Source organism: Rosettibacter primus (genome assembly GCF_036860675.1).
Taxonomy (GTDB): domain Bacteria; phylum Bacteroidota; class Ignavibacteria; order Ignavibacteriales; family Melioribacteraceae; genus Rosettibacter; species Rosettibacter primus.
In genome coordinates, this window is the sequence record NZ_JAYKGK010000011.1 from 1 (window position 1) to 57671 (window position 57671).

The 57671-nt window shown below is 32.2% G+C and carries 46 protein-coding genes (1 of these 46 running past the window's edge); 13 read left to right on the plus strand and 33 right to left on the minus strand.

The features are described from left to right. From VJY32_RS12180 to VJY32_RS12235, 12 genes are all read right to left on the minus strand, one after another. Window positions 1–878, minus strand: an 878-nt coding sequence (locus VJY32_RS12180) for a cohesin domain-containing protein (RefSeq protein ID WP_353678197.1), incomplete at its 3' end; no start/stop codon positions are given. 101 nt (window positions 879–979) lie between these two features. Then, window positions 980–8032, minus strand: coding sequence for a FlgD immunoglobulin-like domain containing protein (locus tag VJY32_RS12185; RefSeq protein ID WP_353678198.1), 7053 nt, complete (start codon window positions 8030–8032; stop codon window positions 980–982). A 224-nt stretch (window positions 8033–8256) separates the two neighbouring features. After that, a complete protein-coding gene (locus tag VJY32_RS12190) occupies window positions 8257–8709 on the minus strand; it encodes a hypothetical protein (RefSeq protein ID WP_353678199.1) in 453 nt (150 codons plus the stop codon). 3 nt (window positions 8710–8712) lie between these two features. Continuing rightward, window positions 8713–9123 carry a four helix bundle protein gene (locus tag VJY32_RS12195; RefSeq protein WP_353678200.1) on the minus strand — a complete coding sequence of 137 codons (411 nt, stop codon included), beginning with the start codon at window positions 9121–9123 and terminating at the stop codon, window positions 8713–8715. A 9-nt stretch (window positions 9124–9132) separates the two neighbouring features. Next, window positions 9133–9312 (minus strand): hypothetical protein, encoded by a 180-nt coding sequence (locus VJY32_RS12200; protein ID WP_353678201.1) that lies wholly within the window; start codon window positions 9310–9312, stop codon window positions 9133–9135. A gap of 760 nt (window positions 9313–10072) precedes the next feature. Beyond that, complete coding sequence (gene rpiA / locus VJY32_RS12205; protein ID WP_353678202.1) at window positions 10073–10834, minus strand: ribose-5-phosphate isomerase RpiA; 762 nt, start codon at window positions 10832–10834, stop codon at window positions 10073–10075. Window positions 10835–12661: 1827 nt separating this feature from the next. Beyond that, window positions 12662–13927 (minus strand): ABC transporter permease, encoded by a 1266-nt coding sequence (locus tag VJY32_RS12210; RefSeq protein WP_353678203.1) that lies wholly within the window; start codon window positions 13925–13927, stop codon window positions 12662–12664. Between the two features lie 9 nt (window positions 13928–13936). Next, on the minus strand, window positions 13937–14869 hold the full coding sequence (locus VJY32_RS12215; protein ID WP_353678204.1) for an ABC transporter ATP-binding protein: 933 nt from the start codon (window positions 14867–14869) through the stop codon (window positions 13937–13939). Between the two features lie 298 nt (window positions 14870–15167). Further along, the gene (locus tag VJY32_RS12220; protein WP_353678205.1) at window positions 15168–17210 is read right to left on the minus strand and encodes a M13 family metallopeptidase; all 2043 of its coding nucleotides are present in this window, start codon (window positions 17208–17210) and stop codon (window positions 15168–15170) included. 907 nt (window positions 17211–18117) lie between these two features. Next, on the minus strand, window positions 18118–19173 hold the full coding sequence (locus tag VJY32_RS12225) for a glycosyltransferase family 9 protein (RefSeq protein WP_353678206.1): 1056 nt from the start codon (window positions 19171–19173) through the stop codon (window positions 18118–18120). A gap of 75 nt (window positions 19174–19248) precedes the next feature. After that, the gene (locus VJY32_RS12230; protein WP_353678207.1) at window positions 19249–22122 is read right to left on the minus strand and encodes a protein O-mannosyl-transferase family; all 2874 of its coding nucleotides are present in this window, start codon (window positions 22120–22122) and stop codon (window positions 19249–19251) included. A 20-nt stretch (window positions 22123–22142) separates the two neighbouring features. After that, the gene (locus tag VJY32_RS12235) at window positions 22143–22388 is read right to left on the minus strand and encodes a hypothetical protein (RefSeq protein ID WP_353678208.1); all 246 of its coding nucleotides are present in this window, start codon (window positions 22386–22388) and stop codon (window positions 22143–22145) included. A 95-nt stretch (window positions 22389–22483) separates the two neighbouring features. On the opposite strand from VJY32_RS12235, the gene VJY32_RS12240 reads away from it, so the two are divergent. Further along, window positions 22484–23125, plus strand: coding sequence for a glycosyltransferase family 2 protein (locus VJY32_RS12240; protein ID WP_353678209.1), 642 nt, complete (start codon window positions 22484–22486; stop codon window positions 23123–23125). A 14-nt stretch (window positions 23126–23139) separates the two neighbouring features. Here VJY32_RS12240 and VJY32_RS12245 read toward each other — a convergent pair whose 3' ends face one another. Then, entirely contained in the window at window positions 23140–23655 is a 516-nt protein-coding gene (locus tag VJY32_RS12245; RefSeq protein WP_353678210.1) for a hypothetical protein, read from the minus strand. Window positions 23656–23746: 91 nt separating this feature from the next. Here VJY32_RS12245 and VJY32_RS12250 point away from each other — a divergent pair, with 91 nt between their 5' ends. From VJY32_RS12250 to VJY32_RS12260, 3 genes are read left to right on the plus strand one after another with little or no spacing between them, the layout of a single operon-like run. Beyond that, complete coding sequence (locus tag VJY32_RS12250) at window positions 23747–24670, plus strand: DUF362 domain-containing protein (protein ID WP_353678211.1); 924 nt, start codon at window positions 23747–23749, stop codon at window positions 24668–24670. Window position 24671: 1 nt separating this feature from the next. Continuing rightward, window positions 24672–26246, plus strand: coding sequence for a 4Fe-4S dicluster domain-containing protein (locus VJY32_RS12255; protein ID WP_353678212.1), 1575 nt, complete (start codon window positions 24672–24674; stop codon window positions 26244–26246). A 45-nt stretch (window positions 26247–26291) separates the two neighbouring features. Beyond that, entirely contained in the window at window positions 26292–27440 is a 1149-nt protein-coding gene (locus tag VJY32_RS12260; protein WP_353678213.1) for an iron-containing alcohol dehydrogenase, read from the plus strand. A 92-nt stretch (window positions 27441–27532) separates the two neighbouring features. Here VJY32_RS12260 and hemL read toward each other — a convergent pair whose 3' ends face one another. Then, window positions 27533–28837 carry a glutamate-1-semialdehyde 2,1-aminomutase gene (gene hemL / locus VJY32_RS12265; protein ID WP_353678214.1) on the minus strand — a complete coding sequence of 435 codons (1305 nt, stop codon included), beginning with the start codon at window positions 28835–28837 and terminating at the stop codon, window positions 27533–27535. Between the two features lie 157 nt (window positions 28838–28994). Between hemL and miaB the strand changes: the two genes are divergently transcribed. Further along, complete coding sequence (gene miaB / locus VJY32_RS12270; RefSeq protein WP_353678215.1) at window positions 28995–30302, plus strand: tRNA (N6-isopentenyl adenosine(37)-C2)-methylthiotransferase MiaB; 1308 nt, start codon at window positions 28995–28997, stop codon at window positions 30300–30302. A gap of 520 nt (window positions 30303–30822) precedes the next feature. On the opposite strand, the gene VJY32_RS12275 is transcribed toward miaB, so the two are convergent. Continuing rightward, a complete protein-coding gene (locus VJY32_RS12275) occupies window positions 30823–31809 on the minus strand; it encodes a radical SAM protein (RefSeq protein ID WP_353678216.1) in 987 nt (328 codons plus the stop codon). Window positions 31810–32004: 195 nt separating this feature from the next. Further along, window positions 32005–32703: a BamJ family beta-barrel-assembly machinery protein gene (gene bamJ, locus VJY32_RS12280; RefSeq protein WP_353678217.1), complete on the minus strand. Its 699-nt coding sequence runs from the start codon at window positions 32701–32703 to the stop codon at window positions 32005–32007. 155 nt (window positions 32704–32858) lie between these two features. On the opposite strand from bamJ, the gene VJY32_RS12285 reads away from it, so the two are divergent. Beyond that, window positions 32859–33842 (plus strand): DUF1028 domain-containing protein, encoded by a 984-nt coding sequence (locus VJY32_RS12285; protein WP_353678218.1) that lies wholly within the window; start codon window positions 32859–32861, stop codon window positions 33840–33842. Window positions 33843–33887: 45 nt separating this feature from the next. Continuing rightward, window positions 33888–34394, plus strand: a complete 507-nt coding sequence (locus tag VJY32_RS12290; RefSeq protein WP_353678219.1) for a PaaI family thioesterase — start codon at window positions 33888–33890, stop codon at window positions 34392–34394. 397 nt (window positions 34395–34791) lie between these two features. On the opposite strand, the gene VJY32_RS12295 is transcribed toward VJY32_RS12290, so the two are convergent. Both VJY32_RS12295 and hemB read right to left on the minus strand, forming a co-directional pair. Beyond that, on the minus strand, window positions 34792–36054 hold the full coding sequence (locus VJY32_RS12295; RefSeq protein ID WP_353678220.1) for an MFS transporter: 1263 nt from the start codon (window positions 36052–36054) through the stop codon (window positions 34792–34794). A 127-nt stretch (window positions 36055–36181) separates the two neighbouring features. Continuing rightward, entirely contained in the window at window positions 36182–37165 is a 984-nt protein-coding gene (gene hemB / locus VJY32_RS12300; RefSeq protein ID WP_353678221.1) for a porphobilinogen synthase, read from the minus strand. Window positions 37166–37436: 271 nt separating this feature from the next. Between hemB and VJY32_RS12305 the strand changes: the two genes are divergently transcribed. After that, on the plus strand, window positions 37437–38021 hold the full coding sequence (locus VJY32_RS12305; protein ID WP_353678222.1) for a Crp/Fnr family transcriptional regulator: 585 nt from the start codon (window positions 37437–37439) through the stop codon (window positions 38019–38021). Window positions 38022–38316: 295 nt separating this feature from the next. Beyond that, window positions 38317–38874 (plus strand): peroxidase-related enzyme, encoded by a 558-nt coding sequence (locus VJY32_RS12310; RefSeq protein ID WP_353678223.1) that lies wholly within the window; start codon window positions 38317–38319, stop codon window positions 38872–38874. 21 nt (window positions 38875–38895) lie between these two features. Here VJY32_RS12310 and VJY32_RS12315 read toward each other — a convergent pair whose 3' ends face one another. Genes VJY32_RS12315 through VJY32_RS12330 form a run of 4 tightly spaced genes read right to left on the minus strand, consistent with a single transcriptional unit; the run spans window position 38896 to window position 41386 of the window. Then, the gene (locus VJY32_RS12315) at window positions 38896–39537 is read right to left on the minus strand and encodes a peroxiredoxin-like family protein (RefSeq protein WP_353678224.1); all 642 of its coding nucleotides are present in this window, start codon (window positions 39535–39537) and stop codon (window positions 38896–38898) included. Window positions 39538–39555: 18 nt separating this feature from the next. After that, window positions 39556–40221, minus strand: a complete 666-nt coding sequence (locus VJY32_RS12320; RefSeq protein ID WP_353678225.1) for a DUF6969 family protein — start codon at window positions 40219–40221, stop codon at window positions 39556–39558. Beyond that, window positions 40218–40562 carry a hypothetical protein gene (locus VJY32_RS12325; RefSeq protein ID WP_353678226.1) on the minus strand — a complete coding sequence of 115 codons (345 nt, stop codon included), beginning with the start codon at window positions 40560–40562 and terminating at the stop codon, window positions 40218–40220. Before VJY32_RS12325 ends, VJY32_RS12320 begins: the two co-directional genes overlap by 4 nt. A 32-nt stretch (window positions 40563–40594) precedes the next feature. Further along, on the minus strand, window positions 40595–41386 hold the full coding sequence (locus VJY32_RS12330; protein ID WP_353678227.1) for a YceI family protein: 792 nt from the start codon (window positions 41384–41386) through the stop codon (window positions 40595–40597). Window positions 41387–41579: 193 nt separating this feature from the next. Here VJY32_RS12330 and VJY32_RS12335 point away from each other — a divergent pair, with 193 nt between their 5' ends. The 4 genes from VJY32_RS12335 (at window position 41580) to merA (ending at window position 44601) form a co-directional block, all read left to right on the plus strand. Then, window positions 41580–41993, plus strand: coding sequence for a heavy metal-responsive transcriptional regulator (locus VJY32_RS12335; protein WP_353678228.1), 414 nt, complete (start codon window positions 41580–41582; stop codon window positions 41991–41993). Between the two features lie 17 nt (window positions 41994–42010). Next, window positions 42011–42154, plus strand: coding sequence for a hypothetical protein (locus VJY32_RS12340; RefSeq protein ID WP_353678229.1), 144 nt, complete (start codon window positions 42011–42013; stop codon window positions 42152–42154). A 75-nt stretch (window positions 42155–42229) separates the two neighbouring features. Continuing rightward, entirely contained in the window at window positions 42230–42853 is a 624-nt protein-coding gene (merTP, locus tag VJY32_RS12345) for a mercuric transport protein MerTP (RefSeq protein WP_353678230.1), read from the plus strand. Between the two features lie 104 nt (window positions 42854–42957). Further along, window positions 42958–44601 (plus strand): mercury(II) reductase, encoded by a 1644-nt coding sequence (gene merA / locus VJY32_RS12350; protein WP_353678231.1) that lies wholly within the window; start codon window positions 42958–42960, stop codon window positions 44599–44601. Window positions 44602–45292: 691 nt separating this feature from the next. On the opposite strand, the gene pgl is transcribed toward merA, so the two are convergent. The 11 genes from pgl to hemC form a co-directional block, all read right to left on the minus strand. Further along, window positions 45293–46039, minus strand: a complete 747-nt coding sequence (gene pgl, locus VJY32_RS12355) for a 6-phosphogluconolactonase (protein ID WP_353678232.1) — start codon at window positions 46037–46039, stop codon at window positions 45293–45295. After that, a complete protein-coding gene (zwf, locus tag VJY32_RS12360; protein ID WP_353678233.1) occupies window positions 46036–47565 on the minus strand; it encodes a glucose-6-phosphate dehydrogenase in 1530 nt (509 codons plus the stop codon). Before zwf ends, pgl begins: the two co-directional genes overlap by 4 nt. Window positions 47566–47786: 221 nt before the next feature. Beyond that, window positions 47787–49148, minus strand: a complete 1362-nt coding sequence (gene hemG, locus VJY32_RS12365; RefSeq protein ID WP_353678234.1) for a protoporphyrinogen oxidase — start codon at window positions 49146–49148, stop codon at window positions 47787–47789. Window positions 49149–49221: 73 nt separating this feature from the next. After that, window positions 49222–51324 (minus strand): M3 family metallopeptidase, encoded by a 2103-nt coding sequence (locus VJY32_RS12370; RefSeq protein ID WP_353678235.1) that lies wholly within the window; start codon window positions 51322–51324, stop codon window positions 49222–49224. A 380-nt stretch (window positions 51325–51704) separates the two neighbouring features. Next, window positions 51705–52661, minus strand: coding sequence for a ferrochelatase (gene hemH / locus VJY32_RS12375; RefSeq protein ID WP_353678236.1), 957 nt, complete (start codon window positions 52659–52661; stop codon window positions 51705–51707). A 15-nt stretch (window positions 52662–52676) separates the two neighbouring features. Beyond that, window positions 52677–53315: a hypothetical protein gene (locus tag VJY32_RS12380; RefSeq protein ID WP_353678237.1), complete on the minus strand. Its 639-nt coding sequence runs from the start codon at window positions 53313–53315 to the stop codon at window positions 52677–52679. Then, window positions 53306–53500 (minus strand): hypothetical protein, encoded by a 195-nt coding sequence (locus VJY32_RS12385; RefSeq protein ID WP_434968542.1) that lies wholly within the window; start codon window positions 53498–53500, stop codon window positions 53306–53308. Before VJY32_RS12385 ends, VJY32_RS12380 begins: the two co-directional genes overlap by 10 nt. Before the next feature lie 180 nt (window positions 53501–53680). After that, window positions 53681–55057, minus strand: coding sequence for an oxygen-independent coproporphyrinogen III oxidase (gene hemN / locus VJY32_RS12390; RefSeq protein ID WP_353678239.1), 1377 nt, complete (start codon window positions 55055–55057; stop codon window positions 53681–53683). Window positions 55058–55076: 19 nt separating this feature from the next. Next, the gene (hemE, locus tag VJY32_RS12395) at window positions 55077–56132 is read right to left on the minus strand and encodes a uroporphyrinogen decarboxylase (protein ID WP_353678240.1); all 1056 of its coding nucleotides are present in this window, start codon (window positions 56130–56132) and stop codon (window positions 55077–55079) included. A 27-nt stretch (window positions 56133–56159) separates the two neighbouring features. After that, window positions 56160–56945: a uroporphyrinogen-III synthase gene (locus VJY32_RS12400; RefSeq protein ID WP_353678241.1), complete on the minus strand. Its 786-nt coding sequence runs from the start codon at window positions 56943–56945 to the stop codon at window positions 56160–56162. A gap of 20 nt (window positions 56946–56965) precedes the next feature. Further along, on the minus strand, window positions 56966–57671 hold the 3' portion of the coding sequence (hemC, locus tag VJY32_RS12405; protein ID WP_353678242.1) for a hydroxymethylbilane synthase. The gene runs 221 nt beyond the window's last position; the window shows 706 of its 927 coding nt (coding positions 222–927); its start codon lies off the right edge, out of view; its stop codon occupies window positions 56966–56968.

The window sequence follows — 57671 nt, forward strand, 5'->3', positions numbered from 1 at the left end:
GTTGGAGCTACATTTGCTTCTGCAACTACAATTTGTGCAGGGTCAGCTGTTGCACCTGGAGTTCCAGTATTAAATTTGAATGAAGTAAATGTTAATTGAGAACTACCAGCTGCTTTTGCTTTACCTGTTAATTTCAATAATGTTCCACTTCCTGTAATATATGAACCGCTTGCTAATGAAAAGGTTACTGTTCCAGTAGTATTATTTACATTAATTGCGGCTATTCCACCAGAACTTAATGTAGATTCTAAATCATAATTTGTTATTTCAATTACGTCTTTATTAAATGATGCGGTGAATTCATAAGATAATACCTTTTGATCAGCTGTAATAGCTGTTGTCAAAATAGGTATTACAATATTATCACCTGCAACTGCTGTAACAGAACCACCTTGAATAAGAACAGCAGCTGTTTGTGCAGAACCTGCTACTACTGATGCAGCTGGATTACCAGCATTGAATTTGAATGAACTGCTTGCATCTAAAGTAGTAGTACCAGCATTCTTAAATTTTATGTTTAATTTTAGTAAAGTTCCTTGGCCTGATAAAGCCGAACTATGTGCCCATGCTACGGAAAGAGTTCCATTTGTTGTATCTGCATTTACTGTAAGATTTCCTTTTTCTTCTATTAGCGTTCCTGTTGCATCTACTCCGGGTATAACTACAATATTTTTATTATACGACAAAGTAAATTGGAATGATATAACATTCTTACCAGTCAAATCACCTACAGTAATTGCGCCTGTTTTTTGAACTCCTGATGCACCAGAAACAGTAGGAAAAGTAACACTGACCTGTGCAAAAGAACTCGTTCCTAACATAAGCATTGCGGCTAAAAGAGCCAGAAACTTTACAACGCTTATTTTTATATTTCTCATTTATTACCTCTTTTAATTTTCCACATTATTAATTACACACACAAACTTTAATATATGGGGCGGGTTTTAATCCGCCCCATCCGTCTATTCATCAAGCGCAATTACTTCAGTAAGTTCATCTTCATGGTAGAAGTATATTTACCAGCAACTATTCTGTAGATATAGATGCCGGAAGATACTTTGCTACCAAAATTATTTGTTCCATCCCATCTTACAGTATAGTAACCAGCTTCTTGTTCTTGGTCTACTAAGGTCTTAACAACCTGTCCTAACATATCATAAACAACCAAGCTTACTCTTGCATCCTGTGGAATAGCATATTTAATGCTGGTTGTTGGGTTGAATGGGTTTGGATAGTTCTGGCTGATTGAGAATTCAGCAGGTATTTCTTTTACTTTTACGGACATCATACCAAATGACTGGTCATTCAACTTAGCACTTGCATTCAAGTTAACTTGTGCTTCTTTGTCTTTCAAGCTAAGGTTAATCAATGCAACATTACCATCTTTCAATGGAGTTGTACCAGCCATAGCAATCTTGAGAACTCCATTTGCAAAGTTGGAGTAAGCAACCCAGCCTTCTGGCAATGATGTTGAAACACCCTTGAATTCTACAGCATCAGTCAATTGAACTTCGGTGTATACAGAAACTACGCCGCTTGTCTTCTTCAATGTTAATGGCAATGAAATTACACCTTTTTCACTTGAAGCTCTTTCGAATTCAACATTACCCATTGCAGCACTAATCTTTGCAGATGGCCAGCTGCCATTTGCAACATAGTAGAGAATCCATGCTGCATCATAAGCACCAACTTCACCATCACCATTAACATCTGCAGCGTATAATTTTTCTGGATCAGTAATTGGTGTTAAGCCAACTACATATTTCAATATATCAGAAGCATCTGTAGCATCTGGTAAACCAGAGCCGTTCAAGTCACCTTTTGCTAAGCTGTGAGTAACAGTTACAACTGTAGTTGTTGTTGTGCTGTCGCTTGCATCTTTTGCTTTAATTGTAAATGTAAAGTCTTTACCAGCATCTGCTACAGCAGGGGTAAATGTTAATGTACCGAGAGAAGCAGAAATATTATATGTACCTGCTGGAGCTGGAGATACACTTGCAACAGAATAAGTTAATGCATCACCATCTGCATCAACTGCAGTATATGTAAATGTGAATACTTCAGTATTCTTTACAGTAGCAGTCGGTTTTGTAGAAGCACCAGTAGCAGTAAAGCTTGGAGCTCTATTAACATTTACTACTGTTACACTAACTGTCTTATCTGTAGTTTGACCACCACTATCTGTAGCACGAACTGTAATTGTATATGGAGCTGTTCTACCATCTGCGTATCCTGGTTTAACTTTTACAAGTCCACTTGTTGTCATTGTTGCAAATGATGGAGCAGAAACTAGTGTATATGTTACAGTTTCACCAACATCTTGTGGATCTGCAGTGAATTGGATCTGTAATGAATCAGCTTCGTTAACTGTAAATGAAGAAGCCGTTGGAGCAGTAAAGATTGGAGCTCTTGTTGGAACACCAATTGCGAATCTGCTACCTTGATATACAAGACCACCCTGCGAAGATGTTGTTCTTACAATTACAGTTGTATCACTACCCTGTACTACTTGATAATTAGAATAATTGGAAGCTGTTCCTTGCATACTCCAAGCATTGCTTTCTGCATTACCATCCTGTCTTCTAATTATTCTTAATTGTGAATCGCTTGTATATGGATAACCAATATTATTAGCCTGTAATTCAATATCAAAGTTTTGTGTTGATGCTAAGCTTGATGGTGTTGTATTAACTAACCAATAGAATTTTGCATAATTTCCTATTTTAACACCATTACCACCATCTAATGGTAAATTAACTGTTCCTAATGGTGATTCATCAACATGTTTTACTTCAATATTTACTGGATTTGCAACAGGATAACTTGGAGTAAAGTTTATTACTGCAGGTCTATATTGACCGCTCAGTGTTCCTGTTGGAAATTCAAATCTACCATTTGTACCTGCTTGACCATCACTTGTATTAGCTGGACGACTAACCTTACCAACTACATGTCCAAATTTGCCAACAGTAACAGCACTTCTATCAAATGCTAAACCACCATTAGCAGCTACTGTAGGACGTGGTAAATATAAGGTATTGGTACCCATATTTAAGATACCATTTTTGAAAGTCAATAAATTGGTTATGGTAAGATTGCCACCAGAAACATTAACAACAACATCAGAAGCTGTTGTACCAGTACTATTTAATGTAAGATTATATATGGTTGTATTGCCAGGTAATTGAATATTCTGTGCTGTACTTCCACCAAATTCTAAATTTAGACCACCATCTACACCAGCACCATCATCTGCCCCGACAGTACCTAAAGAACCGCCATTAACTGTAAGATTACCTTTTACAATTAATGTTCCTGCATTTGTATTAGATGAAGCGGCATCTTTTGTAGAAATAATACCATTATTAATTATTGCATCACCTGTTACAGTCAATGTTTTAACACCGTTATCTTGTCCTGGTGTAAAATAAACACTTGCTGCACCAGAACCTGTAGGACTCATTTTGAATGAACCAACAGTTCCATCAGCAGATAATCTTACACCATTACCACTCATAGTTATTGAAAGTTCACTAATTTTTCCACTTACAAATTCTTTATCTGTTACAATTTCAGAACCACTTCCTGAATATACTAACTTATATGTAGTTACTGTTGGTTTATCATTAGCACCACTAGCAAATGCACCACCTGATCTATTGATTGTTGCGCCATCTGCTATTGTAAGCACCTTTGTTCCGCAAGAAAGTGTACCACCTTGCAGGAATAAAGTACCGTTTACTGTTGCATTTGCATTTAATGTTACAGGAGATCCTCCAGCAATTGTCAAGTTATTTAATACAGATGCGCTTGTTGGTAATTCCTTATCAGTACTAAATGTACCATTATAAACAACATTTACAGTAGTTCCAAATGTTGGAACTTGATCAAAAACACCTGCAGTTCTTGTAATTGTTGCTCCATCACCTAATACTAAACGAGCACTATTAGAAAATGTAAAGTTGGCACTTAATGTAAAGTTATTATTTACTGTAAGTACTTTAGTATCTGTTTTGGTAACTCCACCATTAGCAGAAATCTTAATATTGGATACTGAATAATTATCTGCTAATGTAAGATTTTGACCACCAGCTATTGTACCACCTAATACAATTTCACCAATATTTGAACCTGTTGAAGTACCAGTAACTGATCCAGCTGTAGATGCAGTAGTATATGTAGCATTAGAACTACCATCATCTGTTACTGCTAAATCATTAATTTCAAGTTCTATATTCCCTTTTGTATGTGTAAATGCTTTAGTAACGGTAAATGTTCTTGGAGTTGGGGTTGTCATATCACTTGATTTGAATGTAACGGTACCATTAGAATTTACTTCAAGATATGGATAAATTGGATTTCCTGCTGCAGTTATATTTAATGCACTGCCTGTTAAAATTACTTTACCGGTTGCAGCAGAAGCAGTATAGGTACCAGCAGTATAAGTATAAGAATTACCGCTTATAGTTAATGGCAATGTTGCAAGATCTAAAACACCTTGTGTATGTCTGAAAGAATTTGATACTGTCAGTCCATTTGTAACAAGAGTTATTTCTCCAGTTCCAGCAGCAGCATTTAATGTAAAGTTAGGAATAGTTACTGCTGTAGTAAGAGTGTAATTATTATCAGTTGCAGCAGGAGGCGCAGCAATAAATTGACCATTATTAGCTGTTATTACTGCTGTATTGTTATGTGTATAAGCACCCACTAAGGTAAGATTATAATCACCCAATGCAATAGTGCTTGTACCTGTATGGCTTAAATTACCTGATATATCAATATGAGAACCTAATGTTAAAGTACCACCTGATATAGAAACATTACCACTTATTGTTCTTGTTGAAGCAGCACCACCATTAAGTGTCAACGTTACACTTCCTGCAGCAATTGAAACAGTTGTTAAACTTACAGCAGTAGAATTCATATTCAAATTAGTTGTCCCTGCTGTATTTGTAAATGTTCCAACCGTTGCAGTTGAAGAATTCATTGTAATATTTGCAGTAAGAGCTGCTTGATTAACAGTCAAAGTACCAAAATTCTTCATTCCTGTTGATGTAAACGTTCCACCACTTGCCGGTGCAATTTCAAGATTATCAACTCTAGAAGCATTGCCAGTACCTGAACCACCTGTTAAAGAAGCACCTGTTCCAGTAATTTTAAGAGTACCATTAGCTACTATTCCATTAACAACATGCGCACCAGTATTGCTACTTGCAGTTAATGTTCTTGCAGCACCGTTAGTTAAATCTAATGTTTCACCATTATCAACAGTTAAATTTCCTTTAATTTCAGCATTTGCTGCAATAAAGGTTATTGTTTTTGATGAACTACCTGCTTGTATTGTCAAATCTTTAACTTTACCATCAACAAAATCAGTGGTAGTCATTGTTCTGTTTGTATTACCTGTATAAGTAAGATTGTATACAGAAGTAATTGCAAGTGCAACAGCACCACCATCAGCACCATCTACTAAATAAGGCGAGCCATGGGTATTATTAGTATTAATAACTACAGTTGGTGTAGTTAAAGCATCATCCAAAGTCAAAGTAGATGATGAGAATAAATCGGCACCATCATCAGCTGCATTCCAAATAATACCTCCAGCATCTAAAGATACTTTACCTGATATTTTTACTGCACCTAGGCAATAAACATTATTTGTAGGGTTTGTTAATCTTACATAAATATTAGAAAATGGTTGAGAACCTGTAATAACAGCACCATCTCCTGCCCCAGCAGAATTAGCACCTGACCCTTCAAATATAATTCCACCTTCTCCAGTATAACTATATCCTCGGCCATTATTTGTGAATCTTGCACTGTTTGCGCCTGCTTGTTGCATTCTTATGTTACTGCTACCTAATGCTACGTGTCCAGAATTTATCGTAAAATCTTTTAATACAAATAATGCACCATTTACTGTAACGACATCATTTGCAATAACATTTTGTAAATATGGACCTGTATTATTAACTGTAACATTATAAACAAACATTTGAACGCCAGGATTAAAAGTTTGGGAAGATGAGCCTGCAAAATTAAGAGTTCCAGTACCTGCAGCAGTTTGATCTATCGTACCTCCAGTACGATTGAAATTTCCTTTCAGTGTAAGTGTATAAGATCCGAAAGAAAATGTGCCTTGTGGCATTTCAAAATTACCTTCTACAGTTAGATTAGCACCAAGCGTTATGCTACCCGATACCATATTAACATCACCTTTAACAACTGTAGCACCATTTATATTAAGTGTTCCGCCGCCTGTAACTTTTAAATAACCATAAATAGTAGCACCATTAGTTATAGCTGGATAAGCAGTAGGACTACTTGCATTACCTCCGGCAAATTCTATGTTTGGAAGATTTCCTGTCCCTGCAATTGTAGAAGCTTTACCCGTTAATTTAATGACTCCATTACCTATAGTAGCAGTTGAAGTTGAAAAAATATCACCATTATTTGTTAATGCATTTACTGCAGGTCCTGCACTTGTACCTTTACTTAGAGTAAGTGTATTAGAATTAAGTTTTATATTGCCACCGTTAGTAAGTGTTCCAGCTATAGTAACATTTGTATTTAATGTTACCAACCCCGCTGTATTGGTAAAATCACCGTTAAATGTTGCAGCAGCATTAATAATTAAATTAGAAGAAGAACTATTTTGAGATACATCAAAACCAGTTGTGAAAGTATCACCACTCTGTCCCAAAGTCATAGTACCACCACCTGTGTTAATAACACCATTTGTTCCCGTAGCACCTCTTAATGCAGCACTTCTTACACTTAAGTTACCAGTACCTGTATTTGATAGAATCACATTAATGAATGCATTATTATTACCGCCTGTAGGATTTGAAAATGTAACAGAGGAAAGTGGAGTAGTAATATTTCCATTAATTGTTAAATTACCAGAACTCGAGTTAGATAAAGTAACTGTATGACTTACGGCATTTTTACCGTCAGAAGAAGCTACGTTTGTATTGTTAAATGTAATATTGCCATTTACAGTTAAGTTACTAGCACTACTAACATTGAATATTACTAATGATAATGAAGCACCATCACCACTCCCTGTACCATCCTCATCATTCTTTACATTATAAGTAACTGATGAATTAACAACTACAGATCCCCCACCATTAACTACAATTTGACCAGGTCCCGGAGTTTGACCTGAACTCATTGTTAATATTTTTGAAGCATCTGTTCCAATAGTTAAAGTTCCAGTTCCAGCATTTGTAATATCACCCCCAATAGAAATTGTTACGTTCCCATTAAGAGCAAGACTAGAATTACTATTCTGAACAATACTACCTGCGGTTAAATTACCAGTTATTGTAACAGCTACTGCATTCGTTCCTGCAATAGTTAAACTACCAACACTCAATGAAGAGTTATCAATTGTTATTGAGCCTGAAGATTTATCAATTGTCAAAGTACCAGAACCCAAATTAGATGGCAAAAAAGCTGCTGTAGAACCAATTGCATTAGTACCATTAAATGTAACATTGGTATTCGTCCCAGTTGTAGGAGGCGCATTTAAAGTACCGTCTGTTATTGTTAAAGTAGCTCCGCTACCTAATACAACATTAGCAGTTGCTATATTCATAGTACCAGCTGTTAATTTTAGAGCATTTGCAGTTGTACCCAAATTAAATTTAGCCGTTCCTGTTAATCCCATATTAACAACTGCACTTGAATTATTTAATACAAAACCTGCTGGGATTGAAACGGTTGTATTTCCTCCAACCGCAGTTCCTACTAAGGTTAATGTTTTAGCAGAACTTAATGTAACAGGTTCGGTTTCTCCTGTTAACGTTGCATTATAAGTACCGGCTTCAATATAGATAGTTGAACCAGTTGGAGCAGTCGTTAATGCTTTAGTAATAGATCTCCAAGGATTACTTTGAGAACCATTACCAAAGGAATCATCTCCACCTGTACTTACATAATACGTTTGTGCAAAAGTATTTGCCGCAAACATTATTAATAATAATGCTAGCAGGCCTACTTTTGATAAAATATTGTTTAACTTCATTTTTTTCTCCCTAATTGGTTGAGAAATATTTTTTACTAAAAAAGATTAACATAAAAAAGTGTATTATTTACACACACAAACAAACTTTGACAAGCTCCGTTTGGATAAGCCCTCGTCCTTAAGCTGGTCCTGGTTTTTTCATTCGGTTTTACCTCCTTATTTTGTTTGTTAATGTTGTTAATTAATGTTTTCATTGTTCTGTTAACTGAGTTAAAAATAAAAACTTAAGAAATAACTAAATGCTGGAATATTGGAATAATGGAATATTGGAATGTTGGGTGAACCCATTTTTCCATTTTTCCATAATTCCATTTTTCCATCCTTTTAAACTCCATTTTGTTACTTGCAATTCGTGTCTCTACGTTGGAATAATGGAATGTTGGAATGTTGGGTGAACCCATTTTTCCATTTTTCCATAATTCCATTTTTCCATCCTTTTTAAACTCCATTTTGTTGCTTGCAATTCGTGTCTCTGCGTTGGAATAATGGAATGTTGGAATGTTGAGTGAACCCATTTTTCCATTTTTCCATAATTCCATTTTTCCATCCTTTTTAAACTCCATATTGTTGCTTGCAATTCGTGTCTCTGCGTTGGAATAATGGAATGTTGGAATGTTGGGTGAACCCATTTTTCCATTTTTCCATAATTCCATTTTTCCATCCTTCCTTCTTCCCATTTTTTATAATTCAACAAAACTATCTTCCCATTCTTTTTTCATTTGTTTTTCTTGCAATGATTTTATCAAGCTTATTAATTCATTTTCAACTTTATAATGCAAAACATCAAATTTTTCAAAGTCCTTTTCATTAATAACATTTATTTCTTTTAATGATATCATTGCTGCATTTAATTCACCGCAAGAACCTAAAGATATATTAAGAAAGTTTAGATATTCTCTTAAATTTTTTCTGCAATATCCTTCACTTATATTTCTAACAATACTATTAGCTGCATCTAAAGTATTATTTCTTATTTTATTTATTTCATAAGGGAGATTTTTTGTAATGTTGTAAATCAATTTAAATAACTCCATTGAATCTTGCCATACTCTTAATTTCGTATATCCTCTGTTAATATTTTTTCTAATCAATTCAGTACCTCAAAATAACAGATCGATGGAAATAAGAATAATGGAATAATGGAATGTTGGAATGTTGGGCTGAGCCCATTTTTCCATAATTCCATTTTTCAATCCTTCCATTATTTTTCCCCATTTTTCCATTATTCCAATTTTCCATTTTTCCAATATTATATTTTCTCTTTTATTCTTGTTTTTCAATAACTTACAAAATTTATGTAGAGTTTTGGTTTAAAATAATAGTTGCTTTTAAACTTGTCAACAATTTTTTTAAATAATTTTTCATTTTCGTGTAATAAGTTAGTCATTTCAAATCACCTTGTCAAACTTTTTTTCATTATGTTTATGTAAACAATACCAAAATCACAAAGCTTGCTATTTTATTTCAACGACACTGCGTTAATCTCTGCGTGATTTTTGTTTCTCGCAGATTTCGCAGATTTGCGCTGATTATTTTCCGCGACTATCTGCGTCCATCTGCGTTAATCTGCGTGAAATTTATTTCTCGCAGATTTACGCTGATATCATTTTGTCATTCTGAGGAATTCGCCAAAGGCGAATGACGAAGAATCTTAAAACCATTACTTCATGTTCTTAGAGATTCTTCATTCCACCTCGCTCCATTCAGAATGACTACATAAGTCATATAATCCGTGTGAAACTTATCTCTCGCAGATTTCGCAGATTTGCGCTGATTATTTTCCGCGACTATCTGCGTCCATCTGCGTTAATCTGCGTGAAATTTATTTCTCGCAGATTTCGCGGATTTACGCTGATATCATTTCGTCATTCTGAGGAATTCGCCAAAGGCGAATGACGAAGAATCTAAAAAACATTTTTCATTTTTTTAGAGATTCTTCATTCCACCTCGCTCCATTCAGAATGACTACATAAGTCATATAATCCGTGTGAAACTTATCTCTCGCAGATTTCGCAGATTTGCGCTGATTATTTTCCGCGACTATCTGCGTCCATCTGCGTGAAACTCATTTCTCGTTGATTCCCCAGAATTACTTCGAGAAAAAATTCTCACACCATCATGAAAAGAACAATATACACTGTCAACTAAATCATTCAAAAAAATTCCATGCTCTACTATACCTGCTCTTTCATTCAATTTATTTGCAAGTTCTGCTGGATTTTCTATCTCACCAAAATTTACATCTAATATATAATTCCCTTCATCTGTAACATAAAATTCATCATTTTCATTTTTTCTTACCTTAACTTCTGCGCCTAATGATTTCAAGTAATTCTTTTCACTTTCAAATGCAAATTGTATAACTTCAATGGGGACAGAAAAATTTTTTCCTAATCTATTTGAAAGTTTTGATTCATCAACAACAACCAAAAATTTTTTTGTATTCTGAGCAATTACTTTTTCACGCAGCAATGCACCGCCGCCGCCTTTAATCAAATTCAAATCTGTATCTACTTCGTCAGCTCCATCAATTGTAATATCAATTGGTTTACTATTTTGATTTTTAAGATAAATTTCATTTAACGACATCACAGGGATGCCAAGATTAATGGCAAGTTCTTCGGTTCTTTTTGATGTTGGAATACCGTAGATATTGTTCAAATGTCCTTCCCTGATTTTTTTTGCTATTTTTTCAATTGCAAATTTAGCTGTAGAACCAGTGCCTAATCCGATAATCATTCCATCTTTAATTTCTTCAACTGCTTTTTCGGCAGCTAATTTCTTCAGTAAATTTTTATCCATTCTGAAATTCCGAGTTTAGTTTTAAAGAAATAATTGTGCCAGAATAAAAATCTTAATTTTTGGTTTATAAATTTAGAATAATTTTTGTTGGCATGCGAATAATTTTCGCAGGGAAGGTAAAAAGTTACATGGGATTAATGAATGGAGACAATAAAGAATGATTGAATGATGGAAGGTTGGAATTATGGAAAGTTGGAAGGTTGGAATGTTGGAATGATGGAATAATGGAAAGTTGGAATGATGGAAGGTTGGAAGGTTGGAATAATGGAAGATTGGAATAATGGAAAATTGGAATGATGGAATATTGGAATAATGGAAAAATGGGGACATGGTATTTTTATGGGATTCTTCGTTCGCCTAATGGTGGTCGACGAAGAATCTAAAAACCATTTTTATTTTTATGAGATTCTTCCTCGCCTTCGGCGAGTCAGAATGACAGTATTATTTTTTTCCTGTCATTCTGAGGAGTCCAGCCGATAGGTGGACGACGAATAATCTTAAAACCATTACTTCACGTTCTTTGAGATTCTTCCTCGCCTTCGGCGAGTCAGAATGACAATTTTATTTTTCCTGTCATTCTGAGGAGTCCTGCCGATAGGCAGACGAAGAAGAATCTAAAAAACCATTCTTTCATTTTTTAGAGATTCTTCATTCCGCTTCGCTCCATTCAGAATGACTGTATTATCCCTCCCTTGTCATTCTGAGGAATTCGCCGAAAGGCGAATGACGAAGAATCTAAAAAACATTTTTCATTTTTTTAGAGATTCTTCATTCCACTTCGTTCCATTCAGAATGACATTTATAATTTCCATGTCATTCTGAGGAATTCGCCAAAGGCAAATGACGAAGAATCTTAAAATCATTCCTTCATGTTCTTTGAGATTCTTCCTCGCCTTCGGCGAGTCAGAATGATAATTCCACTTCTCTACTGTCATTCTGAGGAGTCCTGCCGATAGGCAGACGACGAAGAATCTAAAAAACTATTCTTTTATTTTTTAGAGATTCTTCATTCCGCTTCGCTTCATTCAGAATGACAGTATTATTTTTCTCCTGTCATTCTGAGGAGTCCCACCGTAAGGTGGTCGACGAAGAATCTTAAAACCAATTCTTCATTTTTAAGAGATTCTTCCTCGCCTTCGGCGAGTCAGAATGACAATCACGCTTTTTCCCTGTCATTCTGAGAAGTCTTGCCGATAGGCAGACGACGAAGAATCTAAAACAATTTTTATTTTTTAGAGATTCTTCATTTCGCTTCGCTTCATTCAGAATGACTTTTTATTTTCAATTCAATCATCATAAAAAACTCACCCTAAATCCCTCTCTTAAAAAGAGAGGGACATCTAGCTCAAAGTATTTCTCGGGGGATTAGTTATATTAATTAAAAAACTAAATTGTTATACCGTCTTTTTTGTTGAGATACTTCGTCTGCCTGCAGCGGACTCAGTATGACTTCATTCTCTTGTTTTTAAGAGATTCTTCCTCGCCTTCGGCGAGTCAGAATGACAATTAAAATTTTTCCTGTCATTCTGAGGAGTCCCGCCGATAGGCGGACGACGAAGAATCTAATTCCATTTTTTGTTTTTATGAGATTCTTCTTTCTACTTCGTTCCATTCAGAATGACTGTAGTCAGCTGTGAAATTTATTTCTTGCGGATTTCGCATAGTTACACGTATTATTTATTTTGTATTTCTTGTATATACAATATTTTTTGCACACCGATGACACTGATAAAACAAGATTTTCACAGATTTCTTCTTTGCGTCCTTTGCGTTTTCTTTAATCGCAAAAACGTTAAGAACGCAAAGGAATCGCTAAGCAACATTAAATCAATATTGATATTTCAACCACTTAATTACTTCTGACCATTTTGGCTTTTTACCTGTTCTTAAAATTCCTACATGATAAATTTTGCCAGCAACTGGAAATATTAAAATTATGGTTAAAATGTTTATTATGACGGATGCAATTAATTGCCAGAGTGGAACATCAATCAAACTCATTCTTGCAGGCATTACAATTACAGAAGCAAATGGAAATAACGATGCAATTTCTGCATAAGGCTTATTCGGATTTTCCATAATTGACATTGAAATAAAAAATGGAATAATTATCAACATAATTATTGGAGTAGTTCCTGAAGATGCATCCTGTGGATTATCGAATATAGCTCCAACAGTTGCAAAGAGTGATATGAATAAAATCAATCCAATGAAAAAATTAGTCAACACATAAATAACAACATCAGGTTTTACATTTAGAACAATATCTTCCGGCAAAGTATACCATGCTGAAGAAGCCGCTGCCATAATTGTTAAAAGCCATATACCCATTTGAACTACACCTGTAATTGATGCTCCTAAAATTTTTCCTGTCATTAATTCTCTTGAACTAACAGATGAAAGAATAACTTCTACAATTCGATTACTCTTTTCTTCAATTACAGATTGCATTGTCATCTGTCCAACAAGCAATAAACTAATGTATAACAAAAATGTAAATGCATATGCAAGAACAATATTTCCATAACCTTCTTCTTGAATATTTTCATCTTTAGAAACTTTGAAAGCAGCAAAGTCAATTCCTCTTCGAGCAAAATCGAGTTCTTCTTGAGTCAAAGTTCTATTCATAAAATATGAATCAATAAGAACTTTGTTAATTGGTCCTTCGAGTTCTCGTGAAAGAGAAATATTTTGCGGCGACTTTGAATAGTACTCAATCTTTTTATCTTTCAATGCAGATGCTGGAATAAATATTATTCCAGTTAATTTTTCTTCGGCAATTTCTTGACGTTTCTTTTTCAAATATTCATTAAACATTTCTCTTGGCATCGAGCTGTAAATAAACTTGTAATTTTTATTTGTCACAAAACTTTCATGACTGAATTCATTTTCAAATTTCGAAATCAAATCCGGATTTTCAGTTATCAGTTCGAACTTAAGATTTTTGCTTTCAGTTGAATATAACAATGCTTGTATGCCAAACATTATTACAATTAAGCCCGGGATAAGAAGTGTCATTACAATAAAAGTTTTTGAAAAAAGTCTTTCTTTTAATTCTCTTTTTATAACTGCCAAAACTCTGTAGTTAATCATTTTAATCCCTCAATTTTTTGAAATGAAATTTTTGTTTTCATCATCTTTGCCGACAAGTTCTATAAAAATTTCATGAAGTGAAATATCGTTAGCATCGAACTTTTTTATTATAACATTTTTTTCGATTAACAATTTTAATAATTCCTGAGTTTGATTTGCTTCTTTCAAACGAATGCCGGTTGTATTGCCAAAGTCTTCAACTTTTTCAACAATTGGATGACCTTTTAAGAATGAGATATCCCCTTCGTAAGTTAGACTTACATTTCTTTTAGCATATTTTGATTTTATTTCGTCAAGTGGACCTTTAAGAATAAGTTTTCCGTGATCAATTATGGCAACATAATCGCACATTTTTTCTGCGTAATCTATAAGATGAGTAGAGAAAATTATAACTTTCTTTTTTTGTTTCAGTTCAAGTATAATATCTTTTAGAAGATTTGTATTAATCGGGTCAAGTCCACTAAAAGGTTCATCGAGTATAATAAATTCAGGGTCGTGAAGTATTGTAGTAATAAATTGAATTTTTTGTTGATTACCTTTTGAGAGGTCTTCAATTTTAGAAAATCTTCTGTCGTATAAATCAAATCTTTGAAGATAATCTTCTGCTCGTCTTTGAATTTCTTTTCCTGATTTTCCTTTTAGTTCAGCGAAGTAAAGGAGTGTATCAAGAACTTTCATTTTTTTGTAAAGACCTCTTTCTTCGGGCAGATAGCCTGCATTATTTTTAAATTCCTGACCAACTTTTACACCTCTTAAAACTACTTCACCATTATCGGGGAGATAGATTCCCATCATCATTCTAATTGTTGTAGTTTTGCCTGCGCCGTTTCTGCCGATTAATCCGAAAATTGAGCCATCTGGAACTTCAAATGAGACATTATCGACTGCAGTGATGTTGTCAAATTTTTTAGTAAGATTTCTAACTTCGAGGGAATAGGTCATTTTCTCTCCTGATATTTTTTAATAAATAATTCTTATTAATCTGTGTCGCCTGTTTTTTAGAACACAGATGAGACATGATTTTCACAGATTTTTTCCCGTTGTAACATGTTTACTTTGCGTTCTTTGCACCTTTGCATTTTTTTAATTCTTAGGTCAAATAAAAAGTTAAAAATTTTTTAGAACACTGATGACACAGATTAGACAAAATTTTCACAGATATTATCTTTTGGTCATTTGTCCAATCTGTGTCATGTGCTTTTAGCAGTCAAACTTGTGTTCTACTTTTTAATTCTGCTGCTTACCAGATTTTAACAATTTTCTCATCGGGATTGCGCATTGGGTCACCTAATTTAACATCAAAAGCTTCAAAAAATTCAGGCATATTCATAAGTGGTCCATTTACTCTTTGCACAGCTGGAGAATGAACATCAGTTTTGACCTGAAGTTTTAAAGCTTCGGGTCGAATATTAGTAGCCCAAACTTGTGCCCAACCGAGGAAAAATCTTTGAGCTGGAGTAAAGCCATCAATTAGTTCCCCTTTTTTATACTGGTCTGTTTTCTTAAAAGCAGCAAAAGAAATTGTTAATCCCCCGAGGTCTGCAATATTTTCTCCAAGTGTTAATGCACCATTAACTCTAAAAGTATCAATGACAACAAAATTATTATATTGTTCAACTAATTTTTGTGCACGAGCTTGAAATTTTTCGTTATCTTCTTTTGTCCACCAATCTTTAATATTTCCCTTTTCATCATATTTTCTTCCCTGGTCATCAAAACCGTGAGTAATTTCGTGACCAATTACAGCACCCATTGCGCCATAATTTATTGCATCATCTGCTAAAGGATTAAAAAACGGAGGTTGAAGAATACCAGCAGGAAATGTAATTTCATTTTTTGTTGGTGAATAAGAAGCATTAACCGTTTGAGGTGTCATTCCCCATTCTGATTTGTCAACAGGTTTACCAATTTTTTTCAAATTTTCTTTTCTTGCCCATTCAGCTGCTCTTCTCAAATTTTTGAAATAAGAATCACGAGCAATTTCAAGTTCAGAATAATCTTTCCATTTATCTGGATAACCAATCTTTACACCAAAAGTACTTAGTTTTGTAAGAGCTCTCTGTTTTGTTTCATCACTCATCCAATCAAGATTTTTTATACTTTCTCCCATTGCAACAAGAAGATTATTTACAATTGATTTTGCTTTCTCTTTTGCTTCTGGAGGAAAAACTTTTGCAACATAAATTTGACCAAGCAGTTCTCCCATCGTTCTGTTCAAACTTCCAAGAACCCTTTTCCATCTTGGTTCCATTGCTTGCTGTCCACGCATGAATCTGTTTTCAAATTCAAATTGCTCTTTTACAAATTTTGAACTTAGAGCCCCTGCAGAAGAACGAAGCACATTCCATTTCAAATATATTTTCCAATCATTTAAGGGAATTTGATTTACTAATTCCGAAGCACCTTTAATAAATTTTGGCTGATTAACAACTACAACCTCAATTTTATCAATACCTAATTTTTCAAAATATTTATCCCAGTTAAGATCTCCTGAAATTGATTTCAAATTATCGACGGTCATTTTGTTGTAAGTCTTGTAAGGGTCGCGATTTTCGAGTCGTGTATTTGATACTTTTGCAAGTTTTGTTTCGATATCCATTACAATTTGTGAATACTTATTTGCAGTTTCATCATCAACATCAATCAACTTAAACATATTAGCAATATGTTGAACATATCTTTGACGAATTTCTTTTGAACGATTATCATCTTTAGTATAATATTCAACATCAGGCAATCCTAATCCACCTTGAGAAATGATGCCAATATTTAATTCACTTTTCTTTGCATCAGCATTTACAAAAAAGTTAAACAAAGCAGGCATCCCAGTTAAATGAAGTTCTGCTATGGTTTCAATGATATTTCTTTTGTTATTAATGTTATCAATTTTTTGCAAGTATGGTTTGATAGGATTATAACCTTCCTTTTCAATTCTTAAAGAATCCATTCCAGTTGCAAAGAAGTCTCCAATTTTTTGTTCTGCTGAACCTTTGGGTAAATTTTTATTCTTTGCGAGTTCTTCAACTATAGATTTTAAAATTTTGTTGTTTTCTTCTTCAAGAATTGAGAATGAGCCCCAGCGTGTTTGGTCTTCTGGAATTGGATGATTCTTTGCCCAATTGCCAACAGCAAATTGATAAAAGTTTTGAGATGGTGAAATGCTTTTGTCCAGACTTCTTAAATCAAAACCTTTTGATTTCCAGTTGTTGTTATTCTGTGAGTAAATTGAGAGTGAAAAAAATAGTACAAAAATAAAAAGCGGTGAGAAAATATTTCTGTTCATATAAACCTCAATTATTTTTTAACAACAGCAATTAAGACGATTAAAGAAATTAATTGTTTTGTTTTTAGTAAAATTAATACAAAATTATTTTGTATTGAAGTAGTAAAAAATTTAATTCCTATTTTTTGAAGTTCACTCTGAGTAGCGCAAATGTTCGCAGAAAATAATTCGCGTAAGTCTACGAAATCAGCGATAAATAAATTTCACCGTTTACCACATGAACTATATCGTTATTCTGAGTTCGCCATTTGTGTATTACTTCAGTCATTCTTAATGGAGCAAAGCGGAATGAAGAATCTCAAAAAAACAAAAAATGAGTTAGATTCTTCGTCCGCCAAAAATGGCGGACTCAGAATGACATGCAAGTATATTTGATTATAGAGTCATTCTAAATGCTAAAAGAAAATTATAGAAAATATTCATAACGAAAAGATTGTGGTAGATTAAAAGTCCCTCTCTTTTTAAGAGAGGGATTTAGGGTGAGTTTATTTATAATGATTGAATTGAAAATAAAAAGTCATTCTGAATGGAACGAAGTGGAATGAAGAATCTCTAAAACAAAAAGGATTAGATTCTTCCTCGTCCGCCTATCGGCGGGACTCCTCAGAATGACAGGAAAGAAATAACACCGTCATTCTGAATGGAGCAAAGCGGAATGAAGAATCTCAAAAAAACAAAAACTGAGTTAGATTCTTCGTCCGCCAAAAATGGCGGACTTAGAATGACAGGGGAAAAAATAATGGCGAATTCCTTAGAATAACAGGGAAGAATGAATGACACTTAATGATATCCGCAAAAAATTTGTGAAATCTGCAAGAAAATAATTTTATTCACTCAACAGCAAATCATATTAATTTTACTATTTTCTGCACTTCCTAATTTTTCTGCTCACTAAAGATTTAATATTTCACAGAAAACTTTTTACATGATTGTATACCAATGCTGTATTCAATTCTTTGATACACTTGAATTGAATATCCTTGCGGGTACATTTCAATGGTTTAGGGGAATAATAAAAACATGGTGAGCAATCAAGATTTAATGATGCAATTCTGTAATTTGTTTTCCAGGGATGAATGTAATTTGGATTTGTTGGACCAATAATTGCAACAACATTTAATTTTAATGCAGATGCAATGTGCATTAAACTGGAATCATTTGTTACAAATATGTTGCATCTTTTCATTACTGCTGCTGTGTGAATTAATGATGATGTATTTACACTAATTGCAGAATGAGAGTTGATTTTTTTAATTACATCTTCTTTTAAGACTTTTTCTTCCGGTCCTCCAAATACTAAAATTTTTGCTTTGTGTTCTTCAATTAATTTTTTACCAAGTTCAGCAAATTTATCGGTCTCCCATCTTCTTTTATCATGATTTTTTAAGGTTGAACATCCGGGATGAAAACCAATTACCAATTCATTTTCAGTAATATTTTTTTCTTTAAGAAAATTTTCACCAAACTCTAAATCATCATTTATAAAATTCAGTATTAGTTCTGAAACATCATTAAATTTTTTGTTCGAAATCAATTCACATAGTTTTATATTTTCTTCAACATTATGAAGATTATCATCTTCCTGAATACGAAAGTTGTTCAAAAATCCAAAATTTTGAAAATCTTTTCTGAGATATTTTACGGCTAATCTTTTTTTAGCTCCAATCAAAAAATTAATGATGTTATATTCTTTTCTATTTGATGGATATACATTTATTGAGATGTCATATTTTTTTCTTAACCTAGAGACAAAGAGAAGTGATTTTATTTTCCCTTCTTTTAAAAATTCCCAGTAATGAATTTTCGAAATTTCTTTAAGCCGTTCATAAATTTCCTTTACACCTTTATACATAACAAGAGCATCAATTTCAGAAGCTGGAAATTCTTCTTTTAACTTTTTTAGTGCGGGTGTAAACATTAATGCATCGCCAATTCCGGATAATGCAATAACAAGGATTTTCATAGTATGAGCGGATTAGTTTTTAACTTACACAGACGACACAGAAAATAATCTGTGTCGTCCATGTTTTAATCAAATTTATTTTATTGTATCACCGGCAAGTCTCTTGTATCTATTCAATAAACTTTTGACTGTTTCATCGTTTGGAATATAAGCAGCAAGTTGATTTAATACATCAATTGCTTCTCTATACATTTTCAAATTCTCATAATGAGTAAGAAGTATGTCATAAGGATTATTCCAGCTTGTAAAATCCTGTGGATTTTGCTTAAGCACTTTTTTAGCAGTCTCAATTAATTCCTTAGCATAAATTGTATAATCCTTCATATCACCTGCAGCATAATATAGACGTGCAATATCATGTTGAATTCTGTAATCAATTGGAATAACACTTCTTGGAATTTTCTTTTCCATCATATTAAGTGTTTCGATTGTTTTGGTGCTGTCTTTAAGTTGATACAGATAATGAATTGCAAGTCTTAAAAATGTATTTCTATAATTCTGAACAAGACGTTCATGATTTTCATCAAAGAAAATAGTTTTATCATTCAAGCCTCTAAATTTAAAACCGGGACGATAAGTTTTACTGAAACCTTCTGGTTCATCAAACAACTGTTTTCTAACAATTGGTTCACTTATATATTCAAAAGTTTGCGAAGCGAACTTCTTAGGCACAACTCTTAATGCAACTCCTTCCAATTGCATATAGTCCTGCAAACCAAGTTTACTATCTTCTGAACAGGTCATTGCAAAATAAACTGGTCTTTTCCATTTACTCTGCATTATAATATCAAGAACTGCTAAGTCCTGAACACGAATTGCTTTTATATTTCCATATTGAACAGGACTATCCATTCGCCATGTAATCTTTCCTTTTTTAATTACAGAAGTATCTGTAATTCCCCATTCTTTTATAATATCTTCTGGAACTGGAATTGACATTTCAACTGGTTCCCATCTTTGAACTGTAAGCTGGTCAATTTCATCATCAGTAAAACTCATTGCAACTTTTTCAGCACCATAAGGAGAAGTATTTTTTAATTGTTTAATGTACCATGGAGTATTAAGCAAACTCAAATTAGCAATTCGAACATCGCGTCTTACACCTTCAACATCCTGCAGATACCATAGCGGGAATGTATCATTATCTCCATTTGTGAAGAGTATTGCATTTGGAGCAACACTTTGCAAAAGGTTGTAAGCATAATCCCAGGGCACATAATTTCTTGAACGGTCATGCTCAAAATAATTTACACGCAGCATATTGGCAGGAACAGTAATAAAGCCAAAAAGGAGAAGAATTATAACTGCAGGTGTAAGATTTTTTATTTTATCAAATTTTTCATAAAGCAATTCAATCAATCCGCGCATTCCAATTGCAATCCATAATGAAAATACAAAGAAAGCCCCGACATAAAAATAATCTCTTTCACGCGGTTGAGGTTCCTGTTGATTCTGATAAAATGCTGTTAGGTAACCAAGGAAAATAAACATTACAAGAAAGACAGATGCCATTTTCCAATCTTTTCTGAAATGGAAATACAAACCAAATAGACCAATGAAAAATGGAATGCCATATAAATCAGTCCAATCAATACCGCTGTCCTGATAAGTCGAAACTCTTCCAATATAATTCCAGAATAAATATCGATTAAACATATGGTCCATTTGATAGCGAAGCAGAAAATCGAGGTCACTCGAATAATTTGTATAAATTGCCTGCTGGTGTGGTTCATTAGAAAATCTTCTTTTGAAAATCGGGAAATCACCATACTGTTCACGATTTAAATAAGATTCAAGTTCAGTAAAAGTTTTTGGACTGTTCATATTGATTGGTGTTTCCTGATTAGCACGAATAATAATCATTGCATAAGTTGTAATGCCAATCATTGCAAAGAATGCACATTTAAATATCAAATTTAATGTTGGTTTTTTATTTTTTGCTGTCCAGTAAATTCCAAAACCCAATATTGCAAACAGAAGTATTGAGACAATAATATCAAGTATATAATCATTTCCAGCGATGATTGTAATCAGCTTTGGAACATATTTAACAATTCCTGGATAAACTGCTACAAGAGCAATACCACCAATAATAATTGGAATATAGAATGAACTTCGTTGAAATATTTTTTTGTAAAGAGCACCCATGAACATAATACTTACAACAGCAAAGACCATCCAAAATCTCATATCAATTTGTTGATATTGCTCATAAGATGGTGGAGTGGATTCATTTTGTGAAGCCCACATCATAAATGCAATTGCTAAAATTATAATTGAATGGATTACAAAAATTATCCCGGTTTTTTTAAGAACTTCTTCATCAGTAACATATTTTCTAAATATTACAACCATTACAATTGGAACAATTGCAAGCACTGACATTAAATGAACACCAGTTGATAGACCAATAAGGTATGCAATAAGAATTAAATATTTTTCATTATCAGGCTGGTCAGCTTTTTCATTCCATAAAATCATCAACCAGATTACAAATGCAATGAAGAAAGTTGAAGTTGCATAAACTTCTGCTTCGACTGCATTAAACCAGAAAGTATCGCTGAAAGAAAGTGACAGAGCACCAATGGCAGCAGAAAGATAAGTTGCAAGAGCATCAATTAAATTCTCAGGTTCTTTTTTTCTATAATTCTGGATTAATTTAACGGCTATCAAATATAAAAACATTACAGAAAAGGCACTTGCCAGAACAGAAATCATATTGACCCGCAAACCAATATTTTCTGCAAAAGGAATCATCGAAAAAACTCTGCCGAGAATCAAAAAGAATGGAGTGCCGGGAGGATGAGGAACTTGCATTGCATACGAAGAAGCAATAAACTCACCGCAATCCCAGAATGAAACTGAAGGTTGAACAGTAGAAATGAAAACAAAAAGACTGATTAAAAAAACAATTCCTGCAATAATTCGATTTAATATTTTGTAATTCATTTTACCACCACAAATTTTTATTAGGAGGATTGATTATTGGAATTATTATCTGACTTTTTAAATAAATAATCATAATTCTTTTTTTCGCGATTGACATGATATTTCATATAAAGTGATTTTAATTTTTCCAAAGAGAGTTTGTCGAGGTCTTCATCATCTTTGTGCCGCTTGAGCAGCATTTTATATTCTTCCAGTTCTTTTGGCTCAAATTTTCTTTCATACTTTTTTAAGATTTCAAAATAATTCTTTTGCTCTCGAGAACTCATTTTATGTCTTCTTTGTTGTTAAATTAATAAGTGAAATTAATTAAAAATTAGTTCAATAAAAAACTATATTTGAATTAAACTAAATTCATTTTTTTATGATGCAAGTTTACAAAAATTATCATCCTGATGTTTCAATAATTCTTCCGACTTATAACAGAAAAAATTATCTCGAACGAGCAATTGAATCTGTAATTAAACAAACTTATAAAAACTGGGAATTAATTATTGTTGATGATGGAAGCATTGATGATTCAATTAAATTGCTTGATAAATATATTCTCAGTTACGAAAACATTAGATACCTGAGACATTCAAACAGAAAAACCCCTCTTACAACAAATGCAGGCATTCAAGCCTCGGTAGGAAATTTTATTACATTCTTAGGAAGTGATGATGAATATAAACCCGAGCATTTAAGCTTAAGAATTGAATTTATGAATAATAATCCGGAAATAGATTTAATTCATGGTGGAGTTGAAATAATTGGGCCTCCTTATGTTAAAGACAAAAATGATTTAACAAAATTAATTCATCTTTCAGAATGTATTATTGGAGGAACATTTTTTGGTAAAAGAAAAGTATTTTTTGAATTAAATGGATTTCAAAACTTAAAATACAGCGATGACTCTGATTTTTTTGAACGAGCAGTAAAGATATTTAAAATCAAAAAAGTAGATTTTCCAACTTACATTTATTACAGAGACACACCTGACAGTATCTGTTCAACTATAGAGTAAAATTTTTAGTAAATTTAGTTTAACTTGCTTTCCTTCCTAAACACAATAAATGTATATAATGAAATTGCCAGTGCAACTATTAGCTGTAAATAAATTGGAGTGGATACAATTTCACCAGTCATCAAACCAAGTGTAATCAATAAAAATTTTATTGCATAATAATAAAACTTGCTCATTACAATACTTAAGAACATTGCAATAAAATTATTATTTAACTTTTGTGACAATAAAAAGAAAAGATAAACATTCAACATCAATTCAGTAGAAATGAGTACTGCTTTGGGTAGTGCCGGATGGCTTGAAATAAAGAATGAAAAGAATGGCAAAACAAATGAAAGTATATATGCATTTTTCTTAGTAGTATAAAGCAAAGATATCAGCAACATAATTCTCATTGGTTCCAATAAATATAAAGGAATACTGAGTAAGTGCGACAAAGCAGGTGTTAAAGTGATTACAGACAGTGCTATCAAATCAAAAGCAATGTTTCTTATTTTGCTTTCACTTAATAAAATTGTACTGGTATTCATTTCTTCATCCATTATTTTTTTGTAAATTTTGGATACAATATAATATATATCAATCTTTTAATGAAAGGAATTTTATTAACGGAGGAAAAAAATGAAGCGCAGAGAATTTATTAGAAAAGGCATTCAAGCAGGAACTATTTTAAGTGCATCATTAACATTCCCTGGATTTATAAATAATTTAGTTTCAAAAGAAACATATTCATCTTTACCATATGACCTAATCGCAATAAAAGGTGGCGAACCCGATAGAATGTTTGATGAGGGAATTAAGTCTTTAGGCGGCATAAAAGCATTTGTTAAAAAAAATCAAACAGTATTAATAAAGCCAAACATTGGCTGGGATGTTGTTCCTGAACGCGCCGGTAATACAAACCCAAAACTTGTAGCAAGAGTAATTGAACATTGCTATAATGCAGGGGCAAAAAAGGTTTATGTATTCGACCATACATGTGACGACTGGAGAAGATGTTATTCAAACAGCGGAATTGAAAAAGCAGTTAAAAATGCAGGTGGAGAAATTGTGCCTGCAAACAGCGAAAGCTATTATCAAAATGTTGAAATTAAAAAAGGCAGGAAACTAAAAAAAGATAAAGTTCACGAACTTTTGCTTGAATGCGATGTTTTTATCAATATGCCTATCTTAAAACATCATGGCTCTACTAGATTAACTATATGCATGAAAAACCTTATGGGAACTGTATGGGACAGAGGGTACTGGCATAGGACAGATTTACATCAATGCATAGCAGATTTCAGCACATTCAGAAAACCAGATTTAAATGTTGTTGATGCATATTATGTATTGAAGAGCAACGGACCTCGAGGAGTGTCTATGGCAGATGTAGTCATAATGAAATCACAAATAATTTCTACAGATATAGTTGCCGCCGATGCAGCAGCTGCAAAATTATTTGGCATCGACCCTAATGAAATTTCATACATTAATTTAGCTTATGATTTAGGAGTAGGTAATAAAAATCTTGATTCTCTTAAAATTAACAGAATAATTCTCTGATATGAATACATCATTGCTCAGAAAATTCCGGATTGTTTTTTCTATTTTATTTTTTATTCCAACTACAATAATTCTTGTTGATTTTACAGAACAAATTCCGGCTTCATTTACAAAATATGTTCTTTACTTTCAATTTGTCCCCTCTCTGTTAAAGTCTCTTGCTGTATTCACTGTCTTTACAAGCGGTTTTATTATGATATTTTTATTAACAATTCTCTTTGGAAGAATATACTGCTCAACAATTTGTCCACTTGGATTTTTGCAGGATATAATTAACTATATTGCAAAGAAAATTAAAAAAAGAAAAAGAAGATTCGAATTCTTGAAAGAACAAAAAATATTAAGATGGTCATTTCTTGGAATTTGTGTTCTTTTATTTTTATCAGGAATTGCTCTTGGAATAAATTTACTTGACCCTTATAGCATTTACGGCAGAATCGCTGGAAATATTTTTAGACCTATATTAATAGGCGTCAATAATACTTTAGCAAATATTTTATCTAATATAAAAATTTATTCTTTATATCCTTACGAAATAAAGTCTTTTAATTTAATTCCATTTATTATAACAATTTGTTTTTTTATCCTCATTGGTTATTTATCATATAAAAAAGGAAGATTATACTGTAATACAGTTTGTCCTGTGGGAACATTACTGGGATTTATTTCAAAATTTTCTTTTTTCAAAATAATTATCAAAGATGAAGAATGTTTAAGTTGTGGATTATGTGAACGCGATTGCAAAGCAAATTGTATAGATAGTGAATTAAAAACTGTGGATATGTCAAGATGTGTTGCTTGTTTTGATTGCATTTCATTATGTCCAACTCAAGGCATCACATTTGGAATAAAGAATGAAAAAAAAGAGAAACAGGAAGTTGAAATAATTAATGAATCAAAAAGAAAATTTTTACTTTCAACTGGAATATATTTAGCATCGCTATCTTCAATATTTGCTCAGGTTAAAAAACAAATTGTTGTAACAAAGCCGAGCACAGTACCAATATTTAGAAAAAATGCTGTATCACCCCCGGGTTCAATCAGCATAAAAAGATTTAATTCAATTTGTACTGCATGCCATTTGTGTGTAAGTTCATGTCCAACTCAAGTACTTCAACCTTCTTTTCTGGAATATGGATTTATTGGAATGCTTCAACCAAGATTAAATAACGAAGCTGGCTTCTGTAATTTTGATTGCAATATTTGCGGGGAGGTATGTCCAACCGGTGCAATTTTACCCATAGAGATAGAAAAGAAAAAATTAACACAAATTGGTAAAGCAAAATTTATTAAAGATAACTGCATTGTTAATACTCAAAAAACTGATTGCGGTGCATGTTCAGAACATTGTCCCACAAAAGCAGTTCATATGATACCATTCGAAAAAAATTTATTCATTCCTGAAGTTCGAGAAGAATATTGCATTGGGTGCGGTGCATGTGAATATGCATGTCCCGTAAAACCATACAAAGCAATTTATGTTGAAGGAAATGTTTATCATCAAATTGCCAAAAAGAATCTTGAAGAACAAAAACCACAGCAAAAAATTGATTATAAGGAAGAGTTTCCTTTCTAATTTTTATTTTTGCAAAATGAATTTAATATAAAAAAGGAGTTAAGTATGAATAACTTTATATATCATAATCCAGTTAAAATAGTTTTTGGGAAAGGGACAATTAAAGGACTGTCTTCCCTTATTCCAAAAGATTCAAATATATTAATGACTTACGGCGGCGGTTCAATAAAAAAGAATGGAGTTTATGAACAGGTAAAAGAAGCTCTCAAAGATTTTAATTTACATGAGTTCGGAGGAATTGAACCAAATCCCAAATATGAAACATTAATGAAAGCTGTTGATATCTGTAAAAATTCTAAAATAGATTTTCTATTAAGTGTAGGGGGAGGTTCTGTTCTTGATGGAACAAAATTTATTGCTGTAGCATCTTTGTATGAAGATGGAGACCCGTGGGATATTTTATCAAAAGGTGTTGAACCAAAAAATGCTATTCCGCTCGGAAGTGTTTTAACATTGCCGGCTACTGGTTCAGAAATGAATATGTTTGCTGTTATATCTCGTGAATCAACACAAGAAAAACTTGCTTTTGGTCATCCACTTGTTTATCCCCGATTTTCAATTTTAGACCCTGAAACAACTTTTACTTTATCTGAATGGCAAACAGCTAATGGAATTGTTGATACTTTTGTTCATGTAACAGAACAATACATGACTTACCCCGTGAATGCGATTGTTCAGGATAAATTTGCAGAAGCATTATTAAAAATATTGATTGAAGAAGGACCAAAGGCATTAAAAAATCCAACTGATTATAATGTGCGAGCAAATTTAATGTGGACTGCTACTCAAGCTCTTAATGGAAATATTGGCTGTGGTGTTCCTCAAGACTGGGCAACTCATTCAATTGGTCATGAATTAACAGCATTTTATGGACTTGACCATGCAAGAACATTAGCAATTGTTTTACCCGGTGTGTGGAAACATCAAAAGAATAATAAAGAAGATAAATTAAAACAATATGCAAAGAATGTATGGAATTATGAAGGGGATGATGCTGCCGACAAGGCAATAGAAATGACCGAAGAATTTTTCCGTTCACTCGGCATGAAAACAAAACTCAAAGAAAATGGAATTGGAACAGAAAAATTTGATGAGATTGCACAGAGATTCGAAGAAAGAAATCAAAAACTTGGTGAACATGAAAATATTGGCAAAAAAGAAGTAATTGAAATTTTACAGCTCTGTTTAGAATAATTTTTACTTTTGGTAAAAAAGGATGGCACAGATTGAAAAGTTGTGCTGTTATTTGTGCCATCCAAAATTTCTATAGTTGTATGGAAATTTTTTTATTCTATAATTTTCTTCATTGCCTCAAAATTAGCTGCAATAGTTTTATCTAAATCGTCTTTTGAATGCGCAGTAGAAACAAACATTGCTTCAAATTGTGCTGGAGGTAAATAAATTCCTCGATTTAACATTTCGTGAAAATATTTGCCGTAAAGTTTTGTGTCTGATTTTATTGCAGATTTATAATCAGTAACCGGCTCCTCAGCAAAAAACAATGTCATCATCGAGCCAATTCTGTTTAATTGAAAATTTCTGCCTGATAATTTTATAGCTTCTTTAATTCCATTTTCAAGATAAGCAGAATTTTGTTCGAGCTGCTCATAAATCTCAGGATGATTTTTTATATAAGTTAAAGCTGCATAGCCGGCACTCATAGCAATTGGATTGCCGCTTAATGTTCCTGCTTGATAAATTGGTCCAGCTGGGGATATCATTTCCATAATTTCTTTTTTACCACCATAAGCACCAACCGGCAGACCACCGCCAATAATTTTCCCAAATGTTGTCATATCTGGTTTCACATCATAAATTTCCTGAGCTCCCCCTTTTGAAAGTCGAAAACCTGTCATAACTTCATCAAAAATCAAAACAATTTTTTCTTCACTGCAAATATCTCGTAACTCCTTCAAAAAATTTTTTTCAGGAAGAACTGTTCCCATATTTCCAGCTACAGGTTCAACAATTACCGCAGCAATTTGATTTCTGCCAGATGTTTTATTTTCCTGAATTAATTTTTTAACTGAATCAATGTTATTATATTCTGCTATTAAGGTATCAGCTGCATTGCCTTTTGTTACTCCTGGAGAAGTAGGTACTCCAAATGTTAAAGCTCCACTTCCTGCTTTGATTAAAAAGAAATCTCCATGCCCGTGGTAACAGCCTTCAAATTTTATAATTTTATCTTTACCAGTAAATCCTCTTGCAGCACGAATTGCACTCATTGTTGCTTCGGTTCCGCTATTTACCATTCTAACCATTTCTACAGAAGGAACAAGGTCGGTAATTAACTTTGCAATTTTAACTTCGAGTTCTGTTGGTGCTCCAAAACTTGTTCCATTTTCGAGAGCATCTAAAATTGATTGTTTTATAAAATCAGGATTATGACCGAAAAGATGAGGTCCCCAGCTTCCAATGTAATCAATAAATTCATTGCCATCTACATCAATCATCTTTGAACCAATTCCTTTTGAAATAAATAAGGGTGTTCCACCCACTGATTTAAATGCTCTTACTGGAGAATTTACACCACCTGGTATATATTTTTTTGCTTCTTCAAATAATCTTTCACTAACACTTCTATTCATTTGAACTCCATTTTTATTTAAATAAAATTAATTATTTGAGAAATAAATTAAGAATTTGTTAGAGAAAATCATATTTAGCCATTTTGTCTTGTTAATCTTTATCATTCTTTTTAGCTTTGTAACCCAAATTTGGAAGTTATTATTTGAAAGGACAAGAATGATTAAAAATCATGTTTATATCGAGACTTATGGCTGCCAGATGAACCTTGCTGATTCTGAGTTAATTATGGGAATTTTAAAAAAGCAGGGTTATGAAATTACAAAGCAAATTGAAAATGCTAATGTGATTCTATTAAATACATGCAGTGTAAGAGAAAATGCAGAAGAAAAAATATTCCATAGATTAGACCATTTAAAAAATGTTAAAAAGAAAAATCCTTCTGCTGTAATTGGTGTGCTGGGCTGCATGGCAGAAAGATTAAGAAAAAGTTTGATTGAAGAAAAGAAAATTGTTGATGTCGTTGTTGGTCCCGATGAATATAGAAGATTACCTGAATATATTGAATTTGCATTTGGCGGTGAAAAAGGAATTGGTGTAAAACTTTCAAGAACAGAAACATATGAAGATATAGAACCATATCGAGAAGATGGAATCAGTGCATGGATTGCAGTAATGAGAGGATGTGATAAATTTTGTTCATTTTGTGTTGTCCCATTTACAAGAGGAAGAGAAAGAAGTCGCTCATTAAACTCTGTTGTTGAAGAAATTAAGAAATTATCTCAAAGAGGTTTTAAAGAAGTTACTTTACTTGGACAGAATGTAAATTCTTACAAAGATGGCAATTATGATTTTGCAGATTTGCTTGCCGCCTGTGCCTCTGTTGATAAAAATATGAGAATAAGATTTACAACATCGCACCCGCAGGATTTATCAGATAAACTTTTGTATACTATTGCAGAACATGAAAACATTTGTAATTACATTCATCTTCCAGTTCAATCTGGGTCCAATCGTATTCTCGAATTAATGAACCGCACTTATACAATCGAACATTATCTAAACTTAATTGACAAAGCAAGAAAAATAATTCCGGGTGTTAGTTTCTCAACTGATATAATTGCTGGATTTCCAACAGAAACCGAAGAAGACCATAAGATGACCCTAAATGTTATGAAACAGGTTAAATATGATGGGGCTTATATGTTCAAATATTCACCTCGAGAAGGAACAAAAGCATACAACATGAAAGATGATGTTCCAGAAGAAATAAAATTGAGAAGATTAAATGAAATTATTGAACTACAGCAACAAATATCTTACGAAATAAATCAACAGCTTATTAATAAAGAAGAAGTAATTCTTGTTGAGGGGTTTAGCAAAAAGTCAGAAGAATTTTTATCGGGCAGAACAGATACTAACAAGGTTGTAGTAATACCCAAAAAAGAAAGTATAAAAATTGGGGATTATGTTCGAGTAAAAATTAATCGAGCTACTTCAGCCACACTTTTTGGTGAAGCTTTTTAAAAATCAATTATTTTATAAAAGCATCTTGTCATTAAAATTCGACAAACAACTAAACATCCCTATTGCTAAGAATATAATCTGAGATGAATTTCACGCAGAGATTAGCGCAGATATTCGCAGATAATAACCAGTGCAAATCTTTGCGTTCTTAGCGTCTCTGCTATTAAAGAAAGCGCAAAGGTGCAAAAGACGCAAAGAAAAAATCTGTGAAAATCTTGTCTTATCAGTGTCATCAGTGTGCTAAAAATATTGTATATACAAGAAATACAAAATAAAAAATCAGCGTAAATCTGCGGAATCCGCGTGAAATAAATTTCACAGCTGACCACATGAATTGTATCGTCATTTTGAACGGAATGAAATGAAGAATCTCTTAAAAACAAAAAATGGAATTAGATTCTTCGTCGTCCACCTAACGGTGGGACTTCTCAGAATGACAGGAAATAAATAACACCGTCATTCTGAATGGAGCGAAGCGGAATGAAGAATCTTATTGAAACGAAAAAAGGATTAGATAAATTTAATTTTTGAAAGGATTATCACGACTTTCCCAGAAATTTGGTCGATAATGCTCGTAACTATCTATTTCTTGAATCCAACCATTATGAAGTCCATACTTATCCATTAATTCAAGTGTTCTTTCATACTCAGTTTCTCTAATGGTTCGACTTAACAAAATTTCTTTGTGAGCTTTATTAGTTGGGTAATACTGAGACATCAAAGATATATGAACATTTGGGCTTAATTCTTCAGCAATAAATTGAAATACTTTTTCTGATTCTGCTAATTCATTTGGCAGAACAAGATGACGAATTATCAATCCTCTTACAACTACATTACCATCATATACCAGTTCATCTCCAACCTGTCTGTACATTTCTTTAATTGCTGCTTTCGCTTTTTCAAAGTAATCATCTACAAAAGAATATTTGCGTGCGTATTGGTCATTTCCATATTTGAAATCAGGCAAATAAATATCAATGACACCATCATAAAGTTTTAGTATTTCTACTGAATCATATCCATTCGTATTGTAAATGATAGGAAGATTCAAACCATTTTGCGCTGCAATTAAAATTGATTTTAAGATTGATGCAGAAAAATGAGTTGGAGATACAAGTCCAATGTTATGACATCCCATCTGTTGAAGCTTTAACATAATGTGCGCTAAATATTCATGAGTAACTTCGTGCTTTCTTTCATTTTTCCAGTTTTGACTGATTTCAAAATTTTGACAGTAAATACATCTTAAATTACAGTTGCCAAAAAAAATATTTCCTGCACCGCGTGTCCCAGATAATACTGGTTCTTCTCCAAAATGAGGCGTATAAGATGAAACAATGGGCAAATAGCCGCTCATGCAAAAACCATATTCATTTTCAAAACGATTTACTTCACAATTTCTCGGACAGCTTTTACACGACTTTAAAATATTCAACGCCTCTTCTGCTCGATGTTCAAGATCTCCACTTTTCAGTAATTTTATATATGATGGAATAAATTTCATTTTAATAATGAATATTTGTTTACACAATAAATTTATTATATCATAAAAATTTTTGCCAGTTTAAACAACGGTTAGAAAATAATCCGAAGTATTCAATTTAATAGAGGAAGATTCTTAATTTTATGCGATAAAGAAGTATATATAAGTTAAGAGCAAGAGTAAGAAAAACTTTGCTCTTGCTCTTTAATTTTAAACTTAGTTTAGTATATCCAATAATTCAACTTCAAAAATTAAAAGCGAATTTGGTTCAATTGTATTACCTGCACCATTTTCACCATATGCTAATTCTGGTGGAATATATAAAATCCATTTATCTCCAACATGCATTAGTTGAAGAGCTTCTGTCCAGCCTTTGATTACCTGATTGAGAGGAAATTCTGCCGGCTCACCTCTCTTATAAGAATTGTCAAATTCTCTGCCATCAAGCAAAGTTCCAATATAATGAACTTTAACAATACTGGTGTCTTTTGGTGAAGGACCATTGCCTTTAACAAGAACTTTATATTGAAGTCCGCTTGGTAATGTTACCACACCTTCTTTCTTTTTATTTTCTGCAAGAAATGCTTCTGCTTCTTTCTTATTTTTTTCTTTAACTGCATTCATCTGTGCATTTCTTTTTGCAATTAATTTTTGATTAAATGCAATCATTACTCTTTGAATATCATCATCAGTCAATAAAGAACTTCCTTTAATTTGATCCTGCATTCCTTGATATAAAATATCGAAGTTGATATGAAGGTCTGCGTCCTTCAAATTTTTTCCAATATTCTGCCCTATGCTGTAACTTATTGAATCGTCCTGTGTTTTTAATTGTGGTTTTGATTCTTTTTTATTTTGTGCAAACAATAATGAAAAAGATATAATGAATATGAATAATAATTTTGAATACCTCATCTTTACTCCAGAATGAATTTTATTTTGTTAATTAAGTCAATCTGTTTTCAACAGGTAAACAAAAATAAATGCAAATGTTTATCAATAGCAAATTTTATGTTTTTACATTGAAGATAAAATTTTATTTTAGCTTTAACATTCTAAAGGATTAAGTCATGAAAAAAGTAAATTTATTACTAGTTCTAATTGTAATACTCACTATAAAAAATTATTCACAAACATTTTTTTCAGAAAATCCATTAACTCATACTTATTCAATTGTTGCATATGATTCTTTAACAGGAGAAATTGGTGTTGCTGTGCAATCGCACTGGTTTTCGGTTGGAACTGTAGTTTGCTGGGGCGAAGCTGGAGTTGGAGTAATTGCTACTCAATCTTTTGTTAATGCATCATTTGGACCAAGAGGATTAGAGCTCTTAAAGAAAGGAAAAACTCCACAAGAAGTTGTAAATGAATTAATTCAAAGTGATGAGGGGAGAGAATATCGTCAACTGGCTGTTCTCGATGCAAAAGGGAATGCTGCAGCATTTACCGGGAAAAATTGCATTCAACCTGCTGGTCATATTGTTGGGAAAGGATTTTCAGTTCAAGCAAATTTAATGTCGAACGAAAAAGTATGGCCTGCGATGGCAGAAGCATTTCAAAAATCAAAAGCTCCTTTAGCAGAAAGATTATTAATTGCTCTTGAAGCTGCTGAACAGGCAGGAGGTGATATCCGCGGTAAACAATCTGCTGCACTTCTTGTTTTCACCGGAAAACCAACAGGAAATATCTGGGAAGATAAACTTGTTGACTTGAGAGTTGATGATAATCCCGAACCATTAGTTGAACTGAGAAGATTATTAAAAGTCCATCGAGCTTACGAACACATGAATAATGGCGACTTGGCAGTTGAAAAGAACGATATGGAAAAAGCTATGCTGGAATATTCAGCTGCAATGGAAATGTTTCCAGATAATCTTGAAATGAAATACTGGACTGCAGTTACTTTAGCCAATAATGGTAGATTTAATGATGCACTCCCTTTATTTAAGGAAATTTTTTCTAAAGACAATAAATGGAAAATTTTAACACCAAGATTACTACCAAATGGCTTACTGAAAATAAGTAAAGAAGAATTTGAAGAAATTATGAAGTAAAAATATTCATATAAATTTTGTAGACATTATAGTTCGGAGTTTTTTATGATTCATAAAATTGTCGGAAAACAACATAACTCAAAACTTTGTTTTGTATGTGGATTAAAAAACAAATTTGGAATTAAAGCTCACTTTTATGTTACAGAACATAAAGAATTGATTGCCTTATTCACCCCACTCGAAGAGCATCAAAGTTATCCTGGTAGAATGCATGGTGGTATTGCTTCTGCTATACTAGATGAGACAATTGGCAGAGCAATATTGAATCATCATGAAGAAGAGATTTGGGGAGTAACAATTGAGTTAAATGTAAAATTCAAGAAACCAATTCCATTAAATGAAGAATTAAAAGTTATTGGAAGAATTACATCAGAGAACAATCGATTCTTCGAAGGTACGGGTGAAATAATTTTACCGAATGGCGATGTTGCTGCAACAGCATCAGGCAAATATCTTAAAGTGCCCTTAGAAAAAATAACAGAATTTGATAAAGAAGAAAATGAATGGAAAATAGTTGAATTAGAAACAGACCCGAAGACAATAGAAATATAAAACATCAAGTTGAATTTGATTTATAAATTTTAATTTTGTGCAGTGAGTTCTTTTTATGAAACTCATCTCAACCATTCTATGTGAAGTTGTGTTACAATTGAAAAGGAAATTTATTTTCTTGGGAATGATATTTAAACTTAATTTTAGTTATCTAACAATTGAGATTTTTTTAAAAAAAATAGAACACTGATATAACGGATTTTAACAGATTTTTCACAGATATTATAAATTACTTTTTAGATACCACAAAAAAGTAATAACAAATAAATTTTCTAAAAAATTGTAGTGCATGTGACTAATATTAATTTTTAAAATCTGTGTAAATCAGTAACTATCTGTGTTATCAGTGTGCTATATCTAATAGAATTTCTTTTTCATATTTCTAAAATCGGAACCACTATTCAACTTTTGTTAATGCTGGATAAGAAATAATAATAGAACCAAAAATCATAAACAATATTAAACCATTAATAAAAATTGCCAAAGGAGAACCAAAATGTTCAGCTAAGGTTCCTATCAATAAAGAACCAACTGGCATCAGTGCAAAAAAACTAAAGCTGTAAACTCCCATTATTCTTCCGCGATATTCTTCTGTTACAAGAGTTTGTGTTAATCCATTCGAAAGATTATTAATTGCTAAGATTGATGCACCAATCATCACCAAAAGAATTAAAGAAATAATTAATGTATGATTGAACGAAAACAAAATCATCAATAATGGCAGTGATAACATACCCAAGCTAAGAACTTTTCCTCTTGTAATATATTTATTTGAAGCAGCAATAAATAAAGAACATAAAACAGCGCCGATTCCCCTAAATGTTTGAAGTAATCCATTTGTTGCAGCATCACCATGTAAAATTTTAACAGCCCATGCTGGAAAGAGTGTCATCAAACTCAAACCAAACATGCTGGTAAATAATACAATTATCATTATAATCAAGATTAATTTTTGACTCTTTAGATATTTAATGCCATCAGTAAATTCTTTTAATGAAGATTTTTTTTCTACTTTTTTGATAACTGAATTAAGTTTCATTCTTAGCAAATTATAAATGACCGCAATAAAAGAAATTCCATTAATTGTAAAACACCAAGCAGGACCAAGAACAGCATATGTAACCCCTGCTATAGCAGGACCAATAGCAGCAGCAGTATGAAACATTGTTGAATTCAGAGCAATTGCATTAATTAAATCTTCTTTATCGACCAATTCATTTACAAATGCTTGTCTTGCAGGCGCATCGAAAGCATTTGCCACTCCTAAAAGAAATGCTAAAAGAATTATGTGCCATGGCTGAACAATATCTGCAAAAGTCAAAAATGCAAGAACAAATGCGAAGAGCATCATTACAATTTGTGTAACAACAATAATATTTCTTCTGGGGAATCTATCGGCAATTACACCGCCATACAACATAAATAACCAGGTTGGAATTCCACTTGCAAAACCAACATATCCAAGAAAAGCAGGTGAGTGAGTTAATTCATAAATAAAGAAAGCCTGAGCTGTCGACTGCATCCATGAGCCGAACAAAGAAATTATCTGTCCAGCAAACCACAATTTATAGTTAGGATATTTAAGTGCAGCAAAAGTATTTTTTATGCTGAATCTTGTTCTTAATTCTAAAAGTATTTTTTCTTCTTTCTGTAAAGGCATTGAATTGTATCTACAAAAAAATTACCATCAATTATATACTAAAGTTATATTGAACCCACCATGATTGTCACATACGATTTCTTGATGTTATCAGCGGTTCAACCAATTTCATAATTTACTTAAAGAACTATATCTGTTTATCCAAAATTTTTGCCACATCTTTTGCAAAGTAAGTTAATATCATATCGGCACCGGCTCTTTTAATTGCAGTCAATGATTCCATCATCACACGTTCTTCATCTATCCAACCTAATTTAGCAGCTGCTTTAATCATAGCATACTCACCGCTCACCTGATAAGCAGCAGTTGGCATTCCAAATTTTTCTTTCACGCGCCAGATAATATCGAGATAAGGACCAGCAGGTTTAACCATGATAATATCTGCGCCTTCTTCAATATCTGATTCTGCCTCTCTTAAAGCCTCGAGTGCATTTGCAACATCCATTTGATGAGAACGACGGTCACCAAATGCTGGAGCAGATTCTGCAGCATCTCTAAATGGTCCATAAAATCCAGAAGCATACTTTACAGCATAACTTAAAATTGGAACTTCAATAAAACCATGTTCATCAAGAATTTTTCTAATAGCTGCAACTCTTCCATCCATCATATCTGAAGGAGCAACAATATCGGCACCAGCCTGAGCGTGAGTCAATGCTTCTTTTGCCAGTAATTCAACAGTTTCGTCATTCAAAATTTTTTCGCCATTCAAAATACCACAATGACCATGTGAAGTATATTCACACATACATACATCTGTAATAACTAAAAGATTTTTTACTTCCTTCTTAATTGCACGGACAGCTTTTTGAATAATTCCATTAGGGTCATAAGCTTCGGAGCCTAATTCATCTTTATGCTCAGGAATCCCAAAAAGTATAACAGCCGGAATTCCCATCTGCTCAACTTCTTTACATTCTTCTACCAAAACATCTATTGACATTTGATAAACATTCGGCATTGAACGAACTTCCTTTTTAATACCGCTGCCCGGGACTACAAATAATGGATAGATTAAATCATCTTTGCTAAGTTGAGTTTCTCGCACCATATCGCGGATGACAGGATTATATCTCAATCTTCTTAAACGTTTTGTTGGATAAGTTGCCATAGCTTCTCCTTTTGACTAAAGAATGTTGAATTCTTTTTATACATTTTTTACGAAAGAACATAGTAAAATATTCAACGACATTATATTAAAAATTTGCCGCACCAAATTTAGCAATAATTTGACCATTTCGTTATATTGAATTATTCATCAAAATAATTATTAAAAAATGGCAGAGAAATCTAAACTCTGGTACTTAGAAAATTTTAATCTCTTTAGTAATCTCAAAAAAGATCAAATGATGGAATTGGGCCGGTTAATCACAGATAAGGAAATGAAAGGCAACGAACCTATATATTTTGCTGATGAACCTTCTAAGACAATCTACTTTCTTAAAACCGGCAGAGTAAAGATTACAAAGTATCTTTCTGATGGAAGCGAAAAAATTATCGCTATTATTAATCCAGGCGAAATATTTGGTGAGATGGCTTATTTGGACGAGGGGAAAAGAACTGATTATGCTGTAACCCTTGAGCCGTCGTTAATTTGTGCAATTAATAAAAACGACCTCGCAAAATTCATTGAGCAAAATCCTGAACTGAATATTAGATTAAACAAAATATTGGGATTAAAACTCAGAAGTTTTTCAGAAAGGATTGAAGATCTTATCTTCAAAGATGCCGATCAAAGGATTGCCTCTTTTTTAGTGCGTTATATTGAAAAAAATGGTAAAAAAATTGGTGACAAAATATTCGTAAAACCTTTCTTAAAACATAAGGATATTGGTGAACTCACTGCCTGCTCTCGCCAAACGGTTAATTACTTCCTGACCAATCTTAGAAAAAAAGGTATAATTGATTTCGACAGAAATAAACTTATTGTCAATAACTTAGACGAATTAAAAAAAATTGTTTCTTGACTAATGTCCGAAATTTGACAAAACTTATTTTCGATTGACATTATTTTTGTATTAAAAAAATCAATGATTCTTACATTAATAATATCAGACAATTGCGATGCCTGTGAACGTGCGAAAAAAGTTATTGAAAAGATTCGCAACACCCATCCCAAAATAACTACTGAAACTATACACATTGATTCATATAAAGGGAAAAAAGTTACAATAACACCAGCGTTGTTTATAGATCAAATGTTATTTTGTTATGGTGATATTGATGAAATAAGTTTATCAAAAAAATTAAATTGAGGTGCTTGTGCCCTTTATTAAAGTTATTGATGAAGGAAATGCCGAGGGAAAATTAAAAGATGTTTATGAAGAAATTATTAAATCCCGCGGTAAACTTTCAAACATAATGAAAATTCACAGCCTGAATTTAGATGCAATGATTAAGCACATGGAATTATATAAAACCATTATGTTCGGTAAATCTAATCTTTCACGGGAAGTAAAAGAAATGATTGCGGTTGTTGTTTCAGTTGCTAATAAATGTGATTACTGCATTAATCATCATGCAGAGGCACTTAATTTTTATTGGAAGAATAAAGAAAAATTAAATCAGTTTATTATTGATTTCAGAAGCGTTGAGTTTGAACCAAAAGTAAAATTATTGCTCGAATATGCGTATGAACTTACCATTACTCCGAAAAATATATCACTAGCCACAATTAGCAGTCTGCGCTCATCAGGCTGGAACGATGAAGATATACTGTTAGCAAACTTAATAATCAGCTATTTCAATTTTGTCAACAGAATTGCTCTAGGACTAGGTGTTGAATTCAGCGAAGATGAAATTAAAGGTTATAAGTATTAAACAGGCAATCCCAAGAATATATTACCATTCATTAAATTCTCTTGCAATTTCCAAAAGAATATTTCCTTTAAGCCTAACTTTATAATCCGGGTTCACATATTCAAATTGAATAACCCCTTTATCATCAATAATAAATACGCTTGGAACCGGGAGGATATGATGTGTTTCACCAGAGCTTGCTTCTAAATCCATACCATAGCTTTTTAGTTTATTTAAGTAATCATCATCTACTTTAAAAGCTATACCGAATTCTTTCACTGCATTTGCTTTGCTGTCTGAATACAATTCGTATTTCATATTGTATTTATCGAGTGTAGCTCTAAGATTTTCCGGACTATCCATACATACAGCAATTATTTTGTACCCGAGTTTTAGCAAGTCATCTTCAACTTTTTGTAATTCGCTGAAGTGCATATTACAATACGGGCACCAACCACCTCTGTAAAATATTACAATTGATTTTTGTCTTTTTATTACTTCTTTAATGTCAACTTCTTTTCCTTCTATTGTTTTAATAATTGCACTCGGAATTTCTGCACCAATTTTAATTGGGCAAATATCTTCTGATGATTTAGCTACTTTGTTTTCTTCTTTTGCCATAATTTCACCTGTATAAAATTGTTGTAAGATTAATAGAATTGTTAATAAAAAAATTGTTTTCATTTTACACTCATTTAATTTTTACAAATCAATTTTTCTGTATGAGAGGATTTCATAATCCCTGTCTTCAAACGGTTCTCTGAAATTTTCGTTGACATAATTTTTTATCCATTCATCTCTTTTATCAAATAGCTCAAAGATCTCATCTCTATAACTTTTGAAAATATAATTCACAAACTCAATAATTCTTTTGTCATGGAATAAGGAAGGAGCTACGTAGAAGTTGTCTGCTAATTTTTTTAGAATATCAGCTTTAACATATTTATCGCCTGTTACCCATCGATTTACGGTAGCAAGTGCTATTGGTTTTCCATCTTCACTCATAGAAATTAAAATAAGATGAACTAATTCACCATTCTCGTCCAAAGCAAATGTATGAAAATGACCATACTCATTTGGTCTATGAATATGAAAAAATAATTGACAGCCGCTTACTTCATCTTTTATTCCTTCATCTGTTGGATAATGTGAATACGGGTCAAATTTATACTTTCTGCCATTCATAATTTTTTTAACAATATTTGAGCCTTCTTTCCGAAGGCTCATAATAATTTCAGCAATTAATTTTATAAACTTATCAGCAGAAGAATTTATCTCGGAGATTATCTCTGCGGCTTTTGCCTTAGATTGTAAAAGCAGAAAAGTCAGCAATGTGCCGGCTTTAATAAATTCTCTTCGTTTCATCATTTTACTTTCGATAAAATCATTGAACAAACTTGATCGTGCATATTTTTTAAATCGGGGTCAACCTTCGAGAAATTCATTTTTTGGTCAAGTTTTGGTTTGACTTCTGCTAACGATTCTTTTGTTGGATTATTAAAATGTTCACCCATTAGTAGCTTCATTTGTGCTGCTGCATGATTTTCAACTTCTTCGGGAGTTAAGTTTTTCCCTAAAATTTGAGCTCCTCTTTTTAATGTTTCGCCATGAATTGCAACGAAACAGCCGAGCAAAGCATCTCGAGCTTCGAGTGGAGAAATTTCAGAAGCACTTTGTGCTTTTTCTAATTGTTCTAATGTTTTAACCATTTGATAACTCCTCGTTTATTTTTCAAAATGATTTACTTTTTCTTTTGAGCACAAGGATTGCAAGGATTATTCTTTTTATCAACCTTTTTTACAGCACAAGGATTACATGGATTATTTTTCATATCTTGTTTTTTTACACCGCAAGGGCTGCATTTATTTTCAGCTTTATTAGGTCCGCAAGTACCACAAGGATTATTAGAACTGATTACATCACTGGCAACAAAATGAACCGTGATTTTAACTTCATCATTTAATTTACCCGTAACCATCGAAGGAATTTTTATATCATAATCTGAAAGCTTAATGCTAAATTCAGCATTAGCTACTAATAAATTACCAGGCATCTTAGCTTTGGTCTTTTCGCTTTCCTTGAAGTAAGTTAATGCAGCTGGAACCTCTATATCTTTAGTAAAGCCATGAACAGTGAATTTACCTATTAGAGTTGCTTTGATTCTTTCCCCATCATTTAATTTTTTTGATGTTGGATTTTTTATACCTTTCAATTGAAATTCTGCATATGGATATTTAGCAGCATTAAGCCACATTTCACTTCTTAAATGCTCATCCCTTAAATCAATTCCAGTTTTAATATTGCTGACTGCAACTCTAACTTTACCCATTGGTTTTTGAGTTACATCGTTTGTGTTAATCATCACAGTGGCTTCTAATCCGCTAACGAGTCCAACTATTTTTTCTAAGGGTGCATCAGAAATAAACTGAGCTTGATTTCTTTCGTCTTTTGAATCGACAGAAAATGTTTGGGCAATTAGATTTATTCCTAAAAATAATATTAAGATTATGAGCTGTTTTATTTTTATTTTCATTATGAACTCCTTTTTTGTTATAAGTGTTGTTTAATTTTTAAAGTAAACTTAAAGCAAGGGGCAATGGAGTTCTGTCAAGAATTTGACAAAATAATGTATTTTTCATAAAAAGTACTGACTGCAAAAAAACTCTTGACTCCGTACCATACTACGCATATTATATTTGTATAGAAGTTAAAAGGGAATTTGAAAAATGGCTGAATATTTTGTTGGACAAATAGCAAAACAAGTTGGTGTAAATGTCGAAACCATCCGTTATTATGAAAGATTAAAATTACTTCCCAAACCGAAAAGAAGAGAATCGCGTTACAGAGTTTATGACGAAACAGATTTGAAACGGCTGCTTTTCATTAAGCGGGCTAAGGAACTTGGTTTTACATTAAAAGAAATAAAAGAATTATTAGAACTAAAAATAGAATCAACGGCAACATGCGGCGATATTAAACATTTAGCTGAAAGTAAATTGCAAGATGTTGAAAAAAGAATTAATGATTTAAAAAATATTAAAAGAGTATTAGTTAAATTGATAAATCAATGCGCCTGTGAACAGTTGTCAAGTGATAAATGCCCTATTTTGGAAGTGATTGACAATATAAAACTAACATAGAAAGGAGGTTATTAGATATGAAACGAAAAATATTGATAATCCTTGCGCCGTTGGGATTTACTTTAGGTGGATATATTTATGCAAATTCAAATTCTGATTATAATGATTGTCCATTTAAAGGTACTCCTGATTGTCCAGAATATCCATTATGCTGCAAGTGATATTCGGTTTATAAGAGAGGGACTGCAATTAACAAAGTCCCTCTACTTTTTAACTATGAACAAGGAGGCATTAAAATGAAATTAAATAAATTTTCCCGGAACAGTGCAATTGTTACCGCATTGTTGGCATCACTTTGCTGCATTACGCCTGTATTAGCAGTATTGGGTGGGTTAAGTAGTATAGTATCTACGTTCTCATTTCTCGAACCTTTCCGTCCTTATTTTATTGCAATTACAATACTAATTCTTGGTTTTGCTTTTTATAATGCGTACAAACCAAAAAAGAAAAATGATATTGACTGTGCGTGCGAGGACGAAACAAGCGATAAAAAAGTAAGCTTCATAAATTCAAAAAAGTTTTTATGGATTATTACTGCCGTAAGCACATTGTTAATAACATTTCCATATTACTCAAAAGCTTTGTTCCCTTCCGGCAAAGGAAATGTTTCAATTGTACAATCAAATAATATTGTAAAAGCTAAGCTTACTATTGAAGGAATGAGCTGCATTTCTTGTGAAAAATCTGTTGACTATGCACTTAAGTCAGAAATTGGTGTTATTAGCGCCACTTCATCTTATAAAACCGGTATTGTTTATGTTGAATATGATAATACAAAAGTTAATTTAGAGCAGCTTAAAAACGCAGTTGAAGAAAAAGTTGGATATAAAGTAAAAAACATAGAACAAACAAAAAAATAAAAACTTAGTGCGACTTTGTGATGAACTTTGTGTGCCTTTGTGGTAAAGCTTAACCACGAAGGAACTCGAAGGGTTTCACAAAGGAACACAAGGGGAAAAATATTATGACCATACAAACACTAAAATTAAAAATCAGCGGAATGACTTGCGAGCATTGCGCAAAAACAATTGAAAAGAGAGTATCCGCAATTAATGGCATAATAAAGAAATCAATAAGTTATCCGGAGAAAACAGGTGAATTCCAATTCGATGCTGAAAAAACTTCTGCAAGTGAAATTATAACTGCTATAAATTCCATCGGTAATTATAAGGTTATTGATGAGATTAAGGATATGAAAGAAAACACATCGAAATATGATTTAATCATTATCGGTGGCGGGTCTGCTGCTTTTTCTGCCGCTATTAAAGCAAGTGAACTTGGTAAAAAAGTTTTGATGATAAATGACGGTCTTCCTATTGGCGGCACTTGTGTTAATGTAGGCTGCGTACCATCGAAAACTCTGATTAGAACTGCTGAACAAGTTCACATTGCTAATCATCCAAATTTTTCCGGTATAAAACCCGGCAATAGTAAAATTAATTTTAAGGAAATAGTCCGACAAAAGTCTGAATTGGTTGAAAGGTTAAGACAGCATAAGTATATCGATGTTCTAAAGGATGATTTGAATGTAACTATATTAAAATCATTTGCTAAGTTACTTGATAAAAACACAGTAGAAACTGATAACAAAAAATTTACAGCAGAAAATATTCTAATAGCTACCGGATCGTCCACCTTTATTCCAAATTTGCCTGGATTAAATGAAACCGGCTATTTAACAAATGAAACACTTTATGAATTACAAGAACTGCCAGAACACCTAATTGTTATTGGCGGAAGATATATTGCCTTAGAGAATGCGCAGTTGTTTGCACGATTAGGTTCTAAAGTTACCATTCTTCAAAGGTCTAATAGAATACTTCCCGACGAGATGCCGGATATTACTGAAACATTGAAAGAATATTTGGAAGAGGAGGGAATAAAAATTAAAACGGGAGTAAAAATAAAATCAATTAATAAGAAAAATGGGAAAATTACAATTAACGCTTTTGTGAAAGATGAAGATGAGGTCATTGAAGGCACACATATTTTTATAGCAACTGGTAGAAAAGGAAACACAAAAGGCTTAGGATTAGAAGAATTGGGAATTGAACTTCATAAAAATAGTTTTATCAAGACAAATGAATTTTTACAAACATCAATTCCAAATATTTATGCTGCGGGCGATGTTACTGGTGAATATTTGTTTGTCTATTCCGCAGCTTATGAAGGATCGCTTGCCGTTCAAAATATGTTTGGAGAAAATCAAACTAAAAAGGATTATTCCGTTTTCCCCTGGGTTATTTTCACTGATCCACAAGTTGCAGGAGTTGGAATGGATGAAAATTTAGCCTACGAAAATAAAATTGATTATGAAGTATCAACAATTCAGCTTAAAGATGTTCCTCGTTCTCTTGCGGCTCGCAACACAAAAGGATTTATAAAACTTATCCGCAATAAAGAAAATGATAAACTGATTGGTGCAAGAATCTTAGCTTCTGAAGGTTCTGAACTGCTGATGGAAATTTCTTTGGCAATCAAATATGGAATTACCGTAAAAGAGTTGAAGCAAATGTTTCATCCATATTTAACTTTGTCTGAAGGGATAAAATTGGCAGCAATTAGTTTCGAGAAAGATGTAAATAAACTTAGCTGCTGCGCTGTGTAAAAGTGGTTAAGTTATATTAAAACCGTTAAGTAGAAGCTGAGATTCTTAGTGGTTTTCTGTGATATCCGGGGCTGTCTAAAAAAGTAATTTTTCAATTAAATAATCTGCGAAAATCAATTAAACCCTGCCTGCGCAGGCAGGTCTGTGTTGTCTGCGTGCTATTTTTTTAAAAAATATTACTTTTTAGACAACCCCGTTTGTGGCTCTCTGTGTAATTTATTTTTTCTACACGAAGAACCACTGAGTTTTTCACTGAGAACCTCAGAGTATTTAATTAAAGATAAAGACTAAAAAATTACAATTATTATTAACCCAGTAAGAGGTAGAATTATTTATCCATCTGAAATTAAAAGTCTGAAGGAATGACATTATTATTTTGTTTCTCGCAAAGGCGCCAAACCGCTAAATTTCTTTGCGGCTTTACGTAAAATAATTTAACCAAATACTCCACACTAAGGATTTCACAAAGTCACACAAAGTATAAATCTTTATGTCCCTTTGTGTTGAACTTTGCGTCCTTTGTGGTAAAACAATATTAAAAATTTGTAAAATATTTTTCTCTCTGCGTTTCCCCTAGTTATCTCTTTATACCAATTTTTTTAGTTTTTTTAGAACACTGATGACACTGATAAGACAAAATTTTCGCTGATTTTATTCTGCGGTCATCTGTCTAATCTGTGTTATATGTGTTCTATTGAATAAATGCCGGGTCAATTAATCGTGCAGCATTTTTATCAATCAGCCAGACTAATTTTTTTGAGATCGGATTTACAAAATATGCAGGATAATTTTTTGCATTTTCTTTTTCATTAATTATTTCGAAAATCTTCTCTGCTTTATTTTCTCCGGTGATTAGAAATACAACTTTATCTGCATTGTTAATAATTTTTCCTGTAATAGATATTCTTTTCTGTTTAGTAATTGGATGAACAGCGGTAACACAAAAATCTTCCGCATAAAACAGTTTTAGCTGGTCTGGAAAAATTGAAGCCGTGTGCCCGTCTTCACCCAGACCAAGAATAATTAAATCAAATGAGGGAATGCCGTTAACAATAGTCAAATTTTGTTTTAGAATTTCTGAATAACGTTTTGCTTCTATTTCTGGTTCTGATTCACCATATATTCTAAAAATATTTTTTTCAGGAATATTTATATGCTTTAAAAGATGTTCATAAGTCATTCGATAATTGCTTTCTTCGTTGTCTGGCGGTACGCATCGTTCGTCGCCCCAGAATAAGTGGATTCTACTCCAATCGATTTTATCAGAATATTTTTCTGAAACAATACTAAATAATTTTTTTGGAGTAGTACCGCCAGAAAGTGCAATTGAATAAAAATGATTTGTTGGTAATTCTTTTAGTTTACTATTTATAAAATTTACTGCGTTTTCTGCTGCTGAGTTTATTTCATCAAATATAATAATTTTGTCGTTTCTCATAATTCACAATATAAATTGCTGTTAGTTAAATTTCTGCAAGGAAACCGCCAGGAAACTTTTCCATCTTCAATTAATTTATCAGCTTCTTTTGGTCCCCATGTACCAGCTGGATAACCATACAAAGGAATTTCATTATTATTTTGCCATGCCTCAAGAATTGGAGTAAGAAATTTCCATGTAGCAATTACTTCTTCAGTTCTTGCAAAAAGTGTGTTGTCCCCTTTTATTGTATCATAAAGAAGTCTTTCGTATGCTTCCGGAATTCTTTGATGTGACAATTCAGAATATTTAAAATCAAGGTCAATATTTTGAACATTGAATCCCTGACCCGGTATTTTTATTCCAATTTCAAGAAGCATTCCTTCATCGGGCTGAATTCTTAGAATTAATTTATTGCATGCTTCCTGCAAATTATTTCTTGAAAAAAGGAAATGAGGAGTTGGTTTAAAATGAATTACAACTTCGGTAACGCGGGTAGGAAGTCGTTTGCCAGTTCGAATATAAAAAGGAACTCCACCCCAACGCCAATTATCAATAAAAAATTTTATTGCAACATAGGTTTCGGTCTTTGAATCTGGATTTATATTTTTTTCTTCTCTGTAACCTTTTACTTTTTCATTATTTATAATCGACTCAGTGTATTGACCTCTGATTGCAATTTTAGAAACCTCATCTATTTTAATTGGGCGCAACGACTGAAATACTTTTAATATTTCATTTCGTATTGAAAGTGGTTCTAAAGATGATGGCGGTTCCATTGCAATTAATCCAACTATTTGTAAAAGATGATTTTGAACCATATCTCTTAATGCACCAATATTATCATAGTATCCACCACGATTTTCAACTCCAATATTTTCTGCAGATGTAATTTCAATGTGATGAATATAATTTCGATTCCACAGCGGTTCAAATATTCCATTTGAAAATCGAGTCACCAATAAATTTTGAACAGTCTCTTTACCAAGATAATGGTCGATTCGATAAATTTGCTCTTCTTCCCAATCTCTCAAAAGTAATTCTTTTAGTTGTAATGCTGATTGGAGGTCGTAACCAAATGGTTTTTCAATGATAAGCCTTTTCCAGCCATCATCTTCTTTATTCAATCCAACTTTTGCAAGATTTAATGGGATTACATCATATAAATTTGGTGGAGTAGCCAAATAAAAAATTGTGTTGCCATTTATATCCTTTAACTTCCTTAATTCATTTAATTTTTCTTTTAAAATATTGTAAGAATTAAGTTCGTCATACTGAATTGTTTCATAAAAAAGATTTTTTACAAAATCACCAGCCTCTGATAAATCAGTAATATCACCATATTTTTTTATCGACTCGAGCATTAATTCTCTAAATTCATCAACATTTATTTTAGTTCTTGCTACTCCAAGTATGATAAATTTTTCTGGAAGTAATTTTTGAACATATAATGAATAAAGTGCTGGAATTAATTTCCTTTTTGTAAGGTCTCCCGACGCACCAAATATTACATATATATGATTTGTATTCATAAATCTTTCTTTCATTTTTTTCTAAAACATAACATGGATATGATGCAGTTCAAAATTAAAAGTAACATTTAAGAATGAAAAATTAAGAAGTGACCTCTCAAAGATATTATCTTTTAATTTCACAATTAAAATTGCTGCATAATTCATTATTTATATTACGGGATTAATAATTCTGAGATAATCTCATAATTCTTTTATTAATATGCAGATTACAAAATCATTACAAAAATTTCTTTTCATCCTAAATTCTGAATTCTTAATTCTGAATTCTTAATGCAATCACCCACAGAAATTCCACCGCGATAATTGCCGCTTAATATTAAACCTGGATTTTCCTTTTCAAATTTTTCAAAATAATTTTCGTGTTCTATATAACCAATGTTGTATTGTGGAATTGCTTTTTCCCACAGCTTTTCTTTAATTAAAATTGGGTCGGAATTAATATTCATAATTTCTTTGAACTCGATTAATACCAAATCAATTAATTTTTGTCTTTCCAGATTAAATAAATGAGGAGAGCGGGCACCTCCGATGAACAATGTAAAAGCAGCTTTATCTTCTTCACATCTATTCGGAAAAATGGCTGAACTCCATATTGCACCAAGAAAATGTTTTTGTTCTTTAGATGGAATTAAAAATCCAAAACCATCCAATGGTCTGCCTACAGCTTCTTTTTTAAAACCAAGATACAAAACCATTACTGGTGGATAATAAATTTCATTCAGATGTTTAGATAGATTTGAATCAATCTCATTAAAAATCTTAGCAGCTATGTAAGCTGGAACTGTAGAAATAACAAAATCAGAAGTTAATTGATGTAATTGGTCATCTTTTTCATAAAATACATTCCACCCTTCTAAATTCTTTTTTACACTTTGAACTTTGCAATCATATAAAATATTTGCTTCTAATTTTTTGGCAATTGATTCTGGAAAAGACTGCATTCCATTAACAAAAGAAAACATCTTAGCACTTTGTTTAGATTGTTCAGCTCTTTGTTTTCTTTCTTTTGCACCTTTAATCATTCCTTTGATTAGTCCACCATAAACTTCTTCCAATCGATATAATTTGGGGAAAGCAGATTTAACACTAAGTTTATTTGGGTCACCAGCAAAAACACCACTTACAAATGGGTCGATTGCATAATCTAAAAATTCTTGTCCCAATCTTCTTCTAACAAATTCAGCAACACTTTGATAATAACCATCTTCAGATTTACCAATAAATGGCTCAGCTATCAATCTGAATTTTCCTTTTGCAGAAAATAATTTTGATTTAATAAACAGAGGTGGATTCATCGGCAGCGGATGAAGTTCATTATTGCGTAAAATGTATCGTTTGTTAGATGATTCATTTGCATAAACAAATTCATTTGATATTCCTACCTCCTCAACAAGTCGACGAATTAACGGAGTGGTTTCAAGTCCGCTATTTGGTCCATAATCTATTAAAAAATTATCTACAAATTCAGTCTGCATTGAACCGCCGGGTTCACTTCGAGCTTCCAGGATTTTTACATCAAAACCTTTTTTATAAAGCCAGTAAGCAGTTGCAAGTCCCGATATTCCAGCACCAAGTATGGTTATTTTCTTTTTCATATCGTTCATCCGTTAAAAGTGAAAAACTAAATATGAAATGTTGAAATAATTTTAAGTTCAACTCGCATTCTTTTCAGTTCAATCCTCTTCGTTTTAATAATGCATCAACTTTAGGTTCACGGCCTCTAAATTTTTTGTAAAGAATCATCGGGTCTTCAGTGCCGCCTTTTGAAAGAACATAATTTCTAAATGCTGTTGCTGTTTCTTTATCGAATAAATTTCCTTTTTCTTTGAAAGCTTCGAAAGCATCGGCATCAAGCACTGCAGCCCAGATGTAACTGTAATAACCAGCAGAATATCCTCCAACAATGTGAGCAAAGTTTGTCGTTTGATAGCGTGACTCAATTTCTGGAATTTTTCCAATTCTATCAAAACATTCTTTCTCAAAAGTTGGGACATCTCTTTCAATTGTGTCAGTAATAGTATGCCAGTCCATATCCAGGAATGATGCTGCAAGATATTCAACAGTTTCGAATCCTTGATTAAATAATTTTGAATTTTCGATTTTATCAATTAATTCTTGTGGAATTGTTGCACCTGTTTGATAATGTTTAGCATACATTTTTAATACTTCTGGTTCTAAAGCCCAGTTTTCCATAATTTGAGATGGCAGTTCAACAAAATCTCTTGGCACCCATTTAGAGCCATGATAAACTGTATTAGAAAACAGTGAATGAAGTGCATGACCTAATTCATGAAACAAAGTATTAACCTCATCGATACTCATCAATGCTGGTTTATCTGCCGTCGGTTTTGAAAAATTGCCAACATTGTAAACAATTGGAGTAACAAATTTTCCTTGGATATTTGATTGGCTTCTCAAACTGCTTGACCATGCACCACTTCTTTTTCCATCCCGAGGGAAATAATCTGCATAAAAAATTCCAATATGTTTACCATTTTCTTCCTGAACTTCAAAAACTTTTACATCGGAGTGATAGACTTGAATATCATTTCTTTCTATAAATTTTATCCCATAAAGTTTAGATGCTACATCGAAAGCTCCTTTCAAAACATTTTCCATCTTGAAATATGGCCGAAGCATTTCTTCATCAAGAGAATATTTTTGCTGTTTAACTTTTTCTGCATAATACCACCAATCCCATGGCTGAAGTTTGAAATTGCCGCCTTCTTTATCAATAATCTTTTGCATCTCTTCAACTTCCATTTTTGCTCTTTTGATTGCAGGTGCCCAAAGTTCATTTAAGAATTTATAAACATTTTGCGGGCTTTTTGCCATGTTTCTCTCAAGAACAAAATCTGCATGAGTTTTATAACCAAGCAAGTTTGCTTTTTTCACTCGAAGTGAAACTATTCTTGAAATAATTTTCTTATTGTCATATTCATTGTTATTGTTGCCGCGATTTATATATGCTTTGAACAATTTTTCTCTTAATTCTCTTTTTGGTGAATATTGCAGAAATGGTATCCAGCTAGGTTTTTGAAGCGTAAATACCCATTTCCCCGGATAACCTTTTTCATTTGCTAATTCAGAAGCATATTTAATTACGTTTTCTGGCAATCCTATTAAATCATCTTTGTTATCAATTACTAAAGCTACAGCGTTCGTTTCCTTTAACAAATTTTCATTGAATTTAAGTGAAAGTACGGATAGTTCTTGATTTATTTTTCTCAGTTGTTCTTTTTCTTGAGCATTCAGATTAGCACCGCTTCTTACAAAATCGATGTAATAGAATTCGAGTAATCTTTTTTGTTCATCTGTTAAATTCAATTGCTCTTTTTTATCATAGAGAGTTTTAATTCTTTGAAACAATTTTTCGTTAAGATAAATATCATCACGATGCTTTGAAAGCATTGGAGTTGTCTTGCGGGCAATTGCTTGAAGTTCATCATTCGTGTTTGCACCATTTAAGGCATTAAATACACTTGTGACTTTATCAAGCAATTCACCACTTAATTCCAGTGCTTCAATTGTATTTTCGAATGTTGGTTCATCATAATTATTAACAATTTTTTCTATTTCTTTCTCTTCGATTTTAATTGCCTCTTCAATTGCAGGAAGAAAATGTTCATTTTTAATTTCATTAAATGGAGGTGTTTGAAATGGTGTGTCCCAGGTTTTGAAAAATGGATTGTTCATAAGTTTACTCTCTTGTGCTTGTGAGAATGAAATTAATGTTAATAAAAATAGAATTAATATTAGTTTTGTTTTCATTGCTATCACCAATAAATTTATTTTAAGAAAATATGGTCTTCGATAAACTTAAAAATCAATTTTATCTAAATATAAAATAAGCAGAAACAATAAATTTATTTTGCAACACGTAGCGTAAGCTTAGAAAAATTCTACAGGATAAAAACACAATAATATTCATAATGAATTTGCCTCTGGTGAATAAAGTATCTGGTTATTACTCTTTCTTAAACTCATAGCTCTAACTGTTAAACACGAGAGATTCTTCGTCGACCGCCATTTGGCGGTCTCCTCAAAATGACATAAAAGAATAATACAGTCATTCTGAATGAAGCAAAGAATCTGTTAACATATCAATAATAATTTTCAAAGAGATTCTCTATTCTATTCAGAATGATTTTTTATTTTAATTCATTAATCACAATATCAGCAAGAGTATCAATAAATAACTCGGAATCATTTAAGCCTTTCATCACAAAGTAATTTTCTATTCCCACTTTTTCTGCTACATGTCTGTATTCAATATCAAGTTCAAATAAAGTTTCGATATGGTCAGAGACAAAACTAATTGGAACAATCAATAAATTTCTATGTCCTTCTTTTGCTAAATCTTCAATCATCTGATCAGTTGCAGGTTCAAGCCATTTCATTGGTCCAACCTTACTTTGAAAACAAAGATGATGCGGATGAGAATAATTTCTGAATTTCATTACAGCTTCAACAGTTTCTTTAATTTGATGACTGTATGGGTCACCTTCTTTTACTAAACTTACCGGTGTACCATGAGCACTGAAAACTATGTGAATTTTGTCTTTTGAAGATTCAGGAAACTTAATAATTGTTTCATCGATTCGTTGATTTATTGAAGCAATATATTTTTCGTTCAGATGATAATTTTTTATATAGATTAATTTATTCTTATCACCTTTGTAATGACGATTCCATTCATTGAAAGATGAGCCCGTAGTTGTAATTGAATAATGCGGATAAAGAGGAAGTAAAATTATTTTGGAGTAATTTTCTTTTTCAGCTTTCTCAACTATTTCTTTCGTAAACGGCTTCCAGTATCTCATCGCTACATGGACATCAATAGCGGGATAAATTTTTCTCAATTTATCTTCAAGCATCGACCTTTGCAATTCAGTCCACTCACTTATAGGAGATTTACCGCCGATTAATTTATATTCTTCAATTACTTTTGGTGCTCTGAAGTGTGAAATTAATTTTGCAAATAATTTTTGTCCAACTGGTATTTTGAAAATATCAGGGTCTTGAAAAAGATTATAAAGAAAAGGTTCAACCGCATCTAATGAATCAGGTCCACCAAGATTAAAAAGAATTACTGCTGTTTTTTCCAATTGATTTCCTTTCTTTTATTTATGACTTATAAGAAATTCTTCTGTACATTTTTTTATATAATTAAAAACTTGTTTGTGAGATACTTTATTTCCTTTTGTGAATATTAATGGCATAATTTCGATATCATCAAAACTCACAAGGGATTTTAAATATATCTCAATATCAATTTCTGGATGTTTCTTTTGAGCTAATGAAATAATTTGTTCAAGAGAATATTTTTTTAGTATAAAATAAAGATCAACATAAACACGGTATGCGGCTCTTAATAGAGAAATTAATTTCATTACACCAATTTCTCTTTCATCTGCTAAATTAAAATATTTTGTTTCAATTAAAGGAAGATAATTTTGGTAAGAGAGACTAAAAAAAGAAATTTTAATTTTGTCATTTATAGGAACTGTAATTGTGTCCTTTTCAACTTGCAAATAATTTATAAAATTAGAACGAAAATTTTCATTTATAGTTTTATGAACATTAATTTCACTGAAATCTTTATGAGTAAAGAAACCAAAATCGTCATATTTTCTATGACCTATTTGTAAAGCCAAGCCAGTGCCACCAGCAAGATAAAAATGTTTTTTAAATTCTTTAAGATTTTCTAAAATAGTCTTACTCTTACTATCCAATATGTTATAGAACAAATCTATTTCCATAATTGATTAATCCCGAGCACAAATTTCCAAAAATTATAACTGTTTTTGCTCAATCTTATTTTTCCATACTTTTCTATAAAAGATGCAACTTCTTCTCTTTTGAAGTTATTAAATATCCAGTTAAAAGTATTAAATGAACCAAGATTAAGTAATCGTTCCATAATAAATTTTTTGTGCTTGTGCATGTCTAAGTACTAAAACTTACAGTCCCAAAAGTAAACTTTAAATTCATTCGGTATTTTATTTCTTTTCATAATATGAATTAGTATTAAAATTATCCAAAATTTTTATAGTGAAATAAATTGTATTCTTTACCCATTAAACAGATAATCAAAGTTTGCAATTCTACTATTTTGTTTTATTTATTAAACAGTTCTCGAATATTTTGTCTTATCAGCTTTTTGTTCAATGTACCAGTCGAAATTCATTGCAATGTTGCGCACAAGAAGTCTTCCCATTGGAGTTACAATTAATTTTCTATTTTTAATTTCAACAAGACCATCCACAACAAACTCGGACAAGTTTTCTAATGAACGCTTAAAATAATTTTCAAATTCCATATTGAATTGTTTTTCAACTGAAGAAAAATCGAGTTCGAAATCACACATAATTCTTGTTATAACAAAACGACGCAACAAATCATCATCACTTAAATAAAATCCGCGTTCAGTTGGAAGAATCTCATCGTTCAATTTATCATAATATTCTTTTTCTTTCTTTACATTTTGAGCATAACATCTTCCAATTTGACTAATGCTTGTAATTCCAAATCCATAAAGGTCGCAGCCTGCATGAGTGCTGTAACCTTGAAAATTCCTGTACAATTTTTTTTCACGAAGAGCTTTAGCTAATTCATCATCAGGTTTGGCAAAGTGGTCCATTCCAATGAAAACATAACCAGCATTAGTAAGTTTTTCAATTGTCATTTTAAGTATCTGAAGTTTTTCTTCTGGTTCTGGTAAATCCTCGGGTTTAATTAATGCTTGGTGTTTTTTAAGCCACGGAACATGAGCAAAATTAAACACTGCTATTCTATCTGGAGAAATATCAATAATTTTATCAACAGTTTCTGAAAATGATTCAACAGTTTGAAATGGTAGACCGTAAATCAAATCCAGATTGAAGCTATGAAACTTAAGTTCTCTTATCCAGTCTATCACCTGACGAGTCATATCTTCTGGTTGGATTCGATTCACAGCTTTTTGAACTTTTTCATTAAAATCTTGTACACCCATGCTAATTCTATTAAAGCCATTATTTCTCAAAGCTTCGAGATGTGCTTTTGTTAAGCCTCGTGGATCAATTTCACATCCCTGTTCTGCATTTATATCAATTTCAAAATTTTTGTTGATGTATGATTTTAAATCTGTAATTTCATCAGGATTTAGATGAGTTGGAGTTCCTCCACCCCAATGAAGCTGTACTACTTTTCTTCCATCAATTATGTAAGAACGAAGCATGTCGATTTCGTTCTTAAGATATTTTAAGTACTCTTTTATTCTATCACGATTACGAGTAACAATCATATTACAACCACAGAAATAGCAAAGAGTATCACAGTAAGGAATGTGAAAATAAAGGGAAAGGTCGGGTGGATTTTCTGCATTATTTGTTCTAATTATTTCATCAAGATAACGCTCGGAAGTAAATGATTCATTAAACTGAGGTGCAGTTGGATAACTTGTGTAACGAGGTCCCGGCCTGTCATACTTTTTTATTAATCTTAAATCTATTTCAAACATAATTATTAACTCCTTCCATTCAAAAATTTTTTTGATGATAAATTTTGCTTTCTTCCTTTACAACATTAACTAAAAATTTTGCATTCTCTGGTGAAACATCAGGCAAAATACCATGGCCTAGATTGAAAATATGTCCCGAACCATAACCATATGACTTCAATATTTTTATTGCTTCATCTCTTATTTTTTCTTTTGGTGCATACAAAATAGCAGGATCGAGATTGCCTTGCAATGCTACTTTGTTGTCAACTTCTTTTCTTACATCACCTAAATTCATTGTCCAATCAAGACCGATAACATCTGTGCCGCAATCTGCAAGTTTATTTAATTTATAATGAATTCCTTTGGCAAATACAATCACTGGTTCATCTTTTCTTTTAATGTTTGATATTACTTTTGAAATATATTGAAGAGAAAATTCTTCAAAGTCATCTGGCGAAAGAATACCTCCCCAGGTATCAAAAATTTGAATTGCATTTGCACCAGCTTCAATTTGAGCAGATAAATAATCAGCCACAGCATCAGAAATTAAATTCAATAATTCATGTGCCGCATTTTGATTATTATAAATAAACTTTTTTATTTCAGAGAAATTTTTAGAGCCATTACCTTCGACCATGTATGTCATTAATGTCCACGGTGAACCCGAAAATCCAATCAATGGCACTCTTCCATTTAATTCCTTTTTTGTTAATGATATTGCGTCAAGAACATATTTTAAATCTTTATATGGGTCAACTTTTTTTAATCTATTAATGTCACTTTCACTTCGAATTGGCTCATAAAGTTTTGGACCTTTACTTTCAACTAGTTCTAATTTCATTCCCATTGCCTCGGGAATGACAAGTATATCAGAAAAAATTATTGCTGCATCAACTTCTAAAATATCAACAGGCTGAATTGTAACTTCTGCTGCAAGTTCTGGAGTTTTACACAAAGTTAAGAAATCATATCTATCTCTAATTTTTCTATACTCAGGTAAATATCTTCCTGCCTGACGCATAATCCAAATAGGTGTTCTTTCTACAGGTTGGCATTTACATGCTTTGATAAACAAATCATTTTTTAAATTCAATTTTCCTCCATATTAAGTTGGAAAAAATCAGGCCATGTTTTCTGTGGCTTTAAAAAATTCAACTATTGCTTCGCTTATACCTTCAAGTGTATAAATTTTGGGAACAATATTTACAGTAATTCCATAGCTGCGGATTTCAAATTCTGTTGTTGGACCAATTGCACAGATAATTTTATTTAAAAAATATACTTCAGGATTATCTATGTTTAATAACTTTAAATAATTTTCGAAAGATGATGGACTTGTAAAAACGAAAACATCAGGCTTTTGATTTATTATTTTCTCATATTCAATTTTCAACTCATTCAAATCATTCATTACAACATCGTAAATTGGGAGTGATGTTACTTCCGCTCCTAATTGAGTCAATCCAATTTTAAGCTCTTCTCTTGATAATGCAGAACCAGGTATTAAAATTTTTTTGCCATCAATTCCAATTTCAGTAAATTTTTTAATCAATCCTTTTGCACTATATTCTTCTGGAATAATATGAATATAAATACCATGACTTCTGCAAGCTGCTGCAGTAGCTTCGCCTACAACAGCAATTTTTGTTTTAGATAAATCGAATTTATATTCGTTTAGCATTTCAGAAAAAACTTGAACTGCATTGGCAGAAGTAAAAATTATGTATTCATACTGATGTGGGTTCGACATTAATTCATCAAGGTCGAGATTTTTATATGAATGTACAATCTTAATAGTAGGGAAATAAATTATTTCCGCACCTGCATCAGATAACATTCTCAAAGAATTTTTTGATTCTTCTTTTGATTTTGTTACAAGTATTATTTTATTACTTAGCGACTTCAAATTTTATTATTCCATTTTGATTAAAAAATCTCTTTTAAAATTTCTGAAGCACCTGCTTTTAATAAATCTTTAGCCAATTCAATTCCCAATTTTTCAGGATTATTTTTAGAACCTCTGATTTTTTTTCTGAATGTTAGAGTTCCATCAATCGAAGCTATTAAAGCATCAAGATAAAGTCCGTTTGATTTGACTTCTCCAAATGCACCGATTGGAATTTGACAGCCGCCTTCTAAATATTTTAGCAATGCTCTTTCTGCTCTTACTGCAATAAAAGTATTCTCATCATTTATGCTTTCTAATATTTTTTCTGCAAAAATATTTTCTCTATGAATTTCAATTCCAAGTGCACCCTGCCCAACTGCAGGTAATATTTCCTCAGTTGAAATTATTGAAGAAATGTATTTGTTCATTTTCAATCTCTCAATGCCTGCACGTGCTAAAATAATTGCATCCCAGTCAGATTCAATAAATTTTTTAATTCTCGTGGGAACATTTCCTCTCAAATCGACAATTTGTAAGTCAGGTCTTAAATGCAAAAGCTGAGCTTTTCTTCTGAGTGAACCCGTAGCAACCACAGCATTTTCTTTCAAATCTTTTATCTTAATTCCTTTTTTTCTTGTTATTAAAACATCTTCAACATTATGTCGTTTTGTAACAGCCGCTAATTTTAACTCATGTGGAATATCTGTTTGTAAATCTTTTAAGCTGTGAACTGCAATATCTATA

Excerpts from the sequence above, each read along its gene's own strand:
- VJY32_RS12185 (WP_353678198.1), bottom strand. The coding sequence starts at position 8,032 with ATGAAGTTAAACAATATTTTATCAAAAGTAGGCCTGCTAGCATTATTA.
- VJY32_RS12190 (WP_353678199.1), bottom strand. The coding sequence starts at position 8,709 with ATGGGAAGAAGGAAGGATGGAAAAATGGAATTATGGAAAAATGGAAAA.
- rpiA (WP_353678202.1), bottom strand. The coding sequence starts at position 10,834 with ATGGATAAAAATTTACTGAAGAAATTAGCTGCCGAAAAAGCAGTTGAA.
- VJY32_RS12210 (WP_353678203.1), bottom strand. The coding sequence starts at position 13,927 with ATGATTAACTACAGAGTTTTGGCAGTTATAAAAAGAGAATTAAAAGAA.
- VJY32_RS12215 (WP_353678204.1), bottom strand. The coding sequence starts at position 14,869 with ATGACCTATTCCCTCGAAGTTAGAAATCTTACTAAAAAATTTGACAAC.
- VJY32_RS12220 (WP_353678205.1), bottom strand. The coding sequence starts at position 17,210 with ATGAACAGAAATATTTTCTCACCGCTTTTTATTTTTGTACTATTTTTT.
- VJY32_RS12225 (WP_353678206.1), bottom strand. The coding sequence starts at position 19,173 with ATGAAAATCCTTGTTATTGCATTATCCGGAATTGGCGATGCATTAATG.
- VJY32_RS12230 (WP_353678207.1), bottom strand. The coding sequence starts at position 22,122 with ATGAATTACAAAATATTAAATCGAATTATTGCAGGAATTGTTTTTTTA.
- VJY32_RS12235 (WP_353678208.1), bottom strand. The coding sequence starts at position 22,388 with ATGAGTTCTCGAGAGCAAAAGAATTATTTTGAAATCTTAAAAAAGTAT.
- VJY32_RS12240 (WP_353678209.1), top strand. The coding sequence starts at position 22,484 with ATGATGCAAGTTTACAAAAATTATCATCCTGATGTTTCAATAATTCTT.
- VJY32_RS12245 (WP_353678210.1), bottom strand. The coding sequence starts at position 23,655 with ATGAATACCAGTACAATTTTATTAAGTGAAAGCAAAATAAGAAACATT.
- VJY32_RS12250 (WP_353678211.1), top strand. The coding sequence starts at position 23,747 with ATGAAGCGCAGAGAATTTATTAGAAAAGGCATTCAAGCAGGAACTATT.
- VJY32_RS12255 (WP_353678212.1), top strand. The coding sequence starts at position 24,672 with ATGAATACATCATTGCTCAGAAAATTCCGGATTGTTTTTTCTATTTTA.
- VJY32_RS12260 (WP_353678213.1), top strand. The coding sequence starts at position 26,292 with ATGAATAACTTTATATATCATAATCCAGTTAAAATAGTTTTTGGGAAA.
- hemL (WP_353678214.1), bottom strand. The coding sequence starts at position 28,837 with ATGAATAGAAGTGTTAGTGAAAGATTATTTGAAGAAGCAAAAAAATAT.
- miaB (WP_353678215.1), top strand. The coding sequence starts at position 28,995 with ATGATTAAAAATCATGTTTATATCGAGACTTATGGCTGCCAGATGAAC.
- VJY32_RS12275 (WP_353678216.1), bottom strand. The coding sequence starts at position 31,809 with ATGAAATTTATTCCATCATATATAAAATTACTGAAAAGTGGAGATCTT.
- bamJ (WP_353678217.1), bottom strand. The coding sequence starts at position 32,703 with ATGAGGTATTCAAAATTATTATTCATATTCATTATATCTTTTTCATTA.
- VJY32_RS12285 (WP_353678218.1), top strand. The coding sequence starts at position 32,859 with ATGAAAAAAGTAAATTTATTACTAGTTCTAATTGTAATACTCACTATA.
- VJY32_RS12290 (WP_353678219.1), top strand. The coding sequence starts at position 33,888 with ATGATTCATAAAATTGTCGGAAAACAACATAACTCAAAACTTTGTTTT.
- VJY32_RS12295 (WP_353678220.1), bottom strand. The coding sequence starts at position 36,054 with ATGCCTTTACAGAAAGAAGAAAAAATACTTTTAGAATTAAGAACAAGA.
- hemB (WP_353678221.1), bottom strand. The coding sequence starts at position 37,165 with ATGGCAACTTATCCAACAAAACGTTTAAGAAGATTGAGATATAATCCT.
- VJY32_RS12305 (WP_353678222.1), top strand. The coding sequence starts at position 37,437 with ATGAAAGGCAACGAACCTATATATTTTGCTGATGAACCTTCTAAGACA.
- VJY32_RS12315 (WP_353678224.1), bottom strand. The coding sequence starts at position 39,537 with ATGAAAACAATTTTTTTATTAACAATTCTATTAATCTTACAACAATTT.
- VJY32_RS12320 (WP_353678225.1), bottom strand. The coding sequence starts at position 40,221 with ATGATGAAACGAAGAGAATTTATTAAAGCCGGCACATTGCTGACTTTT.
- VJY32_RS12325 (WP_353678226.1), bottom strand. The coding sequence starts at position 40,562 with ATGGTTAAAACATTAGAACAATTAGAAAAAGCACAAAGTGCTTCTGAA.
- VJY32_RS12330 (WP_353678227.1), bottom strand. The coding sequence starts at position 41,386 with ATGAAAATAAAAATAAAACAGCTCATAATCTTAATATTATTTTTAGGA.
- VJY32_RS12335 (WP_353678228.1), top strand. The coding sequence starts at position 41,580 with ATGGCTGAATATTTTGTTGGACAAATAGCAAAACAAGTTGGTGTAAAT.
- VJY32_RS12340 (WP_353678229.1), top strand. The coding sequence starts at position 42,011 with ATGAAACGAAAAATATTGATAATCCTTGCGCCGTTGGGATTTACTTTA.
- merTP (WP_353678230.1), top strand. The coding sequence starts at position 42,230 with ATGAAATTAAATAAATTTTCCCGGAACAGTGCAATTGTTACCGCATTG.
- merA (WP_353678231.1), top strand. The coding sequence starts at position 42,958 with ATGACCATACAAACACTAAAATTAAAAATCAGCGGAATGACTTGCGAG.
- pgl (WP_353678232.1), bottom strand. The coding sequence starts at position 46,039 with ATGAGAAACGACAAAATTATTATATTTGATGAAATAAACTCAGCAGCA.
- zwf (WP_353678233.1), bottom strand. The coding sequence starts at position 47,565 with ATGAAAGAAAGATTTATGAATACAAATCATATATATGTAATATTTGGT.
- hemG (WP_353678234.1), bottom strand. The coding sequence starts at position 49,148 with ATGAAAAAGAAAATAACCATACTTGGTGCTGGAATATCGGGACTTGCA.
- VJY32_RS12370 (WP_353678235.1), bottom strand. The coding sequence starts at position 51,324 with ATGAAAACAAAACTAATATTAATTCTATTTTTATTAACATTAATTTCA.
- VJY32_RS12380 (WP_353678237.1), bottom strand. The coding sequence starts at position 53,315 with ATGGAAATAGATTTGTTCTATAACATATTGGATAGTAAGAGTAAGACT.
- VJY32_RS12385 (WP_434968542.1), bottom strand. The coding sequence starts at position 53,500 with ATGCACAAGCACAAAAAATTTATTATGGAACGATTACTTAATCTTGGT.
- hemN (WP_353678239.1), bottom strand. The coding sequence starts at position 55,057 with ATGTTTGAAATAGATTTAAGATTAATAAAAAAGTATGACAGGCCGGGA.